Below are 57671 nucleotides of genomic sequence, written 5' to 3'. Positions count from 1 at the left end.
TAGTTCAAGTGCAACTGGAAGTGACGTAACAGCTTCTGGGTCGAGTGGTACTTTGACAGTAACATCATCAGGACCAACGTTTTATGTACAGGGCTATGCTAAAAATGGTAGTTCCATTGTTGCTAGTTTAATCGCAAATCCAGGGACAGAAAAAACAACAACTTTTACAGCAAAAAGCGGAACTAAGTATTATGCACAGGCAAATACGCAAGCAAACACAAAACAAATCTCAGGTACTGCTAGGGTTACAGTCAATTAAATCAAAGAGTCTGGGATAAAAGTATTTTAGCTAACGTAAAACCCGAACAAATTTGCAAGACACTCATACGGTGTTTTGCTATTGTTCGGGTTTTCTAATATAGTTTTCGCGAAGAGCTAATTAGTTATGTTCCAGCCTCTTCTATTATATGAAGAAAGGACAGATGTGATGAGCCGTTTGATGAATTTAGTCATGTTTTATAGTAAGCGACTAGTAACCAGTAAATTTTATATGGGTACTCTGCTTGTCTATATGCTCCTGCTAGTCGTTCAATATATTGGTTTATATAAACGATCAAATATGATAGATAATGGAAATGTGTTGAGTATTTTTTTTACAGCACAACAGATGCTTTTTTTAGTTTATGCAGTTTATTTTTATCGCCTATTTGCAGAGGAGCGTACCTTTAGCATTGAACGGTATTTTGTAGATGCATATCGTATTTTATGTCAGAAAATAGCGGCCATGGCATTTGTACATATGAGTATTCAAGGTATCTTTTTTCTTATACAAACACTGTTTGTTTGGGGCTTTTATAAAGCCGTTTCAGTCCCATGGTCGAGCTTTTATCTAGAGTCTGGTCTATTTATACTTCTCTATTGTTGGCTACCGACCTTCATTAGTTTAGCGATTGGAGTGGTGGTCGCTAGTATGGTAGGTAAGCATAAAATAAGCTTTGCCATTTTACTAATGATTTGGCTGTTATTAGGTCCTATGAATACAGAAATTTTCTCGGATTATATTCGGCAAATTCAGTCTGATGACTGGCGCAGTTTTTTGTACCTTTCTACAATGAGTATCTATCAGGTTTATCAATCGTATATTGGCTATAGTTATTCATTAGGAACGGTATGGAAAGGGATTAGTTGGATATTTCTATCTGTCTTATTGCTTTTAATTAGTTTACTGCGCTATAGCACTATACGCAAACAACGTATAGCTACTGCGGTGGCTTTTTTTCTAGTGGGTGTGCTAGCTATAGGGAGTATTTATCAGATGACGCTTGAGGATTCAAGGGCTTTTAACTATGCGGATGAACAGGCTGAAAATGCCTATTACGAGAATTATACTGGATCACTAGCCGATTTACGCTATCATATCGCTCAGTATACGATTAAAATCGAAGATACAGAAAATCAGCTATCAACAACGATTGCATTGGAGCAGGTGCAAACAACAACACCGACCTTTCAATTACATCATGCCTTTCCAATTCAACGTATTGTAGATGAGCACGGGCAGGAACAGACTTTTCAGAGACAAGGAGATATGGTGAGCGTCAACATCAAACCGACAACAACCGCCTTAACCTTTGACTATACATTAACGAGTCAATATTTTGCCAAAGTGCACCGAAATCGCTGGCTATTACCAGCTACAGTAGGCTGGTATCCAAAAAGAAGTGACGAACCGATTATGCAGTATGTCGATTCCCTCCAGCAGGTCTTTGCCAGACATGCTTGTATTTCAATCAGGTGGGGGTACTGTACAATGGCATGATCATTTTTTATTATACCCAACAGATTCTCTCTATGCGATAGATTCGATAGATAGTACAGCCTATTTACTACCTAGTAAGCTGGCATTTGCCCATATGAATCAGCAATTGGGTAATCCAGCTATGGCGGAAGAATGGCAAGAGTTAACAAGTATTATCTTATCAATGCGTCATAAAATCGCCCAAGCTGGATTTGAATTAATCCAACTAAAATCAGTCAACTATTATGAGTTATCGGCTACAGATCAACAATCTGCTGATTTTGTCTATAGTCAGGTGTTGCAAGCAGATGAGGAACTACAAAATCGGCTATTAAGTACATGGTTTGCTAAAATCGAGCAGGTTCAGAATAACTGGCAGAAAATTGAACAACTTGTACGGGAGGTTCTTCAAAATGAAGTTAGAAATTGAACATCTAACAAAAACGATTAAGAAGCGCAATATATTAAATGATATTTCATTAATGGTTGAAGGCGTTTATGGCTTAATTGGTCCAAATGGGGCAGGGAAGACGACCTTAATGAAAATATTAGCAGGATTGCAAACATTGACTGCTGGTTCGATTAGTATTGACGATAAACCCTATGTTCATCGTAATGCCAGCTACATTGCCCCGAATACATTTATCGGTTATTTACCACAGGATTTTATGATTTATCCTGAAAATTCAGTATATGAAGCCCTCAATCATATCGCGGTTTTACAAGGCATTTCTAAAAAAAGCGAGCGACAACAGCAAATTGAAGAAGCGTTAGCTATCGTGAATTTAAGTGGGCAGCATCATAAAAAGATGAATGAGCTATCAGGAGGGATGCGAAGAAGAGTTGGTATTGCTCAATTATTAATGAGGAAGCCATCTATTTTATTGTTTGATGAGCCGACTGCGGGGCTTGATATTGAAGAACGGATTCGCTTTCGTAACTTACTACTAGAGCTAGGGAAACAGCATACGGTTGTTATTTCTTCACATATCGTTGAGGATATTGAATTTCTTTGTACAAAAATTGGCATCTTAACACAAGGGCAGCTACGTTTTGAGGGAACACCTGAGGAATTAAAACAGCAAGCGGATGGGTATGTATATAGCATGAATGTTCAAGCGAAGGAGTTAAGCGAACTATTAATGACACAGGATATTACACAAATTAATGAGGAAGAACAGCATTTAAAAGTACGCATCTTTTCAACGGAAGCTCTGGATCAGCCTCGGGTAATTCCTCGTTTAATGGAAGGCTATTTAGCAGTTGTACGAGGTGTAGGCGATGGAAAATAGTAAGCTATTGTTTGCATTTGATAGAAAAAGTATGAAAGGTGCGTTTTATGTACCGTTTATTATGTGGGCGGTAGCCTTACTAGGGATTCTGTTCTATGCGTCCATCGAAGAAGATTATTATACGCATTTTATCATTGTACAAGGAATCTTTCTGCCATTTTGCTCTTGGCATTTAGTTTATCGGTATAGCGAGTTATTGGAGCATGGCGCAGAGGATACGTTGTTTCCTTATTATCGCAAATGGTTTCTCTATGATATTGCTCGTTACGTAATTCTCTATAGTCTATTGATGATGAGCTTGTTACTCCTTATTTTTATTAAAGGAGGAGTGGCTATTTTTGATTATATTACGGTAGCGCATTTACCTATATTACTATTGTTTTATATGTTCGCTGGACTTGCCCTGCTTTTTGTGATGAAGAGTGTCGAAGTGACTTTAGCTATTATCTTTATTTATACAGTGATTGAGGTAGTCACGTTGGGGAAATCTGGTATGCCTTGGCCGCATATTATTATCTTTTTGCCTCCTCTACCAGAAGATCCAGAAATGACGAAGAAGTTTACATTTTTATTTCTCATAACAATCAGTATGGTAATGTATGTAGCAAAAAAAGTCCGAATGTTTTAACTTCTAAAAGGTGGGAGGGGTTCGAACACGAAATATGATACTAAAAAGGATGAAATGAGGAGCATAATACCCGGTGCTTCTGCATAATTGCTCCTCCAGATTTACTATTGATGGTGCATTGCTACGAAAAAATTTATTATTGTTCTGGCTATCACATTTTCAAAATTGCACCATTGATTTAAATATCATCTTTATATTTTTTTACAATCGAGATAGTTAATCGAATAGCATAATAAACGCCATAAATCATAGCTAATAATATAAAAAGCATTATTATTTGAACGATCCAATCTCCCATTATTTGTCCCACCTTAATATTAAATTCTTGAATTACCGCGCTTTTCTTTAATGCCTTCAGTACGGGGTGAATATGTATTGTAAAGAGAAAGAGTGCGGAGCATTGATAGCCCTAATAATTGATAAAGAGAAACTAATTTTTCTTACTATGCTTCAATTCCTCGCGTAACTTCTTAATTTCTTCAGTCTGTTCAAGAATATTATTGTTTACTCTTCTAATTGAATCATAAACCGCAAAAATGCCTGCAAATATGGTTAATAAAATTGGCTAAGCAATATACGAATCATATTTTGTATTATAATAACAGAAATGGGTGTTATTTAATAGCGGAGGAGCTGATCAAACATTTGCAAATTTACCGTAACGTCAGGTGCTGTTATTTTAAATCAGCAAAATCAATTACTTTTAAAAAAAGATCCTAATAGAGGATGGGAATTACCAGGTGGCTGTGTAGAAAAAAATGAAACATTTATAGAAACAGTTATTAGGGAAGTTAAAGAGGAAACTGGAATTGAAATCGAAATTCTAAAATTTTGCGGTGTTTCGCAAGAAATAAAACATAGTGTTTGTACTATGTGGTGGTTAGGAACTTCTATTGGCGGTGAATTACAAACGAGTTGTGAAAGTTTAGAGGTTGGTTTTTTTGACGTAGAAGAGGCTTTAGTATTAATAGAAAATGAAGATTTTAAAAACGAATTATTACATTGCTTAAACAACGAGGCAGAACCTTTTTATATTTCTTTTTAAATAAGAAACAGGCCACGATTATTTTCTAATCGTGGCTTTATTAATATCACAATTAGTGAAGTTGTGTTAAAACATATTCATAAATTTCATCGGATGATTTATTAAGAGCTACGGAAAACTCTGAAAAGATAGTATCCTGTAAAGATTGTAATAATTTCTCTTCCTGGTTAGGGAATTTTTTTTCAAGTGTCTTATATTCGCGCTTTTTTCGTAGCAATGTGTTTAAAAGATTTGCTTGTTTTTGGCGATTGCCAGATTTAATGATGTCTAAATGAAATCTCATTCGATGTGTATTTTGTTCAATCCATTCCACACCAGGGGATGTGAATGAATGTAAAATACTGAGGGCTTCTTCTTTTTTAATAATATCTCTAAGCTGTTTTTTGGAATTGTCAATAGGGGTACGAATAATTAGTTGTGGTTCATTTAGTGGCTGTAAAACGTAATAAGATTTAGTAATGTCGTTAAAGGTTTGTTCACAAATATCTTCAATAGAACAAAGTCCATGTGATGAGTATATGACTACATCGCCAACGTTGTACATGTATTTCCCCTCCAACAAACTGTATTGTCAACTAAGTTGACTAAATTAATTGTAAGCTATTATATGGTTTTTGTCAACTAAGTTGACGATTGGTGCTGTTTTTTGTATATTAATAACGAAAAATAGGAAATGAAGGTGAACTAGTTGAAGGACGAATTGCAGAATCGAGATGTCATTGATTTGTTGAGCGAACGTCACGAACTACTTCGAAAACTTGCGGAAGAGAAGTGGAATAAGCATAACGATATTAATATTTCAAATTCAGAATGGTATATTTTGAAGAGGGTTTATAAAAAACAATTGACGATTTCAGAAGTTGCTAAAAATGTTAATTTTTCAAGACAAGCAACCCATAAAATAATAAAGAGTTTGGAAGTTAAAGGGTTGGTGACAGTTACGAGTGTCGAACATAGTAAAAAACATAAAGCTATTCGTATGACAGAATTTGGTGACAGTTGCTTTGAAAAAAATCAATATTGTAAAGCAGAAATAGAAAAACAATTGGTTAATACAATTGGTGAAGATCAGGTTAACAGATTAAAAAATATATTAAACCTAAATTGGGATATCGAGCAGTAAATGTTTGGTGCACATGAAATTCAACGCTTATAAAAAGTAGGATACTAATTTAATCTGGTAGGCTACATAGAAAATTTCAAAAGCCACTTTCGTTACTAATCGAAAGTGGCTTTTAATGTTACTTTACCTTCTCGCGTTCTATAAATGTAGCACCATTTAGATAGGCTGCATTGTAAATCCTACTTCTTTCCTCTGAACCGAATTGTCCGTTTTCTCTAATAACAAACTTTTCGTTATTGTTTGTTTGGAAGTAATAAGTGCCCACTGTACCTATTTCATATTCATAAATGACTTCCTTAATATCCTGCCATTTATAGGTAGTTTGATGATGAAATTCTTTGAAAACAATTTGTGTTTTCTGTATAGCAGTATAATTTAAAAGAGAAAAATAGCCTAAAACAAGGCTGCTCACGATAACTATAATCGTCATCAAATAGGTGTATTTATTTCTTTTAAATCCAAGCATGATCGACGTTAAAATAATTAGCATAATTGCTATAAAAAGCATAGTAAAGTTGTTTGTTGGAATAATCAGCACGATATTATCTTTACTAAAATAAAATGTTTGGGAAATGGTTATAGGCAGCATGAAAACAATGATAGGGGATAGTAAAAGCAATACAATTGCAAAAATAAAAAGCTTTGCATTAGGTGATAATTGGCTTAACATAAATATCCTCCTTTGAATAGAGTGAATATTCTGTTTTGTTATCAGTGTAACATATTATTTTATAACTGAGCTTATGGAGTAACCATAAAATTCTGAATTAATACTTCTATATATGGAAAAGTGACCGTTATAATAGTGATATAGAGGTGAGGATGATGAAAAAAGATAGAGGGAAAGTTTGGTTAGGTGTTGCAGGTGTAACTGTCAATGAGCTAGGACAATGGCTAGTTGTTAAAAAGGCATATAGCGGATTAAAGGGAAGATGGTCATTGCCAGCTGGTTTTGTCAATGCTGGTGAAACAGTAGATGAAGCGGTTGTTCGCGAATTGAAAGAAGAAACGGGTATTGATTGTTATGTATCAGGTTTAATTGGTTTTCGAACGGGTGTGATCCGTAGTGATATTAGTGATAATATGGCGATCTTTTATTGTCGGATGAAGGATGAACAGCAAGAGATTTGTATTCAGGAAAAAGAATTATTAGAAGCGAAATGGATGTATCCAAAGGAGCTCGCTCAGGATGAAATGACATCAGTGATGTTAAAAGAAATGGCATCGAACCAATTTGAAAAGCACCAATTAGAGGGGATTGAAGGTATTAATCCAGGAGATGTGTTTGGCTATTCATCTTATAAATTATTCTTTAAAAAATAAAGTAATAGAGGCGGGGACCTATGATGGAGCTATTTTTGTTTATGTTAGAGCGAGTAGGGCTAATCATTGTGTTTGCCTTTTTAATGTCTAGATGGCGATTCTTTCGGGGAATGCTATTTCAGGATCAAGGGGTTAAGGAAAAAGCTTGGCTTATTATTATTTTTAGCGCTTTAAGTATAGTGAGTAGCTATACAGGGATAAAAATCGAAAGTGGAACGATATATCCTTTAAATCAAATGATACATAGCACGATTAATGCAGAGGAAGCCATTGCGAATACGAGGCTAATTGGCGTAGCAATTGCCGGGATTTTTGGTGGGCCGCTTGTTGGAGTTAGCGTGGGGATTATTGCGGGGATTCACCGTATTACCCTTGGCGGTTTTACAGCGGTTGCCTGTGGTATTTCGACAATACTAGCAGGATTTATCACAGGTGGTTTAAGTAAGCAATTAAAAATACGTCAAACCTTTTCCTATAAAAAAGCTGTAATCATCGGGATTTGTGCTGAGACTTTACAAATGATTGTGATTTTAATAATGGCAAAACCATTTGAACAAGCTTTGCAATTAGTTTCTTTAATAGCGCTACCGATGATTTTTATGAATGCTTTTGGGATTTTAATATTTTTCATTATTATTAAAACTTTTATCGATGAGGAAGAGCGTACAAAAGCATTACAAACACACCAAGCTTTTTCTATTGCCCAACAAACTATTGAACATTTTCGTAAAGGGTTAAATGAGGAATCCTGCCGAACGATTGCCGAGATTATTAAAAGAGAGATTGAGGTTGATGCAGTCGCGATTACGGATACAAATGGGATTTTAGCACATGTTGGAGTAGGCGAGGATCATCATGTCATTCATCAAGAAATAATGACGGCTTTAACGAAGCGGGTTTTAGTAGAAGGACGCATTATTACTGCGACGTCCGCAAAAGAAATCAGTTGTCCACATGAAGATTGTCCGTTAAGTGCTGCGATTGTCTTACCCTTAAAAGTACAGCATAAAACGGTGGGTACTTTAAAGCTGTATTTTAGTAATGTTTCTTCATTAACAGGGGCAAAAAGAGAGCTTGCAGAGGGCCTCAGTCGACTATTTTCCTCGCAGCTAGAATATGCTGAAATTGAGCAGCAAAGAAAGCTCTTAAAGGATGCCGAAATTAAAGCACTACAAGCACAGGTGCATCCGCATTTCTTTTTTAATAGTCTGAATACTATTTCGAGTTTGATCCGAACGGATGCTGATGAGGCTAGAGCATTATTGATCAAGCTTAGTACGTTTTTCAGGAGTAATTTGCAGGGAGCTCGCCAAATGCTCATTCCGTTAAAAAATGAAATTGACCATGTGGAGGCTTATTTGTCAATTGAACAAACAAGGTTTCCGAACCGCTATGATGTGCAATTTCACTTGGATGAAGCACTTTTTGACGTACAGATTCCCCCATTTACCTTACAGCCACTCGTCGAAAATGCTATTTATCATGCCTTTAAACATCGTAAGGAAGGCAAAATTGATGTTAGGGTGCAACGACTTAATAATAAGCTATTGCTGTCAACAGAGGATAATGGCTGTGGGATGAGAAAAGAGCAGGTTAAACAGCTTGGCAAAACGATCATGCAATCGGAGCAAGGAACAGGGACAGCTTTATGGAATATTTATCAGCGTATTCATGAAATTTACGGAGCTGAAGCAGATTTTCACATTTCAAGTACGTTGGATGTTGGTACGAAAATTATGATTCAGCTACCATTAAAAGCTACGAGATGGGAGTAGAGAAATGTTAAATGTCTATATAGTAGATGATGAACCGTTAGCAAGAGCTGAATTGCGATATTTATTGGAGCAAACAAAGTTAGTCCAGATCATTGGAGAATCAGAGGATCTAAAGGATATACAGCAAGATCCACAGTTTGAGCAGGTTGATTGTGTGTTTTTAGATATTCAGCTAGGGGTAAACAATGGTCTCGAATTAGCAAAACAGTTGCAACAAAGCATTCTTAAACCTGAAATTATTTTTGCTACGGCTTATGATGAGTATGCGTTACAAGCGTTCGAGGTGAACGCCTTTGATTATATTCTGAAACCATTTGAGCCAGAGCGTGTACAAAGCGCAGTTGAAAAGCTAGTGGCCAAAAGAAGAGCAACGCAGGCTAAAACGATGGAAACATTAAAACATTTGCAGTTGGACAAGCTTGATAAATTAACAGTTTATGTGAATGATCGAATTTTACTTATTAAAATACAGGAAATTTTATATTGTACATCAGAAGAGAGTAAGACGATTGTTGTCACGGAGAAAGGAAGGTATTTTGTTTCAGAATCGTTAGCCGTATTGGAGAAAAAGCTTACGTTAAAAGGTTTTGTGCGCGTCCATCGGGCATTTATCGTCAATTTAGAACATATTGTAGAGCTGGAGCCTTGGAGTAGCTCTAAATACAATTTAATTTTGCAGAATCGACATTCGATACCTGTCAGCAGGCTTTATATGAAGGATGTACGTAAAATCTTTCAGCTATCAAAATAACTGCATTTCAACAGTAGAAAACACCCTTTCAACTTAAAATTCTGACATTTTGGTGAATTTTACGAATAATCGTTCAATTCATTTGCTATGATGTGGAAAAGGTAAAAGGAGTGATAAAATGAATGCTATTACTATTGTAATAGGTTCCATTTGTATACTGATGATTAGCTATCGTTTGTATGGCATATTTTTCACAAAGAAGGTACTTAAGATAAAAGATGATACGCCCACCCCAGCACACGCTATGGAGGATGGTAAAGACTATGTTCCGACGAATAAATGGGTGACATTTGGACATCACTTTGCAGCGATTGCAGCGGCTGGACCGTTAGTTGGACCTATTTTAGCTGCACAATTTGGATATTTGCCGGGGCTCCTGTGGCTGTTAATTGGTGCAGTAATCGGTGGTGCAGTACATGATGCAGTAGTGTTATTCGCTTCTATGCGCCATGGCGGAAAGTCATTATCAGAGGTAATGAAGAAGGAATTAGGACCTGTTGCAGGATTCTGTACAGGCCTTGCCATGCTTTTCATTATAACAATTACAATGGCTGGGTTATCGATGGTTGTCCTTGGTGCGTTGGAACGAAATCCATGGGGAACTTTTGCGGTAGGGATTACGATTCCGATAGCGATGCTTGTCGGTATTGCTTATCGTAAAACAGGAAATCTACTTGTTACGTCTACAGTTGGCTTTATTTTGTTGATGATCGGTGTATTTATTGGACCGATGATTCAAGGAACAGCATTTGGTGATTTTTTAACGTTTGACCGTGATACTTTAGCTATTATTCTACCTATTTATGCATTCTTTGCGGCGGCATTACCTGTATGGCTCTTATTAGCGCCGCGTGATTATTTAAGTAGTTTCATGAAAATTGGCGTATTTATTGCGTTAATCATCGGGGTCTTTTTCGTGAACCCAGTCATTCAATTCCCACCAATTACAGAGTTTATTCATGGTGGTGGTCCAGTCATTGCTGGTCCAGTATGGCCATTCGTGTCCATCACAATTGCCTGTGGGGCTATTTCTGGCTTCCATGCTTTCGTAGGCTCTGGGACAACGCCGAAAATGATTGATCGTTGGGAAGATATTCGAATCGTTGGTTTTGGTGCGATGCTCGTAGAATCTTTAGTAGGTGTAATGGCTTTAATTGCAGCAACAGCCCTTCATCCTGCAGATTATTTTGCGATTAATTCAGCCCCGGCTGTCTTTGCTACATTAGGAATGGAGCCGGTTCATTTACAGGCATTAGCTGAAAGTATTGGGATGGATTTAGAAGGACGTACAGGTGGAGCTGTAACGTTAGCAGTTGGGATGACTGATATTTTCACAGGGATTCCTTGGTTTGCTGAATTGTCTTCTTACTTCTATCAATTCGTTATCATGTTTGAAGCGGTCTTTATTTTAACGGCTATTGATGCTGGTACACGTGTAGCACGCTACTTAATTCAAGATTTTGGCGGTAATGTCTACAAGCCGCTTAAGCGTACAAATTGGCTTCCAGGTACAATCTTTGCGAGTGCACTTGCATGCTTCATGTGGGGTTACTTATTGTATTCAGGTGATATCAGTTCGATTTGGGTCTTATTTGGCGTTTCGAATCAGTTAATGGCGACAATCGGTTTAGTTTGTGGCGTAACAATAGTATTAAAAGTTGCAGATAAACGAATCTACGCCTTAACATGCTTTATTCCATTAGCTTATTTATATATCACTGTAAATGTAGCAGGCTTTTGGATGATTAAAAATGTTTATTGGAATACAGCGGCAGCCGGTTACAATATGTTAAATGGTATATTGTCTGTCATTATGTTAGTTTTAGGCTTAATAATTGTCGTAGCGGCCTTTAAAAAGTGGGCAGAGCTTTGGAAGTCGCCAAGGTTTTTATTATCACAAACAGCTTCATCATGAAAAGCAAGAAACTATTGAAAATTAGTTGATTACTAGTTTTCAATAGTTTTTTCATTTCCAAAAATATTGTTAATGACCATAGCGTATGGTTGATTTCCGTTCCGACTGGGCGCTTTGTAGCTGACGCTTCGCTTTCGCTACAGAAAAAACATTTGCCGCTGACGCTTCGCTTTCGCGCAGAGCAGAGCTTCCTGGGGGCGTCCGATGAGCCACCTTTGTGGCTGCCGCTACGTTAGCACTACGCTTTCGCACAGAAAACATCCGCTGCGCTCCAGGGTCTCGGGCCAACACGATGTTGGTCACGAAGGCGTTATCACAGGATGTGATGATTTTAGCCTTCGTTCCTCTATCGCTGATCCCCAAGGAGTCGCCCAGTCTCCACTCCAATCAACTTATAGCATAGCAAACGTTAGTTACCCCAAAATTTTGGCGATATTTTTGCCGTTTCGCTTTTGTTTAAATAATACACCTTGCCATGAAGGGCGTCTATCTATAATGGTATATACTTAATGATTGTCCTAATTATGACGAACAAGCGAAATCAAGGATATGTTCATTGAAAGCGTTGTAGTTATCATGTAAACTAATGAGAGGAAAACGGAGGTTATACATACATGGATGGTCCAGTTTCATTAGTACAGTTAATCATTTCAATTTTGTTATTTTTCGTCATGTTCTTTGGTATTGGATTTTTATTAAATATGCTTTTGCGAATGACATGGTTAATGGCGATAGTGTATCCAATTGTTGTTATCTTTATTGTCGATGATGTAAGCTTTTTAGATTATATTTTCAAGCCAGGTTCCGCATTTCCAGCACTTTTAGATAAATTGCAAGCACTGCAATTTGTAGATATTGCAATTTTATCTGGTGGCTTCGCCGGTTCAATTGTTGCGGGAATTGTCATGATTTATTTACGTAAAAGTGGATATCGAATGTTTTAACTTCTTTCAGCAAAACAGCTGAAAGAAGTTAAAGCCTCCGGCGGATGTCATGGAATCGGAAAGGAGTTCACATAGGATTAGCCTAAGATCATCGCATCCATGCGATAACGGCTAACTGACCTGCATCACGCAGGCCTAAGCACAAAGCCGATCCCAGACGCAATTATGCCGAGGCATAATTGATCTTATTTCAGCGGATGTCTAAACATCTGCTGATTTTTTGATTGTTTCCGATAAATCTAGAAAAGATTCCGACAAACCTTGAATTGTTTCCAATAAATAACAAAAACCTTCCGACAAATAAAAAACACAACCTCGGCATGAGGATGTGTCTATTCTCACAATATAAACTGGTATGTGATGATGGCGATGAAAATGCCCGTTAATGCTCCAAAAAATACCTCGCTCCGTTTATGACCTAGCAATGTTTTTAGTTCTTCCATTTTCTCTTGCCCATCCATTTGCGGCCATTTTTTCAAATCATGGAGTAACTTTTCAAAGTCTTTACGCAGTTGATTTAGTACAGCTGCATGTTGGCCAGCCTGAAAACGTACCCCACTCGCATCATACATGACGATAAATGAAAACATAGCGGCTACAGCAAAAATGGGGGAATCTAATCCTGTTTCATAGGCAATAGAGGTTGTTAGACCTGTTACGGAAGCGGAGTGTGAACTAGGCATTCCTCCGGTGGAAGTAAATAATCCCCAGTTAATCTTTCTAGTCATTAAAAAATGAATAGGGATTTTTACAAACTGTGCAAATAGAACAGCAAAAAGGGCAACGAGTAAAGGGGTATTTTGAAATAAACTCATAATCATCACAACCTTCACTAATAATTGCTTTAATTATAACATTCATTATTTTCTAAAAGCCAAATATTACGTGTTTTCTGAAACTTAGGTATAATAGAATAATGAATGGAGGAATTTACATGCATATTGTAAAAGAGGCAAAAACATTTGAAACGATTTCTACTGAGATGTTAGTGGTAGGAGTCCCTAAACATCGTGAGCAAATGCAAAATTGGGCGAGCTTTTCAGCATTTTACGGAGAATCTCTTGATGCGTGGATTAGTGCAGGAGATATATCGACTGAGCTTAAAAAAATGACGAAATTACCATTCTGGAAGGACCACGCAAATCTTAAACGTATTTTATTTATTGGTTTAGATGAGCGTAAAAACTTAACAGAAGGTGATATTCGTGCAGCATTTGGATTGCTCGGCAAAGAACTAAGAGCCTTAAAAATTAAAGAATATTCTATTTGGCTGGAGTCGTTCACGACAGAGTCGATTTCGGTAACAGATGTTGCATTTTTAGCTGGTGAAGGAACGGGTCTTGGTTATTATTCAATTCCCCATTACAAAACTACATCAAATGAAGTAGATAAACGTATTGACGCTGTTCATCTTGTGACTACTGCTGATGATTTAGATGAAGTGGTGGCAAGCTTTGAGGTTGGCGCTATTTATGCGGATGCAGTAAATGAGGCACGAAGCTTAATTAATTTACCACCAAACTTACTGACAGCGACAGACTTAGCCAATTACGCAGAGTCCCTTGCAGTCGAGTATGATTTTGAAGTGGAAATTTTAGATAGAGCACAATTAGAGGAGCTCGGTATGGGCGGTATTTTATGTGTCAATCAAGGCTCCCATGAAGAACCTCGTTTAATAACATTAAAATATAAAGCGTCTGAAGACTTTGACGATCCAATTGGCCTTGTCGGCAAAGGGGTTACGTATGATACAGGTGGCTATTCTTTAAAGCCAAAAGATTCGATGGTAGGCATGAAGGGCGATATGGGCGGTGCGGCAGCAGTACTAGGCGCCATGAGAATTATCGGTGAATTACGTCCTAACAAGAATGTTGTTGCAGTTATTGGCTCTACCGATAATATGGTATCTGGCACAGCATTTAAGCCAGATGATGTTATTACTACATATAGTGGTAAAACGGTAGAAGTTTTAAATACCGATGCGGAAGGACGTTTAGTATTAGCAGATGCTACTACATACGCTAAACAACAAGGAGTGACTTCCCTGATCGATGTTGCTACATTAACAGGTGGAGTGATTACAGCACTAGGTATGGATAAAACTGGTGCCCTTTCAAATGATGATGAATTCTTTGCTGCTTTCATGGAAGCAGCCCAAGAAACGGATGAGTTTGTGTGGCGCATGCCTTTAACAGAAAATGATAAAAAGCGAATTCGTAAATCAGACGTTGCTGATTTAAATAACTCGCCTGGTCGTGATGGACATATGATATTTGGAGGGGGCTTCGTTGGGGAGTTTGTTGGTGATACACCATGGATTCACTTAGATATTGCAGGAACATCAGATGCGATGGCTATACATGACTTAGGCCCAAAAGGTGGTACAGGTGTAATGGTACGTACACTAGCTAATTTTGTGCAACGTTTAGGAGAAGAAAAATAGAATAGGCAATAGACATGTGATAAATGCATCCTCCTACATAAGATAGAGTAAAAAAAGGGAGGAAGCTTATGACATTTTTCGGAGGTTTTCCAGGAGGCTTTGGGCCAGTGGGTGGCCCGTTTTTCAGACCACCATTTTTCGGCCCACCATTTTTCGGCCCACCGTTTTTCGGACCGCCGTTTTTCGGCCCACCATTTTTCGGTCCACCGTTTTTCAGACCACCATTTTTCAGACCGGGTTTTAGACCAGGTCCACCATTTAGGGGTCCTCGTAGATTTTAATTTAAACAACATAGATTTCAAAAAAACCAGATGTCAGCAAGTGACACCTGGTTTTTTCTCATTAAATAAAGTGTTGACAAAATATACCGAATTATTTATTATTCTTATTACATTACTAAGAATTAAATACGTAGCTGACTAGTAAACTAGAGGCTCTTATTATTCGCAGGCATTACTTCTGCCTATGGATAATTTGAGCCTTTTTTTTATCTTTAAAGAAAGACGAAAGGGAGTGAAATCAAATGGGGAAAGTTTTTATAGTGGGGGCTGGACCTGGCGATGTGGATCTTATCACAGTAAAAGGATTACGTTGTATCGAATGTGCTGATGTCATCCTGTATGACAGACTCATTAATAAGACGCTACTGTCCTACGCTAAACGAGAGGCTAAGCTCATTTTTTGCGGTAAGCTACCTCAGCAGCACGCCATGATTCAAGAGCAAATCAATCAATCACTTGTCAGTTATGCACAGCAAGGATTGATCGTGACGAGATTAAAGGGAGGTGATCCATTCGTTTTTGGAAGGGGAGCTGAAGAAGCAGAGGTGCTAGCACAGCATAATATTCCATTTGAAATAGTGCCTGGCATCACTTCAGGGATAGCAGCACCGGCATATGCGGGAATTCCTGTGACACATCGTGACCTAGGCTCAAGTTTTGCAATGGTCACGGGGCATATGAAAGAGGGCAAGGATGATGGAATCCAATGGGAAAGTCTTGCAAAAGGGGTTGACACGATTGCTATTTATATGGGGGTCGGTAATCTTACCTATATCCGTCAGCAGTTGCTCAAGTATGGGCGAGATAAGGAAACCCCAATAGCACTCATCCATTGGGGTACATTTTCTCAACAAAAAACTGTCACGGGAACTTTAGCTAATATTGAAGAACTAGTCCAGCGAGAAAATATTCAAAATCCAAGCATAATTGTAGTAGGAAAAGTTGTTACTTTGAGAGAAACAATTCAATGGTTTGAACAAAACATTCCGCAGCCACAGTTAGCAGAAGTTTCTGTGTAAGGATGTGGATTCATGCAAGCCATTTTATATATCGCTCATGGAAGTAGAGTAAAGGCGGGAGTGGAGCAAGCCGTTACTTTTCTAAAGAGCGTACAACAAGAGGTTGAAATACCGATTCAAGAAATTAGTTTTTTAGAACTCGCGACGCCGACAATTGCTGAAGGTATAGCGAGCTGTATTAACCAAGGGGCTACAGCTATAGCCATCGTGCCTATTTTATTGCTCTCCGCTCAGCATGCAAAGCACGATATTCCAAATGAGATTGATAAAGCAAAACAACAGTACCCACAAGTGCGATTTACATACGGTGAACCACTTGGCGTCCATGAACTATTAATTGATACATTACAGACTAGAATTTTAGAAGCAAGGAGCCCGACTAACGATGCAAGTGTTTTACTTATAGGTCGTGGCAGTAGTGATCCTGCAGTAAAAAGTGATTTGGCCAAAATTGCAACAAGATTACGTGATAAATACGCTTATGAAGCTGTAGACACATGCTTTTTATATGGCACGGGTCCTACGTTTGAAGATTGGTTACAACAAGAGAAGAATAGGGACAATCAAGTATTTATAGTGCCGTATTTGTTGTTTACTGGGATTTTGCGCCAAAGCATAACAAGGCGATTACAAGATTATGACAATAAGAATGTTATTTTATGTGAAAGTTTAGGCTATGACGACAATGTAAGAGAAGTTTTAGTAGAACGTATTTATCAATTGTTAAAATTTACTAAGAAAGGTGTTTTGTAATGGTAGATAAAAGGTCTGAAAATGTAAATCTAGCATTAGATAATGTCCGTCAAATTTTAAATACTGTGAACCATGGATCGATTACATTGATTGTGCAAAATTCCTATGTGGTCCAAATAGAAAAGAAGGAAAAAATACGACTACGATAATTTTAATCATCGGGTGTCCAAACATCTGTACCTGTCGCTGCGCTTTCGGTACAAAAAACATCTGTACCTGTCGCTGCGCTTTCGGTACAAAAAACATCTGTACCTGTCGCTACCGCTATCGGTACAAAAAACATCCGCTTTAATAGAGGAACTCAGTCTAAGAACGCCACGTTCTGTGGCATTACCGAAATGACTGATATCGTGTCGGCCTAAGCGCAAAGCCGATTCCAGACACAATTTTGTAGAGGCTTAATTGATCTTTTTTCAGCAATCATTTTGTCAGACAAATTAACAAGGAAAATGAAACGAATATGTGAGGTGGCAAGGTTGAAACTGCAAGTAGTAAATAGTCCATTTAATAAGGAGCAGGTAAAGCTGTTAAATGAGCTGCTCCCTAAACTAACAGGAGAACAGAGAATTTGGTTAAACGGCTTTTTAAGTGCATCACTAGTAACTAGTGATCCTGTCGTTGAAGAAGTAACGCCGATAGTAAAAACAATCACCACAACAGTAACGATTTTATATGGTTCACAAACGGGCAATAGCCAGGGGTTAGCTGAAAAATATGCCTCAGCCTTGAAAGATAATGATGTAGACGTAACAATTTCGTCGTTAGCAACATTTAAACCAAATAATTTAAAAAAGGTAACTAATCTTTTACTCATTGTTAGCACACATGGGGAAGGGGAACCACCTGATCAAGCGATACAGTTCTATGAATTTTTGCATAGCAAACGTGCTCCTAAGTTAGAGCAGCTTCATTATTCAGTGCTAGCCTTAGGTGATAGCTCCTATGAATTTTTCTGTAAAACAGGAAAGGATTTTGATGAACAGTTTGCAAAGTTAGGAGCAACTCGAATCGTACCTCGTACAGATTGTGATGTAGATTATGATGTCCAGGCAGCACATTGGTTCTCAGCTGTTCAGCAGGAGTTGCTCCAACAGACGGATGTAGCTGATTTATCGACTACACAACATAAAACAGCACAAGGAGACACTACATATTCTCGTAAAAATCCGTTTTATGCTGAAGTACTTGAAAACATTAATTTAAACGGCAGAGGATCCAATAAAGAAACACGTCATATTGAATTATCCATCGAAGGTGCAAGTTTCTATTTCGAACCAGGAGATAGTATCGGTATTCTACCGGAAAATGATGAAAAACTAGTCGATGCTTTAATCACAGCATTACAGTTTGAGCCACAAACTGAGGTAAATGTCTTTGAAGAAACACTGCCATTAAAGGAAGTTTTGCAAAAAAAATTAGAAATTACAGTGTTGTCTAAGCCTTTGTTACAAAAAATTGGTGCCTATACAGTCCATCAGGAATTTAACAAGCTACTTGCCGACTCGGAATCCTGGAAGGACTATGCAAAAGGAAGAGATTTACTTGACGTTGTGGAAGACTTCGCACCATTTACATGGAATGCACAGCAATTTGTAGATTTACTACGTAAAATTCCAGCACGTTTATATTCGATTGCTAGTAGTCAAAGGGCAAATAGTGAAGAAGTTCATTTAACAATTGGGAAAGTAAGCTATGAGACAAATGGAAGGCAACGTCTTGGCGTTTGCTCTGGTAGCGTAGCAGAGCGTATTCAAATTGGTGACACATTACCTGTCTATGTTCATAAAAATCCGAACTTTAGATTACCAGAGCATGAGGACACACCGATTATTATGATTGGTGCTGGTACAGGCGTAGCCCCGTATCGTGCATTTTTGGAGGAGCGTGAGGAATTAGGCGTCGGAGGGAAAGCTTGGCTAATCTTTGGTGATCAACACTTTGTCACAGATTTTCTTTATCAAACAGATTTACAGCGTTGGCTTGCTTCAGGCACACTAAGTCAAATGCATGTCGCTTTCTCACGTGATACAGATAGAAAAATATATGTTCAACATAAAATTGAAGAAAATGCTGCTGCTTTCTATGAATGGCTAGAGCAAGGAGCTGTCATTTACGTCTGTGGTGATAAAAAATCAATGGCAGCTGATGTTGATGCAACAATACATCGCGTTATTGAACAACAGGGACAAAAAACGCCAGAGGAAGCGAAAGCCTTTGTCAATGAGCTTAAACAGCAGAAACGCTATCAACGTGACGTTTATTAACTTCTTTTAGCAAGTGTTTTGGTAGCGAAAGCAAAGCGATGAATGCAGTTTTAAGTCACTTTTCAGTGGGTGTCCAAACATCGGCTGAAATAGTGGAACTCAGTCTAGGAATGTCGTCCTGTGGCATTACCGATATGATCGACGTTGTGTAGGCCTTCACGCAGGCATAAGCCTTAAGCCATTCAGGACGCAATTATGACGAGGCATATTTGATTAAAGGAGCGAAAACAAATGACAGGGAAAATTATTTTACCTCCGCAACCAGGGAAACCTAGTGATGTAGAGCGTATTAAAAACGAAAGTAATTATCTACGTGGAACATTAGAGGCTACGATGAATAACCCATTAACTTCAGGTATTCCAGAGGATGATAATCGTCTAATGAAATTCCATGGTAGTTACTTACAAGACGACCGTGATCTTCGTAATGAACGTCAGCGTCAAAAGCTTGAGCCTGCCTATCAATTTATGGTACGGGTACGTACACCGGGTGGGGCGGCTACACCAGCACAATGGCTAGTAATGGATGAAATGGCGAGAAAATATGGTAATGGCTCCTTAAAATTAACGACACGTCAGGCATTTCAAGTGCATGGCATTTTAAAATGGAATGTTAAAAAATATATGCAGGAAATTAATGAAGTGTTATTAGATTCTCTTGCAGCCTGTGGAGATGTCAATCGTAATGTGATGTGTAATGTGAATCCAAACCAATCCGCATTACATGAAGAAATCTATAATTGGTCTGCCAAATTAAGTGAGCATTTACTACCTAGAACACGAGCTTATCATGAACTATGGCTAGATGGTGAAAAGGTAGTTGATAGTCAGGATGAAGAAGTTGAACCTATATACGGTGCGCAATATTTACCGCGTAAATTTAAAATTGGTATTGCGGTTCCGCCTAGTAATGATGTGGACGTATTCTCACAAGATATAGGGTTTATAGCAATTGTTGAGGAAGGTAAGCTAGTAGGCTTTAACGTTGCTGTTGGTGGAGGAATGGGCATGACACATGGCGATCATGAAACATACCCACAGCTGGCTCGCATTATTGGTTTTATCACACCTGATAAACTACTGGAAACAGCGGAGAAAATTATTACGATTCAGCGCGATTATGGGAATCGTTCGGTTCGTAAAAATGCACGTTTTAAATATACAATTGATGCAAGAGGACTTGAATGGTTTAACGAAGAACTAATGCGCCGTCTAGGTTGGAGTATTCAAGAGGCTCGACCATATACTTTTGATCGCACGGGTGATGAGTTTGGTTGGATTAAAGGTGCAGAAGGTCAATGGCATTATACATTATTTATTCAAAATGGACGTATTAAGGACTTTGAAAATTATGAGCTTTTAACAGGATTACGTGAAATTGCGAAGGTGCATACAGGTGATTTCCGCTTAACGCCAAACCAAAATTTAATGATTAGTAATGTAACGCCGCAAAAGAAGAAAAAAATTGCTGCTATTATTGAGCAATATAACCTCACAGATGGAGCACACTATTCTGCATTGCGCCGAAATTCAATTGCTTGCGTATCATTACCAACATGCGGTTTAGCCATGGCAGAAGCCGAGCGTTACCTGCCTTCTCTTATTACAAAAATAGAAACAATTCTTGATGAAGCGGGCTTAAACGAAACAGAAATCGTTATCCGCATGTCAGGCTGTCCGAATGGTTGCTCACGCGCAGCAATGGCTGAGATTGGCTTTATCGGTAAAGGTCCCGGGAAATATAATATGTATTTAGGCGCAAGCTTTACCGGTGATCGTCTCAATAAAATATATCGTGAAAATATAGGCGAGGAGGAGATATTAGCAGAGCTTCGTCCAATCCTGCTCCACTATGCGAAGGAACGTCAAGAGGGAGAGCACTTCGGAGATTTTGTTATTCGTGCTAATTATGTAACAGCTGTGTACGACGGACGAGATTTTCATCATAAATAAAATAGTAGCCGTGTAGCAAAGAAATTTGCTACACGGCTTTTTTAAATGGAAAAATCTTCGGGGATAAAGACTTTTAATTGCTTTGGTTTGACAAATACATGGTCACCAATCTTAAGCTGAAGGTTAGTAAATTGTTCTTTAGTAAGTTCTGCCTCTAAAAATTCATCTATATCTTCACGACGTAATTCAATCTGCACGATAGGTCCGAGCAAGTGAATATGGCTTACTTTGACGGGGACGGTGCCGGATACATTCGTTTTCTCAATGTGAATATCATGGGGGCGTACATAGCCTACTGCATGGTCCTCTGTATGTGTTTGTACGTCAGGTACATCAATCGCAAATTCACCATGCATGAGCTTACCATTATGTAACCGTCCTTTAAAGAGATTCACATTACCTAAAAAATCATAAACAAAAGGGCTCTTTGGATTTGTGTATACGTCGTCTGGGCTACCGATTTGCTCTATCTTGCCGTTGTTCATCACGACAATTCGGTCTGCAACATCAAGTGCCTCTTCCTGATCGTGTGTGACAAAAATACTTGTAATATGAAAATCATTGTGAAGCTTTCGTAGCCAACGACGCAATTCCTTGCGCACTTTAGCATCCAGTGCCCCAAAAGGTTCATCTAATAAAAGTACCTTGGGCTCCACGGCGAGGGCTCTAGCAAGTGCAACTCGCTGACGTTGCCCACCTGATAGTTGTGTTGGGTAGCGATCAGAAAAATTTTCTAGTTTGACCAGTTTGAGAAGCTCCATCACTTTGTTCTTTATTTCTAATTTAGATGGTCTTGTTTTACGAGGGCGTACTTTAAGACCGTAAGCGACATTATCAAAAACTGTCATATGGCGAAAAAGTGCATAATGCTGGAACACAAAGCCTACATTTCGCTCCTTTGGATGGCGATCTATCATCGATTGACCGTCAAATAAAATCTCCCCAACATCTGATGTTTCAAGTTCAGCAATAACACGTAGTAACGAAGTTTTGCCAGAACCAGATGGGCCAAGAAGAGCAACTAGTTCCCCAGATTGAATATGAAGAGAAACATCTTCTAAAGCTTGAAAGGAACCGAACTTTTTAGATACATTTTTAATTTGAATGCTCATGCTGACAATACCTCCTATCAATTATGCCTCGGCATAATTGCGTCCGGAATCGGCTTTGTGCATGCACAAAGAACTCCTTTCCGATTTCCGTGACATCCGCCGGAGGCTTTAACTTATTTCAGCAGATGTTTATACACCCGCTGAAAAGTAATTTAAACCAGTAATTTAAACCTGCATTCATCTCACCACCTATAGAGGTGAGTGACATCTGTAACTGCCGTTGCACTTTCGTTACAGAAAATAATTGCTGAAAGAAGTTAAACTGATTTTGATTTCCAAGCAATAATATCTTTAACGATGAGTGTAATAATGGCGATTACGCTCATCAGTGAAGCAACGGCGAAGGCTGCTGCAAATTGGTACTCATTGTATAAAATTTCAATATGAAGGGGCATCGTATTTGTCATCCCTCTAATATGCCCTGATACAACAGAAACGGCACCAAATTCACCGATTGCCCGAGCATTACAAAGTATAAGGCCGTACAATAAGCCCCATTTGATATTTGGCAATGTCACATGCCAAAATGTTTTAAAACCATTGGCCCCAAGTGAAATGGACGCCTCCTCCTCAGAAGTGCCTTGTGTCTGCATAAGAGGAATAAGCTCTCGTGCAACAAAGGGCAACGTAACAAAGACAGTAGCAAGGACAATACCAGGTAGCGCAAAAACAATTTTAATGTCATGTTCAAATAGCCAATCTCCAAATAGTCCCTGTGAGCCAAATAACAAAATAAATACTAAACCTGCAATAACAGGAGATACTGCAAAAGGAAGATCGACGATTGTAAGTAATAGATTTTTCCCTTTAAAGTTGAACTTTGTTAAAGCCCAAGCAGCCATAACTCCGAAGATTGCGTTTAATGGTACTGCAACCGCGACAACAGTTAAAGTTAATTTAATAGCTGCCAATGCATCTGGATGTGTGATAGCTGCTACATAAACGTCTACTCCTTTTTGAAAGGCAGTGGTAAAAATTGATACTAGTGGAAGTACAATAAAAAATGCTAAAAATGCTAGCGCAATAAATATTAGCGTATATCGGACAAAGCGTGGCTCTTGTAAGGCAGCAGACTTTGTCACTGTATTATTTTTTTCAGGAGCAACTTGCTGAATAAATGTAGACTGTTCCATAAATACCTCCTAATGTACAAAGCAACGATTTGCCAACCATTGTATGAAATTAATGCTAAATAATAGAATGAAGGACGTGACAAGCATGACCGCTGCAATAGCAGTTGCACCCGCATAGTCATATTGCTCTAGCTTTGTCATAATAATTAATGGCGTAATTTCAGTCTTCATTGGCATATTACCAGCGATAAAAACAACAGAACCATACTCTCCTAATGCACGAGCAAATGCTAATGAAAAACCTGTTAAAATGGCAGGAGCAAGCTCTGGAAAAATAATTTTACGAAAGGTTTGTAAACGATTTGCTCCAAGGCTTGCAGAGGCTTCCTCAACCTCAGCACTAATATTTAGTAAAACAGGCTGCACAGTACGGACGACAAATGGTAGCCCGATAAATGTAAGGGCAATGATAATGCCAAGTGGCGTAAAGGCAATTTTAAAATTAAAAAATTGACCAATCCAACCATTTGGCGCATAGAGGGACGTTAAGGCAATTCCTGCTACAGCAGTTGGCAAAGCAAATGGTAAATCGACAAGTCCATCAATGATTCGTTTAAACGGAAAACGGTATCGTACAAGTACCCAAGCAATGATTGTGCCAAAAATAACATTTAGTAAACCAGCAGCGAGCGCAGTACTAAAACTTACCTTATATGAAGCAACAGCACGGGGAGCGGTTACAATATCAACAAACTCTGCCCAGCTTATGGACATTGTATGAATAATAATCATCGATAGTGGCAATAAGACTAACAAGCTAACATATAACATCGTAAAGCCCAGAGAAAGGTGGAAACCTGGAATAATGCGGCGTGTTTTTTTATTAACCGTTAAACTACTCATGACATACCTCCTTATTGAGGTACATAAATTTCATCAAATGTACCACCATCTTTAAAATGCTTCGCTTGAGCTTCTGTCCAACCACCGAAATCATCGATTGTAACGAGTTCAAGTTTTGGGAATTGCTCTTGATATTTTGCTAGAATTTTTTCATTTCGTGGTCGATAGTAATTTTTTGCAGCAATTTCTTGACCACGCTCACTATATAAATGTTTTAAATAAGCCTCTGCTACTTCGCGTGTACCTTTTTTATCTACGATTTTGTCGACAATTGCTACAGGCGGCTCAGCTAAAATACTTAAAGAAGGTGTAATGATATCAAATTCGTCACCCAATTCATGGAGCGATAAATAAGCTTCATTTTCCCATGCAATTAAGACGTCACCAATATTACGTTCAACAAAAGTTGTTGTAGCACCACGTGCGCCAGAATCCAGTACTTCTACATTGCTATATAGAGCTTTCATAAATTCTTTTATTTTTGCCTCATCATTTTTATATAATTTCTCTGCATAAGCCCAAGCAGCTAAATAATTCCAACGTGCACCACCAGACGTTTTAGGATTTGGTGTGATGACAGATACATCGTCCTTTGTTAAATCATCCCAGTTTTTAATACCCTTTGGATTGCCTTTGCGTACTAAAAAGACAATTGTCGATGTATAAGGTGTAGAGTTATTTTCAAATTCTGTTTGCCAATCTTTATTTAATAGGCCTCGAGCTTGTGCAATCTCATCAATATCGTAAGCTAGTGCTAGTGTAACAACGTCTGCTTCTAGACCATCAATTACAGCTCTACCTTGTTTACCAGAGCCCCCATGTGATTGTTTTATCGTTACATCTTGGCCGGTTTCATCCTTCCATTTTTTTATAAAATCTTTGTTGAATTCCTCGTAAAGCTCACGAGTTGGATCGTAGGATACATTTAATAGTTCCACAGATTTTTTTGTATCCTGAGCCCCTGTATTTGTTTCAGAAGAGCTGCTACTACAACCTGTTAATGCCAGTGCTAATGCAGATACAAGTACTAACGATTGGAAAAGATGTTTCCTTTTTTTCATAAAATAACACTCCTTTTTGATGATCTAGAGAATACAAAAGACCATCTACCAGAACGAATAGTAATCGTCTTAAGTAGATGGCCTTCAGATCCTCTGATCAGCATTTTATATTGGTTTGGTTCAAAGCTTAGTTATACATTAAACATATATTTCCTATTAGTCAACAAGGAATTAAAATATTGCTTTTGACCGGGATAAAAAATTTGGACTCATTGAAATGAATTTTTATAAAAACCTAGTTGACTACTAGGTGTACTTTAGTATATATTTGGTAATAAGAAAAAATGATTGTAGAACGAGGTAGCCAATACTAGTGAACAATCAAAACAATTATTTGGACACCTGCTGAAAAGTGACTTAAAACCGAATTCATCTCACCCCTATAGAGGTGGGTAACTTCTGTAGCTGAAAGAAGTTAAATAATGAGCTGGCTAGTTAAACTAGAGGCGTTTTAACAAAGACATATCTATATATGTCTGTCGTTAGAACGTCTCTTTTTCATTAAGAGGAGGATTATATGCTAACATATGCAACTTGGCATGAGCCAACATTGAATTTTCAAATAGACGAAACCTATAAGGCTGCACTGGAGGTTTTACAGTGGAGTTATGCTGAATATGGCGAGGATATCGTCTATGCTTGTAGCTTTGGCATTGAGGGGATTGTCTTAATTGACCTTATTTCAAAGGTGAAGCCCGATGCTACGATTGTCTTTTTAGATACAGATGTTCATTTTAAAGAAACATATGAAACGATTGATAAAGTAAAAGAAAAATATCCGAAGCTGAACATTAAGATGCAAAAACCAGCACTTACACTCGAACAACAAGCAGCTCAATATGGCGATAAATTATGGAATTCCAATCCAAATAAATGCTGTGAAATTCGCAAGATTGTGCCGTTGCATGAAGCGTTGGCGGGCGCCAAGGCTTGGATATCAGGTTTACGTCGTGAACAATCACCAACCCGGCAAAATACAAACTTTATCAATCGTGACGATAAATTTCAATCCATTAAAATTTGTCCACTCATTCATTGGACATGGAAGGATGTCTGGCGTTATGTTTCAAAGCATAGTTTACCGTACAATCCATTGCATGACAGAGGCTATCCAAGCGTCGGCTGCGAGCATTGTACAAAACCAGCATTTACAATGGATGATTTGCGTTCAGGCAGGTGGCAAGGATCTGGTAAAACTGAGTGCGGATTACATGAATAAAGGAGTTTTGCCATGCTTGAAAATATAGCAATAGCAATTAGTTTATTTTTTGCGCTGAATATTGGTGCTAGTGGAGCGGCAGCCTCAATGGGGGTTGCTTACGGAGCAGGTGCCATCAAAAAAGCTTGGCAAGCATTGCTCATTTGTTCAGTGGGTGTTTTTTCTGGGGCAATTCTTGGAGGTGGAGAGGTAGTAAAAACAATTAGCTCCGGCATAATGCCACAGGAGTACATTACAGTAAAGATTGTCATTTTTATTTTGATTTCTGCGACAAGTTCACTATTTCTCGCCAATCTTTTAGGCATTCCATTATCGACGAGTGAAGTGACAGTAGGAGCAGTTGTAGGTGTAGGAATTGCCTATAAAGTGCTTTATATTAAGTCATTACTTGTCATCATATCATTTTGGGTAATAGTGCCAATCATAGCGTTTATCATTGCATTTGTCTTTGGAAAGTGGCTGTATAAATTACAAGTCAAGGGTTTGTTAAAAGATCATTTACTATTAACGATTCTCCTTGTATTTGCTGGATTTTTCGAAGCGTTTTCAGCAGGGATGAATAACGTAGCAAATGCAGTTGGACCTCTTGTTGGTGCAGGGATGATGAGCGTAACAACAGGAATATTGCTTGGTGGTGCTTTTGTGGCGCTTGGCGCTATGCTCCTTGGCAAACGAGTGCTTGAAACAAACGGTAAAAAAATTATGCGCTTTGAGAAGGCGGAAGGGATACTAATTTCGAGTACAGGTGCACTACTAGTCGGTATAAGCTCTATCTTTGGACTTCCTGTGCCATTAACACAAGTAACATCCTCTTCGATTATTGGCATGGGAATGGCCAAAAACGGGAAACAAATTTTCCATAAGCACATTGTGAAAAAAATAATCCGTATTTGGATCGTTTCGCCAATCTTTTCTTTAGCCATTTCTTATTTTTTAGTACAGCTATTCTTAGAAAAAGATTTCTATACCATCGTATTAATTGGCAGTATTATTGTTGGAACGCTTGGTGTCATTAGCTTAATGCGAACAATGCGTGAAGAAGAGCGCTCCATATATGATGCGGGTGAAGGAATTTAAATACCCGAATTACTGTTGAATCAGTTGGAGCCTGATAATTTTTAAGGGGGTGCTGATCAAATCAGCAGGGAAGCCGATCACTTTTAAAGGGAAGCTGATCAAATCAGCAGGGAAGCCGATCACTTTTAAAGGGGAGCTGATCAAATTAAAGGGACACCTGATCACTTTTGGAGGAAAGCCGATCAATTGGGAAGTATCCCCGATTACCTCTGTAAGAAAGGGATTAATCGAAGAAGTTCCGATTTTAGCCTAAGATGAAAAACCAAGGTTTATCACCAAAAGATGTGGATGTCGTCTACTATGTAAATAAGTTGATTGGAGTGGAAGTTGGGCGACTCCTTGGGGATTAGCGATAGGGAAACGAAGGCTAAGGACATCACGTCCTGTTCAAAGCGCCCAGCTGGAACGGAAATCAACCACACGTTTTGGTGAGAATCCAAAATCAATGCAAATAAACTTAAATATAAAACTGAGTAATTCAATAAAACTAGGAGGAGATTGTAATGAGTTTACAACCACATGGTGGACTATTAGTGCAAGCTATTAATTCTGAGAAGGATGTAACGCATATAAATAAAGTTATTGAGCTTGATGCCATTGCACTTAGTGATTTAGAGTTAATTGCAATCGGCGGGTACAGTCCAATTGAAGGTTTTTTAACGCAGGAAGATTATGAATCAGTTGTCGAGCATACGCGTTTAGCGTCAGGTGTGGTTTGGAGTATTCCAATTACATTACCTGTAGCAAAGGATGTAGCTGCAACATTGCAGCCGGGTGATGAGGCAAAATTAGTATACGGTGATACGGTTTACGGCGTTATTGAAATTGCGGATATTTATGAGCCAAATAAACGGAAAGAGTCATTGTTAATATACGGCACGGAGGATTTACAGCATCCCGGTGTTAAAAAGTTGCATGAGCGTCCAAGTATTTATGTTGGTGGGAAAATTACATTAGTAAAACGTCTAGAGCAAAAGTTTCCTTCCTATTCATTTGATCCGCTTGAAACACGCCGTCTTTTTGCAGAAAAGGGGTGGCAAACAATTGTTGGCTTCCAAACACGGAATCCTGTGCACCGAGCACATGAATACATTCAAAAGGCAGCACTTGAAACAATTGATGGGTTATTTTTAAATCCACTAGTTGGTGAAACGAAATCAGACGATGTTTCCGCTGCAATTCGCATGGAAAGTTACGAAGTTTTACTAAACAATTATTATCCTGAAAATCGTGTGCAATTAGGTGTGTTTCCAGCTGCAATGCGTTATGCAGGACCAAAAGAAGCTATTTTCCATGCACTTGTACGAAAAAATTATGGATGTACACACTTTATCGTTGGGCGTGACCATGCAGGGGTTGGCGATTACTATGGTACATACGATGCACAAAAAATCTTTGAACAATTTACGGAAGATGAATTAGGAATTATTCCATTAAAATTTGAGCATAGCTTCTATTGCAACAAATGCGAGGGAATGGCAACGACGAAAACTTGTCCTCATGAAAGCTCAGCACATGTCATTTTATCGGGTACTAAGGTTCGTGAAATGTTGCGTAATGGCGAAGTGCCTCCAAGTACATTTAGTCGTAATGAAGTTGTGGATGTATTAATTAAAGGAATGCGTAAGGAGGTTATAAAGTGAGTTCAAACATCGTTTGGCATGAAGCGTCTATTACGAAAGAGGAGCGTCGTACACAAAATAAGCATCAAAGCTTTATTTTATGGTTCACCGGTTTATCAGCATCAGGGAAATCTTCTGTGGCGAATGCATTTGCACGCCGGCTCTTTGAACGTGGCAATCAAGTATTCGTCTTAGATGGAGATAATGTTCGCCATGGCTTAAATAAGGATTTAGGATTCGACGAAAAAAGCCGTAAGGAAAATATACGACGTATTGGTGAGGTATCTAAGCTTTTTGTAGAAAGTGGTCAAATTGTTTTGACTGCCTTTATTTCACCTTACCGAGAAGATCGTCAGGTTGTCCGTGAGCTTGTGGAAGCAGGAGAGTTTTTAGAGGTCTATGTGAAGTGTTCAGTTGAAACGTGTGAAAAACGTGATCCAAAAGGTCTTTATAAAAAAGCACGAACTGCAGAGATTCCTAACTTTACTGGTATTAGTGCGCCGTATGAGGAACCAGAACGTCCAGAAATCATTATTGATACAGAACTCCATTCTATCGAAGAATGCGTAGATCAGCTCACAGACATATTAACTTCAAAAGGATATATTTAGACTGATTAACTACGCATTTATATTCTTAAAGAATCTGCTTACTTTGAAGAGGCAGATTCTTTTTGTGGAAAAATTATCTATTTTATAGAACATCCCCAAATGTTGTGAGATGATTACATCATCAAACGTTATAGGGGATGAAAAAGATGAGCATACATATTCAACTATTAACCGAGGATGTTGTAAGCCAGAAATTATTAAATGAAATAGTAGAACTTTGGAATGAAAATGCCATAGAAACAGCAGATTGTGAACTAGGAGAGAGTGAAAGGAAGGGGATTAAAGAACAGCTAGAACAATATATTGAATCAAAATATGGGGCCATTTATATAGCGATGAATGGAAATAATGAAATGATTGGTTTTGGAATGGCTTCGATCAAAAAGGATTTTATTTATGATATGAACTATGGTCAAATAGACGAGGTTTATGTAGTACCAGTATATAGAAGACAGAAGGTTGCTAAACGTCTAGTAGATGATTTAGTGAATTGGTTTAATGATGAGCATAATACTTCAGTAGTAAATGTTTATGTAGATTTAGAAAATGACTTAGCACTAAACTTTTGGGAAGGCATTGGATTAGAAAAAGAGTTTTATATGCTATCAAACAATTAAAAAAGTGGCCATTGAAGTTTATTCAATGGCCACTTTTTTGAAAAGTTATTTAATGCCTTGTTCCTTTTTCATCCGGTCGATTTCCGGTCCAAGCTCGTCATGTATTGTGCCTTTCCACGGTTTTACGCCAGCGATGTATGAAGAGCGAGTCATAATATGCCCTCCAACAGGACCTGTGATAAACAGGAACAAAATACCGAGTAAAATACGGGGATTGAAGTGATCTTCAATCAGCCAAAAGTGAAAGAATACGCCGATGAGTACGCACATAACACCGAGCGTTGCACTTTTAGAAGCAGCGTGGGCACGTGTGTACAAATCAGGTAAACGGACAAGACCAATGGCTGTCACGACAATAAATAGTACCCCTACAGAAATGAAAAAGATAACTAAACTATTAGCGAGAATTGTCACGTTTAATGATATCTCCTTTCTCAATGAATTTAGAGAAAGCAACGGTGCCGATAAACGATAATATCGCTAACAATAATATAATCTCTAGGAAGAAGCTTGTTTCAACCAATACCGAAAACAGTCCAATTAATGAGATTACTGACACACCCAATGAATCCAATGCTACTACACGGTCAGATGCAGAGGGTCCTTTCACCATTCGATAAATAACGGCAATCAATGATAAGCAAATCACCACAATGGCAGTAATGATAAACGTTGTCATGATTTACTCACCTCCAAAATCGCTTTCTCAAATGAATCACGAATGGCTGTAATCGCTTCGTCGACATCACTAATATCAATTGCGTGTACATACAAAGTTTTTGCATCATCTGATACATGTACTACTACAGTACCAGGTGTTAACGTAATAAGACTTGATAATAGCGTAATTTCCCATTCTTGTGTTAAAACAGTCGGATAGGCAAAGAATGCAGGCTGCATATCCAACTTCGGTTTTAAGACGACCCGAAGAACTTGTACATTCGCTAACACTAACTCCTTTAAAAAGAGTAATGTCAATTTAATGATTGCCCATATGCGGTAGACGTAAAGTCGGGTAGAAAAAAATCTACGCATAATAACAAGCAATATAATACCGAGAATAAACCCAACGATAAAGCCTGTTGCTGTGTAATTAGAAGAAAGGAACATCCAAACGAAGGCAAGTACAAAATTTAAAATAATTTGAAATGCCATATCTCTAATCCCCCTTCATTACAGCATCTATATAAATAGATGGATCACTTAATAGTTTTGCTGCATCGTCCATAAATGGTGTAATCCATTCGGACCCTACACCGTACGCTACAGTGATGAGCACTAAAAGAACGGTAGGCACAAATAGTGTATTGTAGACTTTTTTATCGACAGTACCTGTGGTTTCTTTTTCTTCACCCCAAAAGGCATAAAGGAAAATACGAATAACCGATAATAAAACGAGAAGTGACGAAGCTAAAATAAAAATACTGCTCCATTTACTGCCAGCTTCAAATCCTCCCTGTACAATCAACAGTTTTCCAACGAAGCCACTAAGTGGGGGAATCCCTGCTAAACCAAATGCTGCAATTAAATAACACCAACCTAGAGCAGGGTATTTATGCATAAGCCCGCCCATTTTCCGTAAATCAGATGTGCCCGTAATGTAGATGACTATACCTATTAACATAAAGAGCGCTGCTTTTATAAGCATGTCATGAATTAAATAGAACATAGCACCTTTTAGGGAGATTTCATTCATTTGAGATACACCGAATAAAATAACCCCTACAGCAATAACAATATTGTATATAATGATAAGCTTCACATCATGGTAAGCAAGTGCACCAATACAGCCCGCAATAATTGTTGCAATTGCTAATGCCATTAGTAAATCATGTGTATACGATAAATCATGAACAAAGAACAATGTATATGTTCTAGTAATCGCATAAATGCCAACCTTTGTTAGCAGTGCACCGAATAGCGTTAGCACTGGAATCGGGGCTGCTGCATAAGAAGTTGGAAGCCAGAAGTATAGCGGGAAAATAGCTGCTTTTAATCCAAATACCATTAAAAATAGTACGGCTATAACTGTAACAATACCTGGCTGATTAATGTCAGCAATTTTTACTGCAATATCTGCCATGTTTAATGTTCCAACTACAGAGTAAAGAAAGGCAACTGTAATTACAAATAAAGCAGATGAAATAACATTGATTAGAATATATTTAATGGAACCTTTAAGCTGTCCTTTTTCGCCCCCGAGAACGATGAGCAAATAAGAGGCCATTAATAATACCTCGAAGAACACGAAAAGGTTAAAAATATCGCCTGTCGTAAATGCCCCGTTAACCCCAGTTAAAATAAACATAATCCCAGGATAATAGAAGAAGCGTTCACGTTCCTTCGTGATGGAACCGAAGCCATACCAAACAACAAAGAGGGTGATAAGCAAAGTTGTTGTGACAAGCAGTGCCGACACCATATCGGAAACCATTGTAATGCCATACGGCACAGGCCAATTACCGAATGTCACTTTTTGAATCCCATCATTTTTCACCTTTATAAGCAGTGAAATGGCTGAGATAAGTGCGAGCCCAATACCGAGTAATGCGAATGAACGCTGGTATTTTAAGTTTTTTTGCCCAAACATTAAAATCATACCGAAGAAAAACGGAATGATAATTGGTAGTAGAAGGAAGTTATTCATCCTCATCACTTCCTCTCATTAAGCTTATATCATCTGTCTCGAGTTCCTGATAAGAACGGTAAGCAAGAACGAGGAAGAAAGCTGTTACACCAAAACTAATAACAATCGCTGTTAAAATAAGCGCCTGTGGTAATGGGTCTGCAAAAGTTTTAGCCCCTTCCTTTAAAACAGGCGGTGCCTCTCCACCAAGCCCGCCCATCGTTAAAATAAGAAGATGAGCACCATGACTTAACAGGCCAGTCCCGATAATAATACGCAATAAGCTTTTCGATAAAATTAAATAAACCGCTGCCATAAACAGAAAGCCTATGACAAATGCCATCAATATTTCCATTATTCATCCTCCCCAATCGTTTGAATAATGGTCATCGTAACGCCGACAACAACCAAATAGACACCGCTATCAAAAAGCATAGCCGTGTGTAATGACTGTTTGCCTAGAAGCGGTAAATCGAAATAATCAAAGAAATGAGTGAAAAACGGTTTACCTACAAACATTGGGAAAGCGGCAGTTGCAAGGGCTAGTAGTAAGCCAATTGCCGTTAAATACGTATAATTTATTGGTAAAACCTTACGAACCGTATTTAAATCAAAGGCAAGGACTAAGAGTACGATAGCACTCGATGTCAAAAGTCCACCAACAAAACCGCCTCCAGGTGTGTAATGACCAGCAAGAAAAATATGAATGGAGAAGAAGAAAATAATGAAGAATACAATTTTTGCTGTAAATTGTATAATTACATCATTTGTTTTCATGCGATTTCTCCTTTCTATTCATGCGTAGCTTTATCATTGCTAAAATGGCCATTCCAGCAATACCTAGCACTGTAATTTCAAATAATGTATCAAAGCCACGGTAGTCTACTAAGATCACATTGACAATATTTCCACCGCCAGCTTTTGTATAAACTGTTTCCTCATAATATTTTGAAATAGTTGGAATCAATTTTTGCGAATGTGCAGACAATGCTAAAAGTGTAACCATAACACCGACTGTAACGGAAACAATCGCACGATTTAATTGGAATCTCATGCGCTCTTCTCGTTTTCCGAGCTTAGGCAGATGATAAAACGCAAGTAAAAATAGGGCTACAGAAATTGTTTCAATAACAAGCTGTGTTAATGCTAAATCAGGAGCATTAAAGATTACGAAGAATAATGCTACTGTGTAGCCCACAGCACCAAGGCCTATAATAGCTGTTAAACGAGACTTTGCTAAAATCGTAATGGCCGTTCCAATGACCAACACTACAACTAAAATGATTTCGTAAGGACGAATAGGTGCAGTGTCTTGGAAGGAAACTGTAAAAGCTTTCTTTACAAATAAAGAACCGATGACAATCGCTGCAATGCTACTAAACATATATAGCAGGTAGTGGCGCATAGAGCCCGTCATATAAAGACGTGATACCCGATTTAATCCAACATCTAGTCCCAGCATAATCTTGTCGTAAGCATTATTTAACGTTAAAGCTCGAGGGAATTTTTGATAAATGCCCTGCCATTTTGGTAATGCTACAAACAATAAAACCCCAACAATTACTATGCCAACTGTCATGAGTAATTCAGGTGTAATTTCACCATGCCAAGCAGCCACATGAATATCAATATCCTTGGGTGAATCGTATAAGAATGGCTGAATAGCCTGTACTGCTGGCTTTACAAAAGTGTCCCCAACTAGGTTAGGAATAAAGAATATGGTTACGACCAATGCTGCTAAAATCATCGGTGAAATTAGCATGCCAATCGGTGCCTCATGTGGTTTATGAGGTAATTTTTCCGGTTTATATTTACCTGTAAATGTTCTGAAAACAAAATAGAAGCTATAGACAAATGTAAATATACTAGCAATCCAAGCAACAATCGGGAAGAGTGCTCCCCATGTATCAAAACCGAAAAATTCAAAATTTTGCAGTGCAAGCATTGCAGTTAAAAACATTTCCTTACTTAAAAAGCCGTTAAATGGCGGAAGACCAGCCATTGATAAGCTTCCAATAGCTGCAACTGTAAAGCTAAGCGGCATAATACTCATTAAGCCACCGAGCTTGCGAATATCACGTGTACCTGTTTCATGATCGACAATTCCTGCAATCATGAATAGGCTGCCCTTAAAAGTTGCATGGTTGATCAGATGGAAAATCGCCGCAAAGGCAGCAAATTTAATAGTATCTGTTGCGCCATTACTATGAAATGCTAAAGCACTAGCGCCGAGCAATGACATAATAAGTCCAAGCTGACTCACAGTAGAGAAAGCAAGAATTCCTTTTAAATCTGTTTGTTTTACTGCAAAGAATGAACCCCAGAATAGCGTTACGATACCTACGCCTGTAACGAGCCATACCCAAAGCTCAGAAACAGCGAAAATTGGTGTGAACCGTGCAACTAAATAAATACCTGCCTTTACCATTGTTGCAGAGTGAAGGTATGCACTAACGGGTGTTGGCGCTTCCATTGCATCTGGTAACCAAATGTAGAATGGGAATTGTGCAGATTTCGTAAATGCTCCTAAAAGTATTAAAACGAGCGACCAAGTGAACAGCGGATGCTGCACTAAATTAGGTGCCATTGGAATAAGTTCACGGATTGAATACGTTCCTCCCATTATATAGAGAAGGATAAATCCTCCTAACATCATTAAGCCGCCACCGACTGTAATCATCATTGACTTAAGTGCACCAAAGCGAGAGGCATCACGGTTATACCAGTAACCGATCAGTAAAAATGATGAAATAGATGTTAGCTCCCAAAAGAAGTACAGCGTAATTAAATGATCTGACTGTACTACTCCTAGCATTGCGGTCATAAATAATAATAAGTAAACATAAAAATTATGTAATTTTTCTTTATGTTTGTCTAAGTAAAAAATAGAGTAAAGCACGACCAATGAGCCAATTCCAGTAATGAGTAATGAGAAAAGCAAGCTAAGTCCATCTAAATAAGAAACGATGGATATATCAAGCGACGGAATCCAAGGAAGCTCCTCAAGAAATACTTTACCATCTGCTACTTTTCCGATATATGATGCATAAATAATCGCGAGTGTAGCAGGTACTGCAAGAACAAACCAGCCTGTGTGAATATTTTTAATGCTTTTATATAAAAATGGCACAAATATTGCAGCAAGCATTGGAATGAAAATATAAAGTACTTGTAACAAAAAAATCCTCCTTTATGCAGGTAAGTATGTTAATTATAACGCACTTTTAGTATGAATGCATATGCACTCATATTATTTAGCTTGCGATAGTGGAAGAATTTTGGATATATTATAAATAGGAAGTTATCAATTCAAATAGAGGAAAAATTTTTTATGAGAAACCCTTATATTTATGGTTATTTACCATTAATTACAATTTTATTGTTTAGTTTGACATTTGGAATGTATGCAGTAAGTGAATCTTTGCAAGTTTTCCATGCAATCGGTGTGTATTCCGGCATGCGTGAGTTTTTATCCGATTTCGAGCTACGTGTATTTTTGCTAATTGTCTTTGCTGTTATCTTTTTTATGCTATTTTCAGCATTAAAATTAGTAGGAGAAACTATTCATGAGCTAGGAATGTTATTTTTCTCAAAGGATCATGATGGTGCGACAGTTCATCAAGCACGAGGCGGATACATCATTTTATTGGTGGGGGCAATATGTTCAGCTTTTGCTATTCAGTTTATTTACGTTTTAGTAGGTATTTTTGTCTTAACCGTTTTTATCTACTTTATTTATCTGATCTATAAAATGAGTCATTATATGTCGATGGGTGGAACGATCGGCTTACTAGTATTTGAGCTTTTTATGTGGACGCTATTATTATCGCTATTAGTTTATGTTGTTTTAAAATTGTATAATGGCATTTTGGCAAGTTTACCGTTTGCTCATTAAAAGTTCGGGCTACAGTAAATTACATAATAACGTTAAACAATAAAAGGAGCAGCCCTGGAGTGATAAATTTCACTCAGGGCTGCTTCTTTTTTCATTTCTTTCAGCAAGTCTCCAGCCTCTAGCTTTCGCACATGCAAAAAACAAAAGCATGAAGTCGATTCTGCAGAGTCATTGATCTTTATTCTAGTAAAACATTAAAGAGCTTATGATGAATCTTATAAGACTCTAAACTTTCCATAGATTGTGGCCTATCGAAGCCAAGCCAAACTGCTGCAGTGTAGTCATCGTTTAATCCAGCAAGCCAGTAGTCGCGATAGTTGTTAGTTGTTCCTGTTTTGGCCCCGACATAATTACTTCTACTATAAACGCCTTGCCCTGTACCTTTGGTAACAACATCTGTAAGCATTGAACGTATATACTTGACCGTTTTCGGTGACCAAATTTGATCGCGTGCTGAATCCCAACTGTAAAGCTCCGTGCCATCAGCTGCTGTCACTTTACGGATGCTATGGGCCAGTACGTATGAGCCGTCAATAAAACTTGTGTAGGCGTCTGCTAGCTCAAGTGCTGTTACACCATACGTCAATCCTCCCAAAGAGGTAGCATAATTATGGTCTTTTGCCACGATGGAGCGGAAATGAAAGCGATCTAAGTAACTAAAGGCTGTGTCCACTCCGACTGTATTAAAGAGACGGAGAGCCGATGTATTGTAGCTATATCGAAATGCTACTCGAATTGGTACATCACCGTATTTAAAGCCCCCATAGTTTTCTGGACAAAATGAACCGACACAATAACTACCACCACTGACGATAGAATCGGGTGTATGTGCTGTCGTTTCAAAGAAAGGAGCATATACCACTAGCGGCTTAAAGGCAGAGCCTGGTTGACGCGTACCTTGAAAGGCACGATGATATCCGAACTTTTCATAGTTTTTCCCGGCATAAAGACTAACAACTTCACGGGTTGTATTATCAATAACTGCTCCAGCGGCTTGTAATTTACCTGAGCCTAGGATGGCAGTCATTTTTTTCTCATCATGTGCTTGTTTGTCCGGATTCAGCGCAGTATGAATCGTTAATCCATTTTGAAATAATGTATTGAGTCGTTTGTCTAGCTGCGCCTTAATTTTTTTCTTTTCTTCGTCGCTTTGTGTATTTGCAAGTCGATCTGAATAGCCTTCTTTTTCTGCAACTAACCATCTAAGCTCTTGTAGGACGTAAGTGCTGTACATAGGGTAGCTTTGTGCTTTATTCTTTACATTTAATGTTATCGTTTCAGCTTTATATGTAATGGCATCTTCTTTTGTTATAGCGCCACTCGCTGCAAGTGTATCTAGTAACCGCTCCTGCCTCGCTTTTGTTTTATCAAAGTTTTTTAAAGGATTATAAAGTGAAGGGTTATTTGGAATAGCCGCAATAAATGCAATTTCAGCTATAGATAGTTCTTGGAGTGGTTTTTGAAAATAATATGTAGCCGCTCCACCGATTCCATAAACTTGATTGCTAAAATAGGCTTCATTCAGATACATCGTTAAAATCGTGTCTTTATCAAATTCTTTCTCAAGCTCATAGGAGTAAAAAATCTCTGTTAATTTCCGTTCATATGTTTTTTCATCAGATAAATAGCGCATACGAACGAGCTGCTGTGTAATGGTGCTAGCACCTTGAGAAGCTGAATTTGTGTTTGAGTTAGCAACAACTGCACGGATGATAGCACTAAGGTCAAAGCCGATATGCTCATAAAAATGAGCGTCCTCACTAGCGATAAAAATTTCCTGGGCAATTTTTGGGACTTCCTGTAATGTTAGAGGATGCCGCCATTCGACATATTCTTCGCTAAATGTTCTGCCGTTTCGGTCAATAAGAGTTACTGGAAGTTGTGGCTGTACTTCCGGTAGATGAATAGCACTTGCAATTTGCTCCTCATGTGCTTGTGCCGCATTAATTTCTGTCCTAATATTTGTACTAATCCACCAAAGGACAGGCAAGGATAGTAAAATGATAAAAAAACCAAAAGCCTTTTTCATGTGTGCCTCCACTCTAAATATGAGTCACTCAACAGAATAACATAATTTGGATAGTTTCCAAATACTCGTTCAGACCTATTTGCAATTTATCAAAAATCTCGGATAGCAGTATTAGCAACTCTTAACAGTTTCAATACTATAGTAAATTTCCCCGTGAAGTTGACTCATCACAAAAAAATAGGATGTATTTGCTAAAAAGTATGATATGTTTATAAGTTGATTGGAGTGGAGACTGGGCGACTCCTTGGGGATTAGCGATAGGGGAACGAAGGCTAAAACCATCACATCCTGTGATAACGCCTTCGTGACCAACCTCGGTGCTGTTGCTGTCGCTACGCTTTCGCACAAACAAAACCCTCTGCTGCCGCTACGTTAGCACTACGCTTTCGCGCAAAAAACATCTGTTGGCCCGAGACCCTGGAGCGAGCAACGCGAGTGAAGCGGGAAGGGAACGAAGGCTAAAGGCATCACGTCCTGTGATAACGCCTTCGTGACCAACATCGTGTTGCCCCGACGCCCCCAGGAAGCTCTGCTCTGCGCGAAAGCGAAGCGTCAGCGGCAATGTTTTATCTGTGCGAAAGCGAAGCGACAGCAACAAATGTTTTCTGTAGCGAAAGCAAAGCGGCAGCTACAAAGCGCCCAGTCGGAACGGAAATCAACCCCACGTTATGGTGATAAGCTAAAAAAATAAAAGTGCAAAAAATCGTCAATACTTTGGTGAAGAAAACCAGTAAGAAGTATGTTAGACTAAAATGAGGTCGGAAATGATATTACTATCATTTTCATTGAAACTGAAATTTTACATTTAAAGGAGAGACTTCAATGTTTCCACAATTAACAACAGAAGTACTAGAAGGCGAAGTACTTGTAGAAATGAAAACAACATTAGGTGCCATCAAAATTAAATTATTCCCAGAGCATGCACCAAAAACTGTTGAAAACTTCTTAGGTCATGCAAAATCTGGATACTATGACGGCATCATTTTCCACCGTGTAATCCAAGACTTTATGATTCAAGGTGGGGACCCAACTGGTACAGGTATGGGCGGTGAATCAATTTGGGGTAACTCTTTCGAGGATGAGTTCTCTGATAAAGTATTTAATCTTCGCGGTGCTCTTTCAATGGCAAATGCGGGTCCAAACACAAATGGTTCACAATTCTTTATCGTACAAATGAAGCACCTTCCAAGTGATATGCTTCGTCAATTACAAGGTGCTGGCTTCCCTGAAGAAATTATTGAAGCCTATGCTAAAAATGGCGGTACTCCTTGGTTAGACCATAAACATACAGTATTTGGTCATGTTGTTGAAGGAATGGACATCGTCGACAAAATTGCAGATGTAGAAAAAGACATGCGTGATAAACCACTAGAAGATGTGAAAATCGAGTCAATTACAGTTTTTGAATAATAATTGTAAGGACGTGTAAAACATGAAACATTTAATGTATCAATTTTTATATTTCCCTGAAGATAAATCAGGCTATATTCCTGCAGCGTTTGAATTTTTGTTAATGCTTATTTTATGTATTGTTGTGTTTACCGTTTTCCGTAAGATTTCTAAGAAACAAGAAATGAAATCAAAGGAAATTGAAGCACGTATTCTTTCAGAGAAAAATAATACAAACAATCAGCAAAATATTTAACTTCTTTCAGCTTGATGTTCTAAAGCCTACTGAAATTAGAGGAACTCGCCACGTCCTAAGTTCGCGACTGAGTGACCAACGTCATGCCGCTTTCGCGCAAAAAACATCTAGTGGCCCAAAGCTTCCGGACGCAATTATCCCGAGGCGTAATTGATTGTACCCGATGCCCCGTAGCCGTTAAGGACTGCGGGGCATCATACTTTTTCATGACTCCTATGCCAAAATTATTTGTCACCATGTGACATTTTTCTAAACAAAAAAAGGATACCTCAGAAAAATTTGAGGTATCCTTCACTATTTACTTCTACTTCCTATCGTTGAAGTGCTTGCTTAAAGCGCTGAACACCGTCTTTCACTGTTTCAAGTGAGCAAGCAACATTCATACGCAGGAAGCCACGTCCTTCTTCGCCATATTTTGATCCTGGCTCTAATGCTAGCTTGCCGTCTTCTAGCAAGCGGTTCATGATTTCTTTTTCATCAAGCCCTAATTCCCGATAATCAATCCAAAGCAAATAAGAGCCTTGGGGTTTTGGAATACGGATACCAGGTAATTGTTCTAATTCAGCAATCACATAGTCCATAGTGTTTGAAAGATAAGTGAGCATTTCATCTAACCATGGAGCCCCTTCAGTATAAGCAGCCTGAAGTGCAACAGAAGCAAAGGTATTTAATGAGCCTTGTCCACTAGCCATATGAACAGCTTCTAGCAACATACGCTTTTTTTCATCCGACACAATCATATAGGCAACCTGAATACCTGCAAGATTAAATGTTTTTGTCGGTGCCATACATGTAATAATACGATCCATTTCATCACCAGCGATTTTTGCTAATGGAGTATGTTTTGATCCATCTACCATTAAATCAGAATGAATTTCATCGGAAATAATAACTACATCATATTTTGCGCATAGTCGTACGATTTCCTTTAATGTAGCTTCATCCCATACATAGCCTCCAGGGTTATGTGGATTACATAATATATAGGCTTTCACATTTTGAGAAAGTGCTCGTTCAAAGGCCTCAAAGTCATAGACAAAAGTTCCATCTTTTTCTACTAAGGGACAACTAACAATCTCTCGGCCATTACTTTTTGGGATGTTATAAAATGGTGGGTAGACAGGTGAGGAAATAAGCACTTTATCTCCTGGATTTGTCAGTGCCTTCATACAATCCGCTAAAGCAGCAACGACACCGTTACAGAAAACAATCGATTCTTTGTCAATGTGCCAATCATGATGAGCGTTCTGCCAATCTACGATCGCCTGCATAGCTGCATCACTAACAAAGCTATAGCCAAAAACAGTCTTTTCAGCATGCTCTTGTAGCGCTTTTGATACGGCTAGTGGAGCAGCGAAATCCATATCGGCTACCCACATTGGTAGTATGTCTGAAGCATCTTGTAGCCCGTAGACGTTTTCCATTGCGTCCCATTTTACAGAGTTTGTACAACGACGTTTAATAGTTTGATCGAAAATAGACAAGCAAATCACTCTTTTCTTTTTTATTTACTATGGTATCATACGAGTATGATAAAAGGATAATAGGTGAGTATTTTGGAAAATATAAAAATGAATCAAGCAGCCGTACGTCTGCTAGAGGAGTGGGATCCATTCCACTTAGGTCCAGATCATTATGATACTGAAACCGCAGATGTTGTAGCAGCATTGCAAGGTATTGATGATCCATCTACTCTTGCAAAGGTTATTCAAGAAACATATGAGCATTCGTTTGAAGAATGGATTCCATTTGAAGATTGTGTAGCCATTTCTTACAAACTTATTGCGATAAAATTCGAAGCAAAATGCATTATTTAACTTCTTTTAGGGAGTGTCCAAACATCCTTGAAAGGGGTTATGAGTGATGCTTTTGTTTTTCTATAGAAAACGAGGTTGTCTTTTTCAATATTGAGACAACCTCGTTTTTTAACGGTCTTTTATTTAAACAACGGTAAAATCCCTTGGATGAAAATAATTAGGATCGCAATCGGAGAAACATAACGAATTAACATATACCAAATATTGAACATCAGACTAGAAGAGGCAAGCTCTTTGCGGGAAATGTTTTTTGTATAATAATAGCCTGCGAATATAGAAATCAGTAAGGCCCCAATTGGCATACCAATACTATTCGTCAAAAAGTCTACAAAGTCGAAAATAGAGCGATCTAAAATTTTTACATCAGATAGGATGCCGTATGATAGTGCACTAGGGATACCGACGATAAAAATAATCATACCGCCAATCCAAGCAGCTTTTTTTCGCTTTTCAGGCTTATCTCCAATTGCGATAGCCACGACAATTTCTAACATGGAAATGGAAGAAGTAACTGTTGCAAATAGTAATAATACGAAGAAAATCATTAAGAACAGTCCACCGAGAGGTAATTGCTCAAAAACAGCAGGTAAAATAATAAATACGAGGCCAGGACCTTGGTCGGGTGTATAGCCAAGTGCGAACACTGCAGGAAAAATTACTAGACCTGCAAGTAAGGAAATAATGATATTCATCGATGCCACATTGATGGCTGAATTTCCGATCTTCTCTGATTTCGGTAAATAGGAAGCGTATGTAATCATTACCGCGATCCCGACGCTTAACGAGAAGAATGCTTGTCCAAGCGCATTTAAAAATGTCTTTGCATTTAAATAGGACCAATCAGGGACGAACATAAATTTTATGCCTTCCATTGCACCGTCCAATGTTAAAGAGCGTATCACTAATACGATGAAGAAGATGAATAATAGAGGCATCATCCATGTACTAGCTTTTTCAATCCCACCTTTAACACCTGCTGATACAATCACTACCGTTAACAACATAAATAACCCTTGAACAAGCAGAGCTTCAAATGGGCTTGAAATGATGTTGCTAAATAAATCCGCATAATTAGCATTTGAGCCAGAACCATTGAGATGGAATGTTAGGGCTCGGCCCAAGTAGCTTAAAATCCAACCACCAACAACACTGTAGAACGAAAGTATTAAACCTGCAATTATCATGCCGCCCCATCCTATAAAGTACCAAGGCTTTCCTGGCGCTTGTTCCTTGAATGAAGTGACAGCATCCTTTTGCCCACGACGACCAATCATAAATTCTGCAATTAACACCGGTAAACCGATGAAAAATGTACATAGGATGAATAGTAAAATAAAGACACTTCCGCCGTTAGTACCCGCCATGTAAGGAAACTTCCAAATAGCTCCTAACCCTATAGCACTTCCAGCGGCAGCTAAAATAAATCCAATCTTAGTTGTAAATTGATCTCTCGAAGACACGAAAATAAATCCTCCTTATGCTAAAGCTTTATTTTACCGCAAAATTCTCGTAACACAAGCTAAATTAAGTTCGTCCATCATGCAGAGGTAGGACTAATAGCGAAATATATAATTGAACCGACGAAGTGGCAAATCTCACTAGCTAAAGTACATGAATTTTTAATAATAAGTAAAATATGTAACAATTGGAAAGGATGATTCGTTACATATGCAAAGGGGGGATGACTGTGACAGAAACTGAATTAATAGAACGGGCTCAGCAAGGAGACAAAGATGCCTATATAGAGCTGATCCGAATACACCAACGAACAGTTGAAAAATTTGCCTTTCAATGTGGTGTTCATAGTAATGATTTAGCAGATGTTTCACAGGAGGTGTTTGTGAAACTCTATCGTTTTTTACATCAATTTAAGCAGGATCGTTTTACGACTTGGCTCTATAAGATCACATTGAATGCAACGCGTGATTATTATCGCAAAGAACAGCGGGAGCAAGTTAAAGAAGAAAGGTTAAGTGCTCAGCAACAAACGCCCTCAACTTCGGCAGAAAAGTATGTCCTTAATTTTGAGGAGGATAGACTTTTACATAATGCAATTAAAGAACTTGATGAAAAATATCGTTATCCTCTTATATTATTTTACTTCCATGAATTAAAGTACGAGGAGATAGCCGAAGTACTAAATATTTCGTTATCCACTGTCAAAGTTCGTCTATTACGTGCAAAGGAAAAGCTCAAATCGGTGTTAATAAAGGAGGGGAGTGTTGAAAATGGATGATCAACAATTTGAAAAGCGTATGGAGCTTCTAAAAAAATCCTATGATCGCATGGAGCCACAGTTAAATCCAGAAACCGTTTTCGCACAAATCGAGGCAGAAGATGCAACACAACAAGCACAAGAAACTGTAACGACTCAAAAGCCTCCCTCAAAATGGCAAAAGCCAGCCGTCTGGATTGCATGTATTGCAAGTGTACTTTTAGTAGGTGTTCTTGTTTCGTCGTATGTGATTAATCCATCGACAGTTGTTCAAACAGCTGAAAAAAACCAAGAAATTAAATATGACGAATGGGTTTCAAACTTTACAAAAAAATATCAAGAAAAACGTGAGAAAATGCGTAAAGAGCTCGACATTCCTGAGAAGGAGTTTAGTGAAATCGTTCAAAGTACAGATAACGAAGTGTACGCATTACCTAAAAGAAAAGAGTTGTTTCAAGATATACAGAACAGTAATAATGACTTTTTAAAAAGTTTAGAAAAAGAAACATTGGATAAACTACGAACGCCACGAGAGTTCATACAACTTCTAGAAACTTACGGAGATCATATGTCATTTGAAGAATCTTATTACTTTTATAGTGGATATTCTCTCTCAACATTAGAGTTAGCAAGCTATTATTCTAGTAAGCTTGCTAAGTTTGAAAAAGTATTAGCTCAAAAACCCAAAAGCCTTCCTCCAGACTTAGATAAATTAATGGCTACAGCTAAAAGTCAATATTTTGAATTACAATATAATGGACAGAGCTTTAGTTTTCGACCCAATCCTGTATTCGGGGAAGACGCGCCTGACTATATTGACCGCCTTCACCCAAATGTATTAGGCTATTTTAAATACTTGGCTACAGGCTCATTGCTTGTTGGTGGAGATTTACTCTATTCTGTAGAGGATTCTGCAACTATTCTACGTCTCTATGAAAAAACACTTATAGCGGATAATCCTTCTGAGTATGGTGGTTTTAACGTAATAAAGGGAGAGTTTGAAAATACGTGGCTTGCTATTTTTAAAGGATCTGACACCAACCCAATTCGTACAAAAACGGGACAATTCAAACCTGAATATATAGAGTTGTTAACGAAAATTTCGAATGGTGGATATGGTGAAGCTGTGCGCGAAACAGCCCAATTAATACTAGGTGAAATAAAGTTAAACGGACACTCCAAAACGCTAGAACAGTTAACGACAGACGATATTTGGATGGGAATATTACTTTTACGAGAAGATACATTTATGCAGACAGAGGATGGAACAACTAGTATAGAGATTAATGAAGGTTGGATTGAGCAAACTAAATCTCTTTACGACGCGTATGTTAAAACGAAGAATGATGCTATGATCGAGACATTAAATCCGATTAATATCGTTAGTTTATTTTTATATGCTCATGGTATTGGTGATCGTGATATCGCTCAGAAACTTTTAACTGATGACTTGGATATAAATACAGTTGTTCAATTTGCTGGGATGGGAGATTTTAAAGCTCTTCATGAAATGGGAGGTTCGTCGCTTAATATAAGAGCAACTGTAAAAAGTGAGGAGCAGGGGGTAATTGGACAGCAATTATCCTTTAAACTAACTACTGTAAAAACAGAAAATGGTGAACAACATTACCTAATAAGTGCGATTAACGAATAAGGAGATTTTTTGCCCCACTAATACACGTATGTTATAATTTGTGGTGATATATACGTAGCAAACAAAAAGAAAGTGGGCAAAGTTTATGGGAAAAAAATATGAATTAGGGGACGTGTTGACCGGAAAAGTTACAGGTATACAGCCGTATGGTGCATTTGTTGCGCTTGATGAAGATACACAAGGCCTTGTGCATATTTCCGAAATTACGTACGGCTTTGTAAAAGACGTTAGTGAATTTTTGTCAGTTGGGCAAGAGGTAGAAGTGAAGATACTTGAAATCGATGAAGATGCCGAAAAAATTAGTTTATCGATTCGTGCTTTGCAGGAACGCCCAGCTACATTGCGTAAAAAAGATGTACTACCACGTAAATCATTGCAGGACCGTGTAGATGAATCGGATGCGAATGGTTTTAATTCCCTAAAAGATAAATTACAGGACTGGATCGAGCAGTCAGGGCAATAAAGTCAAACTTTAATCAGTGGGGGCTTTATCTCCCCCCTGATTATTAGTCTTCACCAATCGGACTTTTCCAGTACTTAACTACTTTTTAGGTGGGAGTCTTGTACCTGACGTTCCGCTTTCGGTACAGATAAATGATTGCCTGATATTGAGGGATAAAAAACGAGGATGCTTTCAAATGTGAAAGTATCCTCGTTTTTTTGTATTAAATTTTAGCTAGAAAGTTATTGGTTTTTTATTTTTCGAATTCGATACTGTAGGTTTTGACGACTCATGCCAAGTGCATTAGCGGCCTTTGTAATATTGCCTTCATATAAATTTAAGACGTTTTGCACATAATATGATTCGGCTTCACGTAAATAAGCATCGAGCGGCATAACATCATTCTGTTGCTGGAACATAAAGAATTCCGGTTCGTGGTTGGATGTGTCTTGCTGTTGTACCTTGAAACGGAAATGCATTGGTAGTAAATCTGAGGTAACTGTTGATTCAATGGTCATAAACGACACAATTTCATCAAGTAATAGCTCAAGCTCCTTTAAGTTTCCTGGCCAATCATATTGCAAAAATAGATCCTGTACATCAGGTGCTAGTTCTGCAACATTTGAAGCAAAACGTTCTCGATGGCGACCAAAGTAATCATCTACGAATGGAAGAATATCTTCTTTTCGATCTGTTAGATTTGGAATGGTAATCGCCATTGTAGCAAAGAAATAATACAGTGATTTTGAAAGTTTCTTTTCCTCGATCAATGTAATAGGATCGCTTCCTACACTCCCGATGAGCATGTATTTAGACTGTGGAAGAGCTTGTAATACCTCTAAAAGTTGCTCTTGAATGTCTAGACTTAAAAAATCAATACGTTCAAAGAAAAAAGTGTATGCCTTGTCATCCTGTAAGTGCTCCTGTAATTTATCTAAAACCGATGGAGCAGAGCGACGGCTCACTAGCGTAACAAAAGCTTCTGGATCAGTCGATACTGCATGATGCATCCCCTCTGCGACTAAATCCTTCCCTGTACCCGATTCACCAATTAATAATATTGGTAACTTCACAGCTGCTGCTTTTTTGGCATTTGCGAGTACTTGTTGCATCGATTCGGAAACAGCTGTAATCATATCGAATGTTAAAGGTTCATCATATCGACGAAGGGGCTGATAAACTAGTTTTTCGAGTGATGTAATGTCCCGAGCAAATTCGATAGCCCCAATAAGTTTACCTTCAACATAAAGTGGAAAAGTATCATTAATAGTTGTAATTTCATGACCATTTTTATTCCAATATGTTTGTTTTACATTAATCTCCTTTTTGCCCGTTTGTAATACTCGCATTAAAGTACTTTCATGCTGGCGGAAGGAAAACATTTCAATAATAGAGCGATCTGCTAATTCATCAAAATGAAACCCTTCAATTTCTTTCATCTTCGTATTATAAATAATTGTTTTGCCAGAAAGATCTACAGCATGAATACCAACAGTTACATTTGTTGCAATAAACTCATAAAAAGGGAGTAAGGGTTCGGAATTTTTCATAAAATTTGCTCCTCAAAGAATTTTTTACTTGAAATATGCAACGAAATTTTGCATTATAATAAGTGTAAGAATATTCTAAACGCAAAGATATTTTGCGTCAATGTTTTTTGCGCACTTAAAACACATCTCACGAGGGAGGATATAGTATGATTTCATACAAACACGAACCATTCACAGATTTTACTCAAGAGGCAAATTACAACGCATATTTAGAAGCATTAAATAAAGTAGAAAGTTATTTAGGTCAAGACTACCCACTGATTATCGGTGGAGAACGTATTACTACAGAAGATAAAATCGTTTCATATAATCCGGCAAAGAAAACAGAAGTAATTGGTCGCGTATCAAAAGCAAACAAAGAGCTAGCTGAAAAAGCAATGCAAGCTGCAGATGAAACATTCAAAACTTGGAAAAAAGTAGATCCAGCTATTCGAGCAGACGTATTATTCAAAGCAGCGGCAATTATCCGCCGTCGTAAACACGAATTCTCTGCACTTTTAACAAAAGAAGCAGGTAAACCGTGGGCTGAAGCGGATGCAGATACTGCAGAAGCAATTGATTTCTTAGAATACTATGGTCGTCAAATGTTACGTATTAAAGAAGGTCAACCTGTAGAAAGCCGTCCTGGTGAATATAATCGTTATGACTATATCCCACTAGGTATTGGTATTGTTATTTCACCATGGAACTTCCCATTCGCGATTATGGCAGGGACAACGGTTGCAGCTTTAGTAACAGGTAACACTGTATTATTAAAACCAGCTTCAACAACACCTGTAGTTGCTTATAAATTTATCGAAGTGTTAGAGCAAGCGGGTCTTCCAGCAGGTGCTGTGAACTTCGTACCAGGTTCAGGCGCAGAAGTAGGTGACTACTTAGTTGATCATCCAAAAACACGCTTCATCAGCTTCACTGGTTCTCGTGATGTAGGTTTACGTATTAACCAACGTGCATCAGTATTAAATGATGGTCAAATTTGGATTAAACGTGTTATCGCTGAAATGGGCGGTAAAGATACAATCGTTGTCGATAAAGAAGCAGATTTAGAGCTTGCAGCACAATCAATCGTGAAATCAGCATTCGGCTTCTCAGGTCAAAAATGTTCAGCATGTTCTCGTGCGGTTATCGTAGAGGATGTTTATGACACAGTTGTGAACCGTGTAGTGGAACTGACAAACGCATTAACAATTGGTGATCCAACAGACTTCAGTAACTTCATGGCAACAGTAATTGACCAAGCGGCATTCAACAAAATTACAGAGTACATCGAAATTGGTAAAGGCGAAGGTCGTCTTGTTGCTGGTGGTACAGCGGATGATTCAGTTGGTTACTTCGTTCAACCAACAGTATTTGCAGACGTAGATCCTTCTGCACGTATTATGAAAGAAGAAATTTTTGGACCAGTTGTAGCGATTACAAAAGCGAAAGACTTCGATCAAGCAATTGATATTGCAAACGATACTGAATACGGTTTAACAGGGGCAGTTATTACAAATAATCGTATGAATTTAGAAAAAGCACGTGAAGATTTCCATGTAGGTAACTTATACTTCAACCGTGGCTGTACTGGTGCAATCGTAGGTTACCAACCATTCGGCGGCTTTAATATGTCAGGTACAGATTCAAAAGCAGGTGGCCCTGACTACCTACAACTTCACATGCAAGCAAAAACAACTTCTGAAATGCTATAACTTTATTCGGTTGACTGAAGAAATAATATTTCCGAACGCTATATAAGAGAATCTGCGAGACTCCTCCTGGGAAAGTGAGTCCAGCAAGAACCGCAGACGCTATGTCGAGGCGGCTTACCTAGGAGTAGTACGCAGATTCTCGCTTTTTATAGTCAGAAAATGCTGAATTATCCTATTAGATTTTTCTTCTTTCGGCAAAATAACGTAAGTGAAACGGCAGTTACAGAAGTAGATTATGCAAAGGCTAATTGATTTATAGAAAAATAGAGTCTTCCAGAGATTTATCATCATGAAAGTAAGGAGAGAATACTATATGACAAAAACAAATCAAGTTATTGAACAAACTCAAAATTTTGGTGCTGCAAACTATCATCCGCTACCAATCGTTATTTCAGAGGCTGAGGGTGCTTGGGTAAAAGATCCAGAAGGTAACAAATACTTAGATATGCTATCAGCTTACTCTGCTGTGAATCAGGGACATCGTCATCCAAAAATTATCGCTGCATTAAAAGAACAAGCTGATAAAGTAACATTAACTTCACGTGCGTTTTATAGCGAAAACCTTGGTGAATGGTATGAGCTAGTTGGGAAATTAACAAATAAACAAATGGTATTACCGATGAATACAGGTGCGGAAGCGGTAGAAACTGCATTTAAAGCAGCTCGCCGTTGGGCTTATGATGTAAAAGGTGTAGAAGGTGGCAAGGCTGAAATCATTGCATGTAATGGTAACTTCCATGGTCGTACAATGCTTGCTGTATCTTTATCATCTGACGAAGAATATCGTCGTGGCTTCGGTCCAATGTTACCGAATGTTAAGTTAGTAGATTACGGTAACCTAGAAGCTTTAAAAGCTGCCATTACGCCAAACACAGCAGCGTTTTTAATTGAACCAATTCAAGGTGAAGCGGGTATCGTTATTCCATCTGAAGGCTTCTTAAAAGCCGCTCGCGAGCTATGTCGTGAAAACAATGTTCTATTTATTGCAGATGAAATCCAAGCTGGTTTAGCACGTACAGGTAAAATGTTCGCATGTGATTGGGAAGAAGTAGAGCCTGATATGTACATTTTAGGGAAAGCTTTAGGCGGCGGTGTATTCCCAATTTCTTGTGTAGCTGCAAATCGTGAAATCTTAGGTGTATTCAATCCAGGATCACACGGTTCAACTTTCGGAGGAAATCCGTTAGCATGTGCTGTATCTATTGCTTCAATTAAAGTATTACTAGATGAAAAATTAGCAGAGCGTTCACATCAACTTGGTGAATACTTTAAAGGGAAATTACAAGAAATTAATAACCCAGTTATTAAAGAGGTTCGTGGTCGAGGTTTATTTATCGGTATGGAATTAACTGAGGCAGCACGCCCTTATTGTGAAAAGCTTAAAGAATTAGGCTTATTATGTAAAGAAACACATGATACAGTCATTCGATTTGCGCCACCACTTGTTATTTCACAAGAAGATTTAGATTGGTCAATCGAGCAAATTGAAAAAGTTTTTACACTTTAACAAAATGTTCACATTTTAATTCGGAAGTATGTTACAATGATGCCGATATACTATCATTATAAAAACAAAGAGGCGATTTAATATGTCTGAAAACTTAAATCTATTCACATCAACTCAAGATGTCATTCAAGAGGCTCTAAATAGACTTGGCTATGACGAAGCAATGTATGAATTATTAAAAGAACCGCTTCGCATGCTACAAGTTCGCATTCCAGTGAAAATGGATGATGGTACAACAAAAGTATTTACTGGTTACCGTGCACAACACAATGATGCTGTAGGACCAACTAAAGGTGGGGTACGTTTCCATCCAGCAGTATCTGAGGAAGAAGTTAAAGCGCTTTCAATGTGGATGACATTGAAATGTGGTATCGTGGATCTACCTTATGGCGGTGGTAAAGGCGGTGTCATCTGTGACCCTCGTCAAATGTCTATGGATGAAATCGAACGATTAAGCCGTGGATATGTGCGTGCAGTTAGTCAAATTGTAGGACCAACAAAAGATATTCCTGCTCCAGACGTATTTACGAATGCACAAATTATGGCTTGGATGATGGATGAATACAGCCGTATGGACGAATTCAACTCACCAGGTTTCATCACAGGTAAGCCACTAGTGCTTGGTGGTTCACAAGGCCGTGACCGTGCAACTGCACAAGGTGTAACAATCGTTATCCAAGAAGCAGCGAAAAAACGCGGCATTGATATTAAAGGTGCACGTGTTGTTATTCAAGGCTTTGGTAACGCAGGTAGCTTCCTTGCGAAATTCATGCATGATTTAGGTGCAAAAGTAATCGGTATTTCAGATGCTTATGGTGCACTTCATGATCCTGAAGGTTTAGATATCGACTATTTATTAGATCGTCGTGATAGCTTCGGTACTGTAACAACATTATTTGAAAACACAATTTCAAACAAAGAATTATTAGAACTTGATTGTGATATTCTAGTGCCAGCTGCTATTGAAAACCAAATTACTGCTGACAATGCAAACAACATTAAAGCAAACATTGTAGTAGAAGCAGCAAACGGTCCAACAACTGCAGAAGCAACTAGAATTTTAACTGATCGTGGCATTTTACTTGTACCAGACGTATTAGCATCTGCTGGTGGTGTAACAGTTTCTTACTTCGAATGGGTACAAAATAACCAAGGTTATTACTGGACAGAAGAAGAAGTGGAAGAACGTCTATACAAAAAAATGGTTGATGCATTTGAAAACGTTTATACAACAGCGACAACACGTAACATCAACATGCGTTTAGCAGCTTATATGGTAGGTGTTCGCCGCACTGCAGAAGCTTCACGCTTCCGTGGATGGGTTTAACTTCTTTCGCCTGAAAGAAGGTAAAGTTTCCGGCAGATGTCACGGTTCTTGGTGAAAACATAAAGCTGATTCCGGACTATGCCAGGCATAATCGATTCAATAGATATAACATGTAAAGCGAGTCATTCCTATTAAATGGGGTGACTCGTTTTAATATGTAAAATTAAGGTGTCCTATTCAATAAAGTTTGGCTCTTCGGTAAAACGTTTAGTTGATTTCCGTTTCCTAAATATGAGAAAATCCAACTAGAAAGGGGCGAATTGAATGGATTCGTTTACATTTTATAACCCAGTGAAGTTACACTTTGGTGAAGATGCACTGGAAAAGCTTTCGAATGAGTTATCTTTGCATGGTAAAAAGGTGTTAGTTGTATACGGTGGCGGTAGCATTAAGAAAAATGGTGTATACAATGCTGTTATCGAGAAGTTACAAGATGCGGATAAAACAATATTTGAACTAAGCGGTGTTGAGCCGAATCCACGTGTGGAAACAGCAAGACTTGGTATCGATCTTTGTAAAAAGGAAGGAATTGATCTCGTTCTAGCTGTTGGTGGCGGTTCTGTCATTGATTGTTCTAAGTTAATAGTCGCTGGCGCAAAATATGATGGTGATGCTTGGGATATTGTAAAGCGTAAAGTAGTTGTGCAGCAAGCTTTACCGCTTGGGACGGTATTAACGCTAGCTGCAACAGGTTCTGAAATGAACTCAGGTTCTGTCATTACAAATGCTGCGACAGAAGAAAAACTAAGCTGGGGTAGCCCTGCCGTATTCCCGGAATTCTCGATTTTAAATCCGGCGTATACAGTGACAGTACCAAAAAATCATACAGTTTACGGTATTGTTGATATGATGTCTCATGTAATTGAACAATATTTTCATAGTACAACGAATACACCGATTACAGATGAAATGTGTGAAGGTGTATTACGAACAGTTATTACTACAGCACCTAAATTGATTGAACATTCGGATAATATAAAGTTACGTGAAACCATTTTATTAGCCGGAACAATTGGGTTAAATGGATTCTTATCAATTGGCTCGCGCGGTGATTGGGCGTCACATAATATTGAACACGCTGTTTCAGCAGTATACGATATTCCGCACGCAGGAGGTCTAGCAATATTACAACCACATTGGATGCGCCTGTGTGTTCCCGTAAATCCAGATCGTTTTGCAGGCATTGCAACACGCGTTTTCGGTGTTGACGCTACCGGAAAATCGCCAGAAGAGGTTGCGGTCGAGGGGATTAATCGTTTATCGGCATTTTGGACTTCGCTAGGAGCTCCAAGTCGTCTTGCGGACTATGAAATTGATGATTCAAAATTCCAGCAAATTGTAGAACACGCCATGCAAAATGGACCCTTTGGAAACTTCAAAAAATTACAGGAAGAAGATGTGCGAACGATTTTGCAAAATTCACTTTAAACGTGAACAGAGTCATCGAGTCTTGATATAAAAAATAGCCAACTGCCTGAAATACGGCAATTGGCTATTTTTCTTATTTAGACAATAATGTTATTGTTTGAATTCTGTGTTCTCCGGTCTTTCACCAATATGGACCCAATCTAGCTTTCCATCATCCTCATCAAATAAAATGGCCACCTTTGATACGCCCTTCTGGCATAAGATGACCTCTGTTAAATGGTCACGTACATCATCTAGAAAAGCGAGTGATAGGTTGGGGTCAGCCTCGGCAACTAATTCCACATGTAAAAATTCACCCTCTTTAATGACCTCTAAACGCACAATATCCTTAATGTTTGGGTCATCCATAACAAGATGAGCAATATGATTTAGCATTTCTTCGTCTGTTTCACCAATAACTCCTCGTGCATTATCAAGGAAAACTTTTGCTACTACATAGAACATCATAAAGCCGATAATCATTGAAACAAGTCCTTCAATTCTTGTCCAGCCTGTGAAATATGCGATTAAAATAGCAGCAGAGGCTAAGACATTACCTCCTGTAGCAACTAAGTCTTCCATAAATACTAATTTTGTTGCTGGTTTTGCGCGGTTTAAATAAGGAAAAGCCTTAGGGATAGCTGTTATGATGCTTGCTTTTTCCTGTCCAGCTTCGTGTAGTATTTCAACTGCGGCTTTCGCAAGAACAGACCCTTCTAAAACAATACCGATAAATAATACACCGAGTGCTATGAGCATCCCTTTAGATTCTCCAGCAGGATGCATAAAATGATGCCAGCCTTCTTTAACAGTTTCATAAGAAAGAATTGCCACAATAATAACTGCAAAAAGACAAACTAAATTTACAGTTCGGCCGAAACCTCCGGGAAATTGTTTTGTTGGTGCTTTTTTCGAAAGGGCTGATCCGATATAAACGAATAATTGGTTTGCTGCATCCCCAAGAGAGTGCATCATTTCTGCGAACATAGCAACATTACCTGTAAAGAAGAAGGCAACACCCTTAATAATTCCTAAAAAAGCGTTAACGGCAGCTGCCATCAGGGAAGGTTTGTTTCCATTCTTTAATAGTTTAAAAATTTCTGTCACGAAAGAATCCTCCAACTAGTTTAAAATTTCCATTTCAATCTTTTCTATATAAGGTAGTGCTCGTAACGAACGATAAAATGACAGTAAGTTATCGGAAACTATTAATGATAAACGTAAATCTAATTCGTGAAAAATATGATCATCATTTGGATCATCTTGAATACGTATGTTTTCAATAATAATATTGTTTTCCTTCAAAAATTGTAAAAAGAATTCACTATTTTCATCATCGTTAATCTGAACCTTCAATGATATCTCTCGCATACGAATTCTTTTTGGTCCTATTTTCATTAAAAACGGCGATAAAACCTCAATTCCAAAGACAATGATAATCACAGCTAATGTAGCGTCTATATAGAAGCCTGCACCAACTGCAATTCCTATCCCGGCAGCTCCCCAAATCATTGCTGCGGTTGTTAAACCTGAGATACTATCATTCCCACGTCTTAAAATAACGCCTGCTCCAAGAAATCCAATTCCGCTAACGATTTGGGCAGCCAAACGTAGAGGGTCCATAGTAATGTTAATATCTGACCTTGGGGGTGTTGAGTAGGCGGTTTCAATTGAAATCACAGTTAATAAACAGCTAAAGGTAGCAATAACCAAGCTCGTTTTTAATCCTACAGGTTTCTTTTTTAATTCTCTTTCAATGCCGATTACTAAACTTAATGTGGCCGCAATTACTAATTTTATGCCAACTTCATATGTAATCAAATTTTCAAAGGTTTCCATACGTAACCCTCCAAGATACTTCGTATTGCTAAGAGATATGCAAGGTGTCATTATTATATGTACATTACTTTTTTGTATTGTACATCACGATAGTCAAAAAGTAGAAGTATTTTTATTTTTTTAGTAAATGTTTTCTGTAGGGAAAGCGAAGGAACAACAATACGTTGGCACAAAGCTTCCGGCGGATATTACGGAATTGGCAAGGAATCCTTTGTGTATGAAACGGAGCAAAATTGATTGGAGGTTAGATTAAATGGAGAAACCAAGAATTCATCCATACATTCCTATTTTTATTGGTGTTATTTCTGTATCCCTATCTGCCATATTTGTGAAATTAGCAAGTGCAGAAGCAGGGGTTATTGCGTTTTATCGTATGTTGTTTTCGGTGTTAATAATGGCTCCTCTGTTTTTTTGGAAATACACAAACGAGATAAAAGAATTAAGGACACGTGATTGGCTATTTTCTTCAGTAGCAGGCATATTTTTAGCTTTCCATTTTATTTTGTGGTTTGAATCGCTCAATTACACTTCTGTAGCAAGTTCTACAGTTTTGGTTACACTACAGCCATTGTTTGCATTTGTAGGTACATATTTTTTCTTTAAAGAGACAATTACGATGAAAACCATATTTGCAGGAGCGATTGCTATTGTCGGTAGTATTTTAATTAGTTGGGGAGATTTTAAACTTAGCGGCACTGCATTTTATGGAGACGTGCTTGCTCTTGTTGCATGTGTACTCGTAACAGCTTACTTTTTATTTGGACAAGATGTAAGGAAAAGATTATCTTTAGTGACATATACGATGATTGTTTATACTGTTAGTACAATTACATTATTTATCTATGTTCTTATTAATGGGGAATCGTTCGGTCCTTATTCTACTATGGACTGGATTTGGTTTATTCTATTAGCGATCGTTCCTAATTTATTTGGACATACTCTATTTAATTGGTCTATTAAATACGTTAGTACAAATGTAGTCTCCATTGCGATATTATTTGAACCGATCGGAGCGGCTGTTTTAGCTTTTTTCATTTTTAAAGAGTATTTAATAGCCACGCAAATTATTGGGGGATTAATTGTTATAGTAGGAATTCTCTTGTTTGTAGTCGATGAAAAAAAGATTTTTAAACTTTTTTCGAAAAAAGCTTGATTTTTAAATTGATATATTATATATTATTACTTGTCCTTAACAAGAAGGACGACTTGAAAAAAGATTTTAAAAAAGATTTTTAAAAAAGATTTTAAAAAAAGATTTTTAAAAAAGTTGTTGACTTCTTGTTGAATACAAGTTATGATAATAAAGTCGCTGAAAACAAAAGCGAAAACATGAACCTTGAAAACTGAACAAGCAAAACGTAATCAATAAAATTTTTGGTAGCTAACCTTGAGTTAGTGAACAAAACACAATTTTGGACATCAAACATGATGCCAGCAAAACAATTTGAGCTAATCAAATTTCTTTTTATGGAGAGTTTGATCCTG

The 57671-nt window shown here is 38.1% G+C and carries 59 protein-coding genes (1 of these 59 running past the window's edge); 37 read left to right on the top strand and 22 right to left on the bottom strand.

Going from position 1 to position 57671, the window contains the following annotated elements:
* The 6 genes from MWJ95_RS16935 to MWJ95_RS16910 all read left to right on the top strand — a co-directional run.
* Nucleotides 1-259, top strand: the 3' portion of a protein-coding gene (locus MWJ95_RS16935; RefSeq protein ID WP_249106787.1) for a hypothetical protein. Its footprint begins 125 nt before the window's first position; the window shows 259 of its 384 coding nt (coding positions 126-384); its start codon lies beyond the left edge, outside the window; the stop codon is at nucleotides 257-259.
* A gap of 168 nt (nucleotides 260-427) precedes the next feature.
* Nucleotides 428-1759 (top strand): hypothetical protein, encoded by a 1332-nt coding sequence (locus MWJ95_RS16930; RefSeq protein ID WP_249106786.1) that lies wholly within the window; start codon nucleotides 428-430, stop codon nucleotides 1757-1759.
* Nucleotides 1716-2168, top strand: a complete 453-nt coding sequence (locus tag MWJ95_RS16925) for a hypothetical protein (protein ID WP_249106785.1) — start codon at nucleotides 1716-1718, stop codon at nucleotides 2166-2168. Before MWJ95_RS16930 ends, MWJ95_RS16925 begins: the two co-directional genes overlap by 44 nt.
* Nucleotides 2152-3030, top strand: a complete 879-nt coding sequence (locus MWJ95_RS16920; protein WP_249106784.1) for an ATP-binding cassette domain-containing protein — start codon at nucleotides 2152-2154, stop codon at nucleotides 3028-3030. The genes MWJ95_RS16925 and MWJ95_RS16920 overlap by 17 nt, the downstream gene beginning before the upstream one ends.
* Nucleotides 3020-3658, top strand: coding sequence for a hypothetical protein (locus tag MWJ95_RS16915; RefSeq protein ID WP_249075093.1), 639 nt, complete (start codon nucleotides 3020-3022; stop codon nucleotides 3656-3658). The genes MWJ95_RS16920 and MWJ95_RS16915 overlap by 11 nt, the downstream gene beginning before the upstream one ends.
* Nucleotides 3659-4301: 643 nt before the next feature.
* Nucleotides 4302-4703, top strand: coding sequence for an NUDIX hydrolase (locus MWJ95_RS16910; protein WP_249075131.1), 402 nt, complete (start codon nucleotides 4302-4304; stop codon nucleotides 4701-4703).
* Nucleotides 4704-4755: 52 nt separating this feature from the next.
* Here MWJ95_RS16910 and MWJ95_RS16905 read toward each other — a convergent pair whose 3' ends face one another.
* Nucleotides 4756-5247 (bottom strand): CarD family transcriptional regulator, encoded by a 492-nt coding sequence (locus MWJ95_RS16905; protein ID WP_249075094.1) that lies wholly within the window; start codon nucleotides 5245-5247, stop codon nucleotides 4756-4758.
* 144 nt (nucleotides 5248-5391) lie between these two features.
* Here MWJ95_RS16905 and MWJ95_RS16900 point away from each other — a divergent pair, with 144 nt between their 5' ends.
* A complete protein-coding gene (locus tag MWJ95_RS16900) occupies nucleotides 5392-5826 on the top strand; it encodes a MarR family winged helix-turn-helix transcriptional regulator (RefSeq protein ID WP_249075095.1) in 435 nt (144 codons plus the stop codon).
* Between the two features lie 118 nt (nucleotides 5827-5944).
* Here the strand turns inward: MWJ95_RS16900 and MWJ95_RS16895 are convergent, their stop codons facing one another.
* Nucleotides 5945-6496, bottom strand: coding sequence for a hypothetical protein (locus tag MWJ95_RS16895; protein ID WP_249106783.1), 552 nt, complete (start codon nucleotides 6494-6496; stop codon nucleotides 5945-5947).
* A 155-nt stretch (nucleotides 6497-6651) separates the two neighbouring features.
* Between MWJ95_RS16895 and MWJ95_RS16890 the strand changes: the two genes are divergently transcribed.
* The 4 genes from MWJ95_RS16890 (at nucleotide 6652) to cstA (ending at nucleotide 11590) form a co-directional block, all read left to right on the top strand.
* Complete coding sequence (locus tag MWJ95_RS16890) at nucleotides 6652-7149, top strand: NUDIX hydrolase (protein WP_249075097.1); 498 nt, start codon at nucleotides 6652-6654, stop codon at nucleotides 7147-7149.
* Nucleotides 7150-7172: 23 nt separating this feature from the next.
* Nucleotides 7173-8924, top strand: a complete 1752-nt coding sequence (locus MWJ95_RS16885; RefSeq protein WP_249106858.1) for a sensor histidine kinase — start codon at nucleotides 7173-7175, stop codon at nucleotides 8922-8924.
* Nucleotides 8925-8928: 4 nt separating this feature from the next.
* Nucleotides 8929-9675, top strand: coding sequence for a LytR/AlgR family response regulator transcription factor (locus MWJ95_RS16880; RefSeq protein ID WP_249106782.1), 747 nt, complete (start codon nucleotides 8929-8931; stop codon nucleotides 9673-9675).
* A 118-nt stretch (nucleotides 9676-9793) separates the two neighbouring features.
* Entirely contained in the window at nucleotides 9794-11590 is a 1797-nt protein-coding gene (gene cstA / locus MWJ95_RS16875) for a carbon starvation protein CstA (protein ID WP_249106781.1), read from the top strand.
* Between the two features lie 69 nt (nucleotides 11591-11659).
* On the opposite strand, the gene MWJ95_RS16870 is transcribed toward cstA, so the two are convergent.
* Nucleotides 11660-11851 (bottom strand): hypothetical protein, encoded by a 192-nt coding sequence (locus MWJ95_RS16870; protein ID WP_249075100.1) that lies wholly within the window; start codon nucleotides 11849-11851, stop codon nucleotides 11660-11662.
* Nucleotides 11852-12204: 353 nt separating this feature from the next.
* Here MWJ95_RS16870 and MWJ95_RS16865 point away from each other — a divergent pair, with 353 nt between their 5' ends.
* Nucleotides 12205-12534, top strand: a complete 330-nt coding sequence (locus tag MWJ95_RS16865; protein WP_249075101.1) for a YuiB family protein — start codon at nucleotides 12205-12207, stop codon at nucleotides 12532-12534.
* A gap of 338 nt (nucleotides 12535-12872) precedes the next feature.
* On the opposite strand, the gene MWJ95_RS16860 is transcribed toward MWJ95_RS16865, so the two are convergent.
* Entirely contained in the window at nucleotides 12873-13355 is a 483-nt protein-coding gene (locus MWJ95_RS16860; protein ID WP_249075102.1) for a divergent PAP2 family protein, read from the bottom strand.
* Between the two features lie 113 nt (nucleotides 13356-13468).
* On the opposite strand from MWJ95_RS16860, the gene MWJ95_RS16855 reads away from it, so the two are divergent.
* The 5 genes from MWJ95_RS16855 to MWJ95_RS16835 all read left to right on the top strand — a co-directional run bounded on the left by MWJ95_RS16855 (nucleotide 13469) and on the right by MWJ95_RS16835 (nucleotide 17179).
* Entirely contained in the window at nucleotides 13469-14977 is a 1509-nt protein-coding gene (locus tag MWJ95_RS16855; protein WP_249106780.1) for a leucyl aminopeptidase, read from the top strand.
* A gap of 68 nt (nucleotides 14978-15045) precedes the next feature.
* Nucleotides 15046-15258, top strand: coding sequence for a hypothetical protein (locus MWJ95_RS16850; RefSeq protein ID WP_249075104.1), 213 nt, complete (start codon nucleotides 15046-15048; stop codon nucleotides 15256-15258).
* A gap of 242 nt (nucleotides 15259-15500) precedes the next feature.
* Nucleotides 15501-16277 carry a uroporphyrinogen-III C-methyltransferase gene (gene cobA, locus MWJ95_RS16845; protein ID WP_249075105.1) on the top strand — a complete coding sequence of 259 codons (777 nt, stop codon included), beginning with the start codon at nucleotides 15501-15503 and terminating at the stop codon, nucleotides 16275-16277.
* 12 nt (nucleotides 16278-16289) lie between these two features.
* The gene (locus MWJ95_RS16840) at nucleotides 16290-17030 is read left to right on the top strand and encodes a sirohydrochlorin chelatase (RefSeq protein WP_249075106.1); all 741 of its coding nucleotides are present in this window, start codon (nucleotides 16290-16292) and stop codon (nucleotides 17028-17030) included.
* The gene (locus MWJ95_RS16835; RefSeq protein ID WP_249075107.1) at nucleotides 17030-17179 is read left to right on the top strand and encodes a YezD family protein; all 150 of its coding nucleotides are present in this window, start codon (nucleotides 17030-17032) and stop codon (nucleotides 17177-17179) included. The genes MWJ95_RS16840 and MWJ95_RS16835 overlap by 1 nt, the downstream gene beginning before the upstream one ends.
* A 2-nt stretch (nucleotides 17180-17181) precedes the next feature.
* Here MWJ95_RS16835 and MWJ95_RS24525 read toward each other — a convergent pair whose 3' ends face one another.
* Nucleotides 17182-17313 carry a hypothetical protein gene (locus MWJ95_RS24525; protein WP_283175770.1) on the bottom strand — a complete coding sequence of 44 codons (132 nt, stop codon included), beginning with the start codon at nucleotides 17311-17313 and terminating at the stop codon, nucleotides 17182-17184.
* 193 nt (nucleotides 17314-17506) lie between these two features.
* Here MWJ95_RS24525 and MWJ95_RS16830 point away from each other — a divergent pair, with 193 nt between their 5' ends.
* Together MWJ95_RS16830 and cysI are read left to right on the top strand one after the other, a co-directional pair.
* A complete protein-coding gene (locus tag MWJ95_RS16830; protein ID WP_249075109.1) occupies nucleotides 17507-19294 on the top strand; it encodes an assimilatory sulfite reductase (NADPH) flavoprotein subunit in 1788 nt (595 codons plus the stop codon).
* A 231-nt stretch (nucleotides 19295-19525) separates the two neighbouring features.
* Nucleotides 19526-21247 carry an assimilatory sulfite reductase (NADPH) hemoprotein subunit gene (gene cysI / locus MWJ95_RS16825; protein ID WP_249106779.1) on the top strand — a complete coding sequence of 574 codons (1722 nt, stop codon included), beginning with the start codon at nucleotides 19526-19528 and terminating at the stop codon, nucleotides 21245-21247.
* A 41-nt stretch (nucleotides 21248-21288) separates the two neighbouring features.
* On the opposite strand, the gene MWJ95_RS16820 is transcribed toward cysI, so the two are convergent.
* From MWJ95_RS16820 to MWJ95_RS16805, 4 genes are all read right to left on the bottom strand, one after another.
* A complete protein-coding gene (locus tag MWJ95_RS16820) occupies nucleotides 21289-22359 on the bottom strand; it encodes a sulfate/molybdate ABC transporter ATP-binding protein (RefSeq protein WP_249106778.1) in 1071 nt (356 codons plus the stop codon).
* A gap of 257 nt (nucleotides 22360-22616) precedes the next feature.
* Nucleotides 22617-23492 carry a sulfate ABC transporter permease subunit CysW gene (gene cysW, locus MWJ95_RS16815; protein ID WP_249106777.1) on the bottom strand — a complete coding sequence of 292 codons (876 nt, stop codon included), beginning with the start codon at nucleotides 23490-23492 and terminating at the stop codon, nucleotides 22617-22619.
* A 9-nt stretch (nucleotides 23493-23501) separates the two neighbouring features.
* Nucleotides 23502-24335 (bottom strand): sulfate ABC transporter permease subunit CysT, encoded by an 834-nt coding sequence (gene cysT, locus MWJ95_RS16810; RefSeq protein WP_249106776.1) that lies wholly within the window; start codon nucleotides 24333-24335, stop codon nucleotides 23502-23504.
* 11 nt (nucleotides 24336-24346) lie between these two features.
* Nucleotides 24347-25396: a sulfate ABC transporter substrate-binding protein gene (locus MWJ95_RS16805; RefSeq protein WP_249106775.1), complete on the bottom strand. Its 1050-nt coding sequence runs from the start codon at nucleotides 25394-25396 to the stop codon at nucleotides 24347-24349.
* A gap of 517 nt (nucleotides 25397-25913) precedes the next feature.
* On the opposite strand from MWJ95_RS16805, the gene MWJ95_RS16800 reads away from it, so the two are divergent.
* The 6 genes from MWJ95_RS16800 (at nucleotide 25914) to MWJ95_RS16775 (ending at nucleotide 30542) form a co-directional block, all read left to right on the top strand.
* Nucleotides 25914-26615: a phosphoadenylyl-sulfate reductase gene (locus tag MWJ95_RS16800; RefSeq protein WP_249075115.1), complete on the top strand. Its 702-nt coding sequence runs from the start codon at nucleotides 25914-25916 to the stop codon at nucleotides 26613-26615.
* Between the two features lie 12 nt (nucleotides 26616-26627).
* Entirely contained in the window at nucleotides 26628-27692 is a 1065-nt protein-coding gene (locus MWJ95_RS16795) for an inorganic phosphate transporter (protein ID WP_249106774.1), read from the top strand.
* Nucleotides 27693-27741: 49 nt separating this feature from the next.
* Nucleotides 27742-27945, top strand: coding sequence for a hypothetical protein (locus MWJ95_RS16790; protein ID WP_249106773.1), 204 nt, complete (start codon nucleotides 27742-27744; stop codon nucleotides 27943-27945).
* A 250-nt stretch (nucleotides 27946-28195) separates the two neighbouring features.
* Entirely contained in the window at nucleotides 28196-29335 is a 1140-nt protein-coding gene (sat, locus tag MWJ95_RS16785) for a sulfate adenylyltransferase (RefSeq protein ID WP_249106772.1), read from the top strand.
* Nucleotides 29332-29925 (top strand): adenylyl-sulfate kinase, encoded by a 594-nt coding sequence (gene cysC / locus MWJ95_RS16780; RefSeq protein ID WP_249075118.1) that lies wholly within the window; start codon nucleotides 29332-29334, stop codon nucleotides 29923-29925. The genes sat and cysC overlap by 4 nt, the downstream gene beginning before the upstream one ends.
* Nucleotides 29926-30071: 146 nt before the next feature.
* The gene (locus tag MWJ95_RS16775; RefSeq protein WP_249106771.1) at nucleotides 30072-30542 is read left to right on the top strand and encodes a GNAT family N-acetyltransferase; all 471 of its coding nucleotides are present in this window, start codon (nucleotides 30072-30074) and stop codon (nucleotides 30540-30542) included.
* A 45-nt stretch (nucleotides 30543-30587) separates the two neighbouring features.
* On the opposite strand, the gene mnhG is transcribed toward MWJ95_RS16775, so the two are convergent.
* Genes mnhG through MWJ95_RS16740 form a run of 7 tightly spaced genes read right to left on the bottom strand, consistent with a single transcriptional unit; the run spans nucleotide 30588 to nucleotide 36346 of the window.
* Entirely contained in the window at nucleotides 30588-30956 is a 369-nt protein-coding gene (gene mnhG, locus MWJ95_RS16770; RefSeq protein WP_132361712.1) for a monovalent cation/H(+) antiporter subunit G, read from the bottom strand.
* Complete coding sequence (locus MWJ95_RS16765) at nucleotides 30940-31221, bottom strand: Na(+)/H(+) antiporter subunit F1 (protein ID WP_249075120.1); 282 nt, start codon at nucleotides 31219-31221, stop codon at nucleotides 30940-30942. Before MWJ95_RS16765 ends, mnhG begins: the two co-directional genes overlap by 17 nt.
* Nucleotides 31218-31697, bottom strand: coding sequence for a Na+/H+ antiporter subunit E (locus MWJ95_RS16760; protein ID WP_249075121.1), 480 nt, complete (start codon nucleotides 31695-31697; stop codon nucleotides 31218-31220). Before MWJ95_RS16760 ends, MWJ95_RS16765 begins: the two co-directional genes overlap by 4 nt.
* Nucleotides 31698-31701: 4 nt before the next feature.
* The gene (locus tag MWJ95_RS16755; protein WP_283175769.1) at nucleotides 31702-33189 is read right to left on the bottom strand and encodes a Na+/H+ antiporter subunit D; all 1488 of its coding nucleotides are present in this window, start codon (nucleotides 33187-33189) and stop codon (nucleotides 31702-31704) included.
* Complete coding sequence (locus tag MWJ95_RS16750) at nucleotides 33182-33523, bottom strand: Na(+)/H(+) antiporter subunit C (protein ID WP_249106769.1); 342 nt, start codon at nucleotides 33521-33523, stop codon at nucleotides 33182-33184. Before MWJ95_RS16750 ends, MWJ95_RS16755 begins: the two co-directional genes overlap by 8 nt.
* Nucleotides 33523-33945, bottom strand: coding sequence for a Na(+)/H(+) antiporter subunit B (locus MWJ95_RS16745; RefSeq protein ID WP_249075124.1), 423 nt, complete (start codon nucleotides 33943-33945; stop codon nucleotides 33523-33525). Before MWJ95_RS16745 ends, MWJ95_RS16750 begins: the two co-directional genes overlap by 1 nt.
* Nucleotides 33932-36346, bottom strand: coding sequence for a Na+/H+ antiporter subunit A (locus tag MWJ95_RS16740; protein ID WP_283164754.1), 2415 nt, complete (start codon nucleotides 36344-36346; stop codon nucleotides 33932-33934). The genes MWJ95_RS16745 and MWJ95_RS16740 overlap by 14 nt, the downstream gene beginning before the upstream one ends.
* 153 nt (nucleotides 36347-36499) lie before the next feature.
* On the opposite strand from MWJ95_RS16740, the gene MWJ95_RS16735 reads away from it, so the two are divergent.
* Nucleotides 36500-37063: a DUF5366 family protein gene (locus MWJ95_RS16735; protein WP_249075125.1), complete on the top strand. Its 564-nt coding sequence runs from the start codon at nucleotides 36500-36502 to the stop codon at nucleotides 37061-37063.
* 178 nt (nucleotides 37064-37241) lie between these two features.
* Here the strand turns inward: MWJ95_RS16735 and MWJ95_RS16730 are convergent, their stop codons facing one another.
* Nucleotides 37242-39092: a transglycosylase domain-containing protein gene (locus MWJ95_RS16730; RefSeq protein ID WP_249075126.1), complete on the bottom strand. Its 1851-nt coding sequence runs from the start codon at nucleotides 39090-39092 to the stop codon at nucleotides 37242-37244.
* An 822-nt stretch (nucleotides 39093-39914) separates the two neighbouring features.
* On the opposite strand from MWJ95_RS16730, the gene MWJ95_RS16725 reads away from it, so the two are divergent.
* Both MWJ95_RS16725 and MWJ95_RS16720 read left to right on the top strand, forming a co-directional pair.
* Nucleotides 39915-40502, top strand: coding sequence for a peptidylprolyl isomerase (locus MWJ95_RS16725; RefSeq protein ID WP_283164896.1), 588 nt, complete (start codon nucleotides 39915-39917; stop codon nucleotides 40500-40502).
* A 22-nt stretch (nucleotides 40503-40524) separates the two neighbouring features.
* Nucleotides 40525-40737: a hypothetical protein gene (locus tag MWJ95_RS16720; protein WP_249076328.1), complete on the top strand. Its 213-nt coding sequence runs from the start codon at nucleotides 40525-40527 to the stop codon at nucleotides 40735-40737.
* A gap of 311 nt (nucleotides 40738-41048) precedes the next feature.
* Here the strand turns inward: MWJ95_RS16720 and MWJ95_RS16715 are convergent, their stop codons facing one another.
* Nucleotides 41049-42221 carry a MalY/PatB family protein gene (locus MWJ95_RS16715; RefSeq protein WP_249106768.1) on the bottom strand — a complete coding sequence of 391 codons (1173 nt, stop codon included), beginning with the start codon at nucleotides 42219-42221 and terminating at the stop codon, nucleotides 41049-41051.
* 72 nt (nucleotides 42222-42293) lie between these two features.
* Here MWJ95_RS16715 and MWJ95_RS16710 point away from each other — a divergent pair, with 72 nt between their 5' ends.
* A complete protein-coding gene (locus MWJ95_RS16710) occupies nucleotides 42294-42554 on the top strand; it encodes a DUF1871 family protein (protein ID WP_132361698.1) in 261 nt (86 codons plus the stop codon).
* Between the two features lie 119 nt (nucleotides 42555-42673).
* On the opposite strand, the gene MWJ95_RS16705 is transcribed toward MWJ95_RS16710, so the two are convergent.
* Nucleotides 42674-44014 carry a sodium-dependent transporter gene (locus MWJ95_RS16705; protein ID WP_249106767.1) on the bottom strand — a complete coding sequence of 447 codons (1341 nt, stop codon included), beginning with the start codon at nucleotides 44012-44014 and terminating at the stop codon, nucleotides 42674-42676.
* A 227-nt stretch (nucleotides 44015-44241) separates the two neighbouring features.
* On the opposite strand from MWJ95_RS16705, the gene MWJ95_RS16700 reads away from it, so the two are divergent.
* The 3 genes from MWJ95_RS16700 (at nucleotide 44242) to yugI (ending at nucleotide 46886) form a co-directional block, all read left to right on the top strand.
* On the top strand, nucleotides 44242-44790 hold the full coding sequence (locus MWJ95_RS16700; RefSeq protein ID WP_249106766.1) for an RNA polymerase sigma factor: 549 nt from the start codon (nucleotides 44242-44244) through the stop codon (nucleotides 44788-44790).
* Complete coding sequence (locus tag MWJ95_RS16695; protein WP_249076333.1) at nucleotides 44783-46423, top strand: hypothetical protein; 1641 nt, start codon at nucleotides 44783-44785, stop codon at nucleotides 46421-46423. Before MWJ95_RS16700 ends, MWJ95_RS16695 begins: the two co-directional genes overlap by 8 nt.
* Before the next feature lie 85 nt (nucleotides 46424-46508).
* Nucleotides 46509-46886, top strand: a complete 378-nt coding sequence (gene yugI / locus MWJ95_RS16690) for a S1 domain-containing post-transcriptional regulator GSP13 (protein WP_249076334.1) — start codon at nucleotides 46509-46511, stop codon at nucleotides 46884-46886.
* A gap of 221 nt (nucleotides 46887-47107) precedes the next feature.
* Here yugI and MWJ95_RS16685 read toward each other — a convergent pair whose 3' ends face one another.
* Complete coding sequence (locus tag MWJ95_RS16685) at nucleotides 47108-48415, bottom strand: AAA-type ATPase lid domain-containing protein (RefSeq protein WP_249076335.1); 1308 nt, start codon at nucleotides 48413-48415, stop codon at nucleotides 47108-47110.
* A gap of 146 nt (nucleotides 48416-48561) precedes the next feature.
* On the opposite strand from MWJ95_RS16685, the gene pruA reads away from it, so the two are divergent.
* The 4 genes from pruA (at nucleotide 48562) to MWJ95_RS16665 (ending at nucleotide 54368) form a co-directional block, all read left to right on the top strand.
* Nucleotides 48562-50106: an L-glutamate gamma-semialdehyde dehydrogenase gene (gene pruA / locus MWJ95_RS16680; RefSeq protein WP_249076336.1), complete on the top strand. Its 1545-nt coding sequence runs from the start codon at nucleotides 48562-48564 to the stop codon at nucleotides 50104-50106.
* 313 nt (nucleotides 50107-50419) lie between these two features.
* The gene (locus tag MWJ95_RS16675) at nucleotides 50420-51613 is read left to right on the top strand and encodes an ornithine--oxo-acid transaminase (protein ID WP_249106765.1); all 1194 of its coding nucleotides are present in this window, start codon (nucleotides 50420-50422) and stop codon (nucleotides 51611-51613) included.
* An 82-nt stretch (nucleotides 51614-51695) separates the two neighbouring features.
* Entirely contained in the window at nucleotides 51696-52940 is a 1245-nt protein-coding gene (locus MWJ95_RS16670; protein ID WP_249076338.1) for a Glu/Leu/Phe/Val family dehydrogenase, read from the top strand.
* 264 nt (nucleotides 52941-53204) lie between these two features.
* A complete protein-coding gene (locus tag MWJ95_RS16665; protein WP_249106764.1) occupies nucleotides 53205-54368 on the top strand; it encodes an iron-containing alcohol dehydrogenase in 1164 nt (387 codons plus the stop codon).
* A 90-nt stretch (nucleotides 54369-54458) separates the two neighbouring features.
* On the opposite strand, the gene MWJ95_RS16660 is transcribed toward MWJ95_RS16665, so the two are convergent.
* On the bottom strand, nucleotides 54459-55454 hold the full coding sequence (locus MWJ95_RS16660; RefSeq protein WP_249076340.1) for a cation diffusion facilitator family transporter: 996 nt from the start codon (nucleotides 55452-55454) through the stop codon (nucleotides 54459-54461).
* 15 nt (nucleotides 55455-55469) lie between these two features.
* Nucleotides 55470-56186 carry an MgtC/SapB family protein gene (locus MWJ95_RS16655; RefSeq protein ID WP_249106763.1) on the bottom strand — a complete coding sequence of 239 codons (717 nt, stop codon included), beginning with the start codon at nucleotides 56184-56186 and terminating at the stop codon, nucleotides 55470-55472.
* Nucleotides 56187-56439: 253 nt separating this feature from the next.
* Here MWJ95_RS16655 and MWJ95_RS16650 point away from each other — a divergent pair, with 253 nt between their 5' ends.
* A complete protein-coding gene (locus tag MWJ95_RS16650; RefSeq protein ID WP_249076342.1) occupies nucleotides 56440-57339 on the top strand; it encodes a DMT family transporter in 900 nt (299 codons plus the stop codon).
* The last annotated feature ends 332 nt before the right edge of the window (nucleotides 57340-57671 follow it).

This window comes from Lysinibacillus sp. Bpr_S20 (assembly GCF_023337835.1).
In the GTDB taxonomy this organism is placed as follows: Bacteria; Bacillota; Bacilli; order Bacillales_A; family Planococcaceae; genus Lysinibacillus.
This window is presented reverse-complemented; position numbering and strand designations above follow the sequence as displayed.

Coding starts and splice junctions, on each gene's coding strand:
- MWJ95_RS16930 (WP_249106786.1), top strand. CDS start 428: ATGAGCCGTTTGATGAATTTAGTCATGTTTTATAGTAAGCGACTAGTA.
- MWJ95_RS16925 (WP_249106785.1), top strand. CDS start 1,716: ATGCTTGTATTTCAATCAGGTGGGGGTACTGTACAATGGCATGATCAT.
- MWJ95_RS16920 (WP_249106784.1), top strand. CDS start 2,152: ATGAAGTTAGAAATTGAACATCTAACAAAAACGATTAAGAAGCGCAAT.
- MWJ95_RS16915 (WP_249075093.1), top strand. CDS start 3,020: ATGGAAAATAGTAAGCTATTGTTTGCATTTGATAGAAAAAGTATGAAA.
- MWJ95_RS16905 (WP_249075094.1), bottom strand. CDS start 5,247: ATGTACAACGTTGGCGATGTAGTCATATACTCATCACATGGACTTTGT.
- MWJ95_RS16895 (WP_249106783.1), bottom strand. CDS start 6,496: ATGTTAAGCCAATTATCACCTAATGCAAAGCTTTTTATTTTTGCAATT.
- MWJ95_RS16890 (WP_249075097.1), top strand. CDS start 6,652: ATGAAAAAAGATAGAGGGAAAGTTTGGTTAGGTGTTGCAGGTGTAACT.
- MWJ95_RS16885 (WP_249106858.1), top strand. CDS start 7,173: ATGGAGCTATTTTTGTTTATGTTAGAGCGAGTAGGGCTAATCATTGTG.
- MWJ95_RS16880 (WP_249106782.1), top strand. CDS start 8,929: ATGTTAAATGTCTATATAGTAGATGATGAACCGTTAGCAAGAGCTGAA.
- cstA (WP_249106781.1), top strand. CDS start 9,794: ATGAATGCTATTACTATTGTAATAGGTTCCATTTGTATACTGATGATT.
- MWJ95_RS16870 (WP_249075100.1), bottom strand. CDS start 11,851: ATGTTTTCTGTGCGAAAGCGTAGTGCTAACGTAGCGGCAGCCACAAAG.
- MWJ95_RS16865 (WP_249075101.1), top strand. CDS start 12,205: ATGGATGGTCCAGTTTCATTAGTACAGTTAATCATTTCAATTTTGTTA.
- MWJ95_RS16860 (WP_249075102.1), bottom strand. CDS start 13,355: ATGATTATGAGTTTATTTCAAAATACCCCTTTACTCGTTGCCCTTTTT.
- MWJ95_RS16855 (WP_249106780.1), top strand. CDS start 13,469: ATGCATATTGTAAAAGAGGCAAAAACATTTGAAACGATTTCTACTGAG.
- MWJ95_RS16850 (WP_249075104.1), top strand. CDS start 15,046: ATGACATTTTTCGGAGGTTTTCCAGGAGGCTTTGGGCCAGTGGGTGGC.
- cobA (WP_249075105.1), top strand. CDS start 15,501: ATGGGGAAAGTTTTTATAGTGGGGGCTGGACCTGGCGATGTGGATCTT.
- MWJ95_RS16840 (WP_249075106.1), top strand. CDS start 16,290: ATGCAAGCCATTTTATATATCGCTCATGGAAGTAGAGTAAAGGCGGGA.
- MWJ95_RS16835 (WP_249075107.1), top strand. CDS start 17,030: ATGGTAGATAAAAGGTCTGAAAATGTAAATCTAGCATTAGATAATGTC.
- MWJ95_RS24525 (WP_283175770.1), bottom strand. CDS start 17,313: ATGTTTTTTGTACCGATAGCGGTAGCGACAGGTACAGATGTTTTTTGT.
- cysI (WP_249106779.1), top strand. CDS start 19,526: ATGACAGGGAAAATTATTTTACCTCCGCAACCAGGGAAACCTAGTGAT.
- MWJ95_RS16820 (WP_249106778.1), bottom strand. CDS start 22,359: ATGAGCATTCAAATTAAAAATGTATCTAAAAAGTTCGGTTCCTTTCAA.
- cysW (WP_249106777.1), bottom strand. CDS start 23,492: ATGGAACAGTCTACATTTATTCAGCAAGTTGCTCCTGAAAAAAATAAT.
- cysT (WP_249106776.1), bottom strand. CDS start 24,335: ATGAGTAGTTTAACGGTTAATAAAAAAACACGCCGCATTATTCCAGGT.
- MWJ95_RS16805 (WP_249106775.1), bottom strand. CDS start 25,396: ATGAAAAAAAGGAAACATCTTTTCCAATCGTTAGTACTTGTATCTGCA.
- MWJ95_RS16800 (WP_249075115.1), top strand. CDS start 25,914: ATGCTAACATATGCAACTTGGCATGAGCCAACATTGAATTTTCAAATA.
- MWJ95_RS16795 (WP_249106774.1), top strand. CDS start 26,628: ATGCTTGAAAATATAGCAATAGCAATTAGTTTATTTTTTGCGCTGAAT.
- sat (WP_249106772.1), top strand. CDS start 28,196: ATGAGTTTACAACCACATGGTGGACTATTAGTGCAAGCTATTAATTCT.
- MWJ95_RS16775 (WP_249106771.1), top strand. CDS start 30,072: ATGAGCATACATATTCAACTATTAACCGAGGATGTTGTAAGCCAGAAA.
- MWJ95_RS16765 (WP_249075120.1), bottom strand. CDS start 31,221: ATGACAACGTTTATCATTACTGCCATTGTGGTGATTTGCTTATCATTG.
- MWJ95_RS16760 (WP_249075121.1), bottom strand. CDS start 31,697: ATGGCATTTCAAATTATTTTAAATTTTGTACTTGCCTTCGTTTGGATG.
- MWJ95_RS16755 (WP_283175769.1), bottom strand. CDS start 33,189: ATGAATAACTTCCTTCTACTACCAATTATCATTCCGTTTTTCTTCGGT.
- MWJ95_RS16750 (WP_249106769.1), bottom strand. CDS start 33,523: ATGGAAATATTGATGGCATTTGTCATAGGCTTTCTGTTTATGGCAGCG.
- MWJ95_RS16745 (WP_249075124.1), bottom strand. CDS start 33,945: ATGAAAACAAATGATGTAATTATACAATTTACAGCAAAAATTGTATTC.
- MWJ95_RS16735 (WP_249075125.1), top strand. CDS start 36,500: ATGAGAAACCCTTATATTTATGGTTATTTACCATTAATTACAATTTTA.
- MWJ95_RS16730 (WP_249075126.1), bottom strand. CDS start 39,092: ATGAAAAAGGCTTTTGGTTTTTTTATCATTTTACTATCCTTGCCTGTC.
- MWJ95_RS16725 (WP_283164896.1), top strand. CDS start 39,915: ATGTTTCCACAATTAACAACAGAAGTACTAGAAGGCGAAGTACTTGTA.
- MWJ95_RS16720 (WP_249076328.1), top strand. CDS start 40,525: ATGAAACATTTAATGTATCAATTTTTATATTTCCCTGAAGATAAATCA.
- MWJ95_RS16695 (WP_249076333.1), top strand. CDS start 44,783: ATGGATGATCAACAATTTGAAAAGCGTATGGAGCTTCTAAAAAAATCC.
- yugI (WP_249076334.1), top strand. CDS start 46,509: ATGGGAAAAAAATATGAATTAGGGGACGTGTTGACCGGAAAAGTTACA.
- MWJ95_RS16685 (WP_249076335.1), bottom strand. CDS start 48,415: ATGAAAAATTCCGAACCCTTACTCCCTTTTTATGAGTTTATTGCAACA.
- pruA (WP_249076336.1), top strand. CDS start 48,562: ATGATTTCATACAAACACGAACCATTCACAGATTTTACTCAAGAGGCA.
- MWJ95_RS16675 (WP_249106765.1), top strand. CDS start 50,420: ATGACAAAAACAAATCAAGTTATTGAACAAACTCAAAATTTTGGTGCT.
- MWJ95_RS16670 (WP_249076338.1), top strand. CDS start 51,696: ATGTCTGAAAACTTAAATCTATTCACATCAACTCAAGATGTCATTCAA.
- MWJ95_RS16665 (WP_249106764.1), top strand. CDS start 53,205: ATGGATTCGTTTACATTTTATAACCCAGTGAAGTTACACTTTGGTGAA.
- MWJ95_RS16655 (WP_249106763.1), bottom strand. CDS start 56,186: ATGGAAACCTTTGAAAATTTGATTACATATGAAGTTGGCATAAAATTA.
- MWJ95_RS16650 (WP_249076342.1), top strand. CDS start 56,440: ATGGAGAAACCAAGAATTCATCCATACATTCCTATTTTTATTGGTGTT.